Genomic DNA, 46,898 nt, shown 5'->3' on the forward strand with positions numbered 1-46,898 from the left:
CGGCATCGTCGCCGACCTGATGGGCATGCACGCCGCCGTCTGGGCGGCCGCCGCCGTCAGCGGCGCCTGCGCCCTCGTCGTCGCCGCCCGCATGTACGAAACCCACCCCAAACCCATCCGCACGAGCACGCAGCGTGCGCCGAAAGGATGAGCAGCCCCATCCCGGGTGGCGAGGATGTACCCCGCCTAGTTCGGCTGTGCCGGTGATGCTTCCAGACGCTGCTGGAGTGCGGCCAGATTGCTCGGCATCTCCTTACGGGCCTGGGGGCGCACAGCGAGTGGCACGAGAACTTTCCCGATCCCGTGGCCTTCGAAGTCGACGGCGATCGTCACCCGGGAGCGGTGTCCGGAATCGAGCGGATCGACGGACACATTCACCACGGCACGGATCGGGCCGTCGACACCGTGCACACCCCATGTTCTCGGCGGGTCGATGTGCGTGAGTTCGGACGTGACCGGACGCTCGGCGAACCCGATGCGGCGCGTGGTGAGGCATTTCTCGCCGACCTGCGAGGTCCCGTCACCGTCCATGTGGCCGCTGACGACGCCCTTCTGCCACTCGGCGAAGCGGGTCGGGTCGGTGACGACAGGCGAACACCTGCCTCGGTGGGCGGTCGACGTCGATGCTGGTCGTGATCGGTGCCATCAGTGCTGCTCACTGTCGACGGCGCCACGGTAGCGCTGCAGGTAGAGCGGCCACCCGGCGTCGTGTTCGACACCGTCGCGGACCGCTTCCCAACCCGGGCCGTGGCGCTCGAGGTTGCGGTGCTCGACCTCGACCCGGGTGCGATCGGCGGATTCGGCGATGAACCGGACCTCCACCTCGCTGGTCTTGGCCGGGTCGGTCTCGATCTGCCAGTGCCCGTTGATGTCCCAACTGAACACCACCCGGCTCGGCGGCTCATAGGCCAGCACCCGCGCCCACCGGCATTCGGTGCCGTCCACACCGCGGTCGTAGATGTTGCCGCCCACCCTCGGTTCGAACACGGTCTCGGCGATCGGGACCGCCATGATGTTGTGCTCACGCGGCTTGATCGCATCGAATCGCTCGATAAACAGCGAGAACGCTCGCTCCACACCTGCGTTCACCACGACCTGCTTGTGCACCGACTCGGCATGTGTCTGTGTCATGACCTCTCCTGCGGGTTGTTCGACCGCGTCCTTGTACGCGGTCAGGGCCTGTGCCCAGAACCGGTCGAGCTGCGAGCGCAGCACGCTGATCCCGGCCGGGTCGAGGTGATAAATGCGGCGCGTGCCGACCGCCCGATCACCCACCAGCCCGGCGTCCTTGAGCACCTTCAGGTGCTGCGAAACCGCAGGCCGGCTGATCGGCAGCTCCCGGGCCAGCTCACCGACCGCACACGGACCCTCGGCCAGACGCTCGAGAATCGTGCGCCTCGTCCGATCAGCGAGCGCACCCCATTCGTCTCCAGCTTGGTAAGTACCTACGAACGGTAAGTCTTCGCTTACCGAGAGTCGCTGTCAAGAGCAGCCCAGCAATCGCCACAACGTTCGGAGATCCAGCTTGCGCTGGACCGACGCTGCGCACTGATCGGCGATCACCACGATGCGAGAGAAGAACCCGTCCGCCCGGATTCCCCACTGTCCGCACACTGTTCGATATCGGGTCAGACTGACAACGCGTCGATGCCGACACGCTCGTCACAACCCGCGGACCCTTCCAGTCAACAGGAAGCGGCGTCCACGACGACGGTCATGGACGCCGCTTCGCCTTGCCTCCTTGACAAGCCTGATTCCGTATCAGGTCGTTCCCCGCTGTGGAGTGCGGCTGACCCGACACAACGAGCAGTCGGCTTGCCGATCCTCCCGGCTTTGCGTCAGGATTCTTGGCCGTCTGGATAAACAACCAACGCTGGCGGTCGTCGATGATCACCCGACCGGGATATTGTACTACAGAAACCATCGATTTTGTAGTACAGTATTCGTGTGGCAGTCGAATGGGCGAACAGCGCGGACAAGCACGGGATCGACCACGAGGACGCGTTGCATGCGATCGAGAACGCCCTCTACGTCGAGCAGGAGTTCGACGAGCCCCGCGTCCCCGGTCACGCGAAGCCTTGGCTGTTCATCGGTCCCCCGCGGACACTGGGTGGGCCGCTGCTCGAGGTCATGGTGGAGATCGTTCCACCGCGAGGCATGGTGGTCTTCCACGTGATGGAGGCGCGGGAAAAGCACCTCGCTCGCATGAGGGACCGTCCCTGATCCGTCAGGCGCCGGGGGCGAAGGAACCCGGCACCGCAACCCGATGCACCACCCACCCAGTGGTATCCGAACAGATCGCCCAGCACCACCACCCAAAAGAGGTGACATACCAATGAACAGCAACGATAAGAATACCGATTACGACGAGCTCGCTGAGTGGGCCGAGCACGACATGACGCTGCCGAAGGACTCAGCCACCGCCAAGCGCGGCGCGGACGCCGCCGCCGCCGGTAAGGCCCTACTCGAGAGGGTTGGCGCCGGCCGCCCGTCCCTGGCGCAGGACGCGGGCATCAGCGGTGCCTCCCCCAAACGCCAAGTCCGGCTTCCACTGCCGCTGAGCAACAAACTCGACGAACTCGCGCAGCGTCAGCACCGCAAGCCCAGCGAACTCATGCGCGAGGCAGTCGAGGAATACATCCAGAAGCACTCCGCCTAGAACACCTCCGTCGGCGTTCCACGGCCTTCCGGACAACGTGCGAGAACACCGCCTCGGGTTCCGTCGCACAATCGAAGGAGGACAAGCGGAACCCTGCTGGAGGTGACCAATGCGCCCCGCGGAACCGGCACCGGTACCCACACCGATCCGGTGGTGGCGGCTCGGACTGTGGAGCCGCAACCGCCTGATGCGCCGAAGCGACCGCTACGAGGCCGTCATCGTGCTGCTCACGGTGATGCTGGTACTGCTACTGATCCCCTTCGCCGGCACGTTCGGAACAGCGACCCATACGCGGCTGGACACGTGATTCCGCGATAGTTGCACCCGAAATTTCGTGGGAGGATGCAGTTTCCCGATGGAAAGGTCGTTGGTACGCAGCAATGCGATCTGCCGCGACGCTTCAACTGGCCGTCAGACCGTAGGCCACGGGAGAGATGCAACGTTCCGTGAGTCGCTGCCCGCTAGTAACCTCGCTTTGAGGACGAACTGCTCGACAGAACGACCCCTGTTGCTGCACGGCGCGGCCGCTGGGCGGCGCCCACCAGCCCCTCCATAACGCGTTCCCGGCTGGCCTCGATCTGCGCGATCATGATCTCGCGCGCCCGTGTTCCGTCACGGGCCAGCAGTGCATCATGGAGGTCGTGGTGTTCGTGCATCTGTTCTGAAACGGAGTCGCTCCCGTCGAGGCTGATGAAGAACAGCCGCTGCATTTCCTCCAATAACGTTCTGAGGGTTCGGGTGAAGATTTCGTTGCCGGACGCCTGGGCGATCCGGACATGGAACTCGCGGTTGTCTTCGAGAAATTTCTCGTAGCTATGGATGTCTCCGCTGACGTAGGTTTGGTGAGCGAGTGAGTGCAGTGCCTCCAGTTCGGCCATCGGCGCTCGCTCTGCCGCGAGCTCGACGACCGCCGGTTCGAGGAGGAGCCGCATCTCGAACAGGTCTCTGACGCTCGCCATGGTCACTACCGACACCCGATAGCCCTGGCGAGCGCGGACGTCTACGAAGCCTTCCTGTACCAGCCGCCGTAGCGACTCGCGCACGGGACTGCGTCCGAAGCCTGTCGATTCGGAGAGTGTGGCCTCGCGTAGCTCGGTTCCGGGGGCGAGTTCGCTGGTCAAAATGAGGCGCTTGATATGCCGATATGCGTTTTCCGTTGCACTGGCGCCGGTGGCAGAGCCAACCCGCGCCCCGCCGCTGATCTCCACTGTCTCGAACTCCTTCGTCGTCGGCCCTGCCTGCTCCACGGGGTCGTGGGACAGACCGTGAAATATCATCGATGGTAGTCCTGTGTGCGGATGAACTGTTCCAGCCAGTCGGCCGCGATCGGCAGCGACCTTTCATCGATGTCGAATCGAGGATGGTGATGCGGGGCCGGGCTACTCGCACCCACGAGGACGAAGGTGGCTTTCCCGCCGCGGCGCTGCACGTCGGCCATGAAGAGGGTGACGTCGTCGCTCGCGGACATCGGGGCGGTCGGTAGAGCGTTCGTGATGTCGTCCACGGTGTGTGCGCATCGGTCCAGGGCCCGGGCAATTTCCGAGTCGCAGACGGCAACCTCCGCGCTGCCGATCACATCAATCCGTGCGCCGAGCCCGTACATGCCGGCGGCGCCGAGGACGACGTCACGGGCCCGTGAGGTCAACTCCGCGAAGACGTCGGTGTCGTCGGCACGAAGTTCGCAGTGTATTTCTGCGCTGTCGGCGATGATGTTGGCCGAGGTGCCGGCCGTCATTTTGCCGACGTTGACACGGGTGGTTGCCTGCGCGAACGGCGGTAGCGCGTGCAATCCGAGGGCGATCGTCGCGGCGCCCAACAGCGCGTTGCGTCCCTCGCTCGGGGCGAGGGCGGCATGTGCGGGGGCCCCCGTCAATTCGATCTTCCACTTCTCGGTGGCCATCACCCCTGAGGTGCTACTCGCGACGGTTCCCACGTCGAGACCGATCCCGAGGTGGAGCCCCAGCATGACGTCGACGCCGCGTGCGGCGCCCGCGGCCACCATCGCTCGCGCCCCACGCACGCCCTCTTCTGCGGGCTGAAAGATCACCCTGAGCTCGCCGGCGAAGTTCCGGTCTTCAGCGAGGCGTTTCGCCAGCGTCACGCCGATGGCTACGTGGCCGTCGTGCCCGCAGGCGTGCATGATGCCCGAGACCTCCGAGGCGAAGCCGCCGCGAAACGGCGGGTGAGCGGCGTCCTCGGACTCGGTGATGGGAAGTCCGTCCATGTCGCATCGCAGCGCGATGACCGGTCCGGGCCTGCGTCCCCGCACGCTCGCGACGACGCCGGTGTTGCCGTGGCCGAGGCGTTCCACCAGTTCGGGCTCGATGCCCGCCTCGAGGGCGCGGCGGCGTGCATGGTCGAGTTCCTCGGCGGGTGGGAGGCCGGCGAGTTCTGCGACGGCGCAGACCGTGCTGCCGAATTCGAGTGTGTCGACCGCCGTGGCGAGTTCGTCGATGATGCGCGCTGCGGTTTCTATCTCGCAGAATCCCAGTTCGGGGTGGGCGTGCAGCGCGCGGCGCAACGAGACCAGCTCCGTGTCCCGGCTTGTCGTCACGGTCGTCTCTCCGTCCATTCCACGCCCTTGTGATGTTTCTAGTAAAATATCAGAATGCAGGGTGGAATGTGCGTGACATGTACAGCCGGGTCCGCGGGTCAGCCGCGGACATCGCTATCAGAGCGCCGCCGCTAGCTGCGGCGGACTCCCCCACCGACTCCCCACACCGAAAGTAGCTCCATGACACAGCCTTCGAAAGATGACGCCGAGGTCGCCATCGTTGGACTCGGTGCGATCGGGTCCATGGCGTTGTGGCGCCTGGCCGAGCGTGGCGTCCGGGTCCACGGATACGAGCGTTTCGGGGTCGGTCACGACCGCGGCGCCTCGGCCGGCCAGACCCGGCGGTTCTCGGCGCAGAGCCAACGTGTTCATCAATGCACTCCCCTGGCGCTCGACGCACTCGGTCTGTGGAGGGAACTCGAGCACACCACCGGGCGCGGGCTGCTCGAGATCACGGGCGGTCTCATTCTCGGGCCGAACGACAGCGACGCACTGATTCTCGCCCATCAGTCGGCAATGGCGGCGGGGCTCGAACACGAGCTGCTCGACAGCACGGAGCTCGCCAGACGGTACCCCCAACACCTGGTACGGCCGACCGACGCCGCGATCACCGATCCCTTCGGGGGTTTCCTCCGACCCGAACTCAGTGTCGTCACCGCCGTGGACCGCGCACGGGCTCTCGGGGCGACGGTCTCCGATTACACCCGGGTGTTGGGCGTCGAGCCGGACGGTGCCGGTGTAACGGTGCGAACTGCCGAGGGTGTCCGCCGCTACAGCCGTGTGGTGGTTGCGCCGGGCCCGTGGGCGCGGGACCTGCTGCCGGCAGCCGCGGCGACGGTATTGCCGAGACGGCTCGTGCAGGCGTGGTACCTGCCCCGCGACGTCGACGCCTATCGGTCGTCGAGGTTTCCGGTGTTCGAACGAGTGGGTGACATCCGCGCGTACGGCTTTCCCACCATCGATGGGGCTACGGTCAAGGTCGGCATCTATACCAGCGGTCATCCCATCGTCTATGACACCGAGAATCCGGCATTGACTGTGGGCCACAGCATTGTTCGCTACTTCCGGGATGTGGTCGAAGAGTATTTTCCCGGGCTCCATCCGGATCCGATCACGACGACGGTCAACATGGAGGGGTACACCACGGACGGTCAGCCGATGGTCGGAGCGGTTCCGGGCACGGAACAGATCGTGGTGGCGTGTGGCTTCTCCGGGGCTGGATTCAAATTCGCGCCGGTCATGGGCGATGTCGTCGCCGATCAGATCATCGAGGGATCGACGGACCGGGATGTGGAGTTCCTCGCCCCCGGACGGAATCTGCAGGAGTGGGCACCGGAGACCCGGACACCGGCATGACGAGCGCAGTCCCCACGTGACGCGGTGACCGGGCCGCCAAGCTTGGGGACTGCGAAACTTTCCGGTGGAGTAGCGCTTGTGGCGGAGCTCAGCTGTACAGCGGCGGTACGGCCAGGTATTTCGTCTGTTGGTACTCGAGAAGGCCCTCGGCGCCGCCTTCTCTGCCGAGCCCTGATTGTTTGATGCCGCCGAATGGCGCCGCGACGTTGGAGACGAGACCCCGGTTGATGCCGATCATCCCGGCCTGTAGCCGCCCGGCGACGCTGCTTGCCCGTCCCAGATCCCGGGTCACCAGGTATGCCGCCAGCCCGTACTCCGTGTCGTTGGCCAGGGCGAGGGCCTCGTCCTCGGTCCTGAATCGTGAGATGGCCGCGACGGGGCCGAAGACCTCTTCACGGCAGATCAGGGCGCCGCGATCCGCGTTGTCGAGAACGGTTGGCGGATAATAGAAACCAGGGCCGTCGGGGACCTTTGCCTGCGCCCGCAGTGAGGCGCCCCGAGCCAGGGCGTCCTCGACCAGACGGCGGGCTTTGGCCACTGCCGGTGCGGACACGAGCGGCCCCAAGTCGACTCCCTCGGTGCCCGGGGGACCGACGCGCATGGCGTTTACCCGCGCCGCGAGCGCGTCGGCGAACTGGTCGGCGACCCCGTCCTGGACCAGGAAGCGGTTCGCCGCGACGCAGGACTGACCGCCCATCCGCATTTTGGCGATCATGGCCTCCTCGACGGCGGTGTCGAGGTCGGCATCGTCGAACACGAGGAAGGGGGCGTTGCCGCCCAGCTCCATCGACATCCGCAGGACGCGTCGGCCGCCCTGTTCGAGCAGGATTCGCCCCACGGCGGTCGAGCCGGTGAAGGACACCTTCCGCAGTCTGTCGTCCGCCATGAGGGCGGCGCACACGGGCGCCGCTTCCGTCGTGGGCAGGACCGACAACACACCGGGAGGCAGCCCGGCCTCGAGCGCGAGTTCGGCCAAGATCAGGGAGGACAGTGGTGTCAATTCGGAGGGTTTGAGGATGGCGGTGCAGCCCGCGGCGAGTGCGGGAGCGAGTTTCCTCGTCGCCATCGCCAATGGCACATTCCACGGGGTGATCAGCAGGCACGGGCCGAGAGGTTCGGCGACGGTGACGATATGGGACCGGCCGTCCGGTGACGGGGTGCTTCGACCGGCGGGCCGGACCGCTTCCTCGGCGTACCAGCGGATGTAGTCCGCGGCGTAGTCCACCTCACCGCGCGCTTCGGCCAGCGTCTTGCCGACCTCGAGGGAGATCGTCACCGCCAGGCGTTCGCGGTGTTCGTGGACAAGTGCGAACAGGCGGTGCAGGATGCCGGCGCGGGCGCGCAACGGGAACCGCGCCCAGGTGTCGCCCGCCTCGTGTGCTGCCGTGAGGGCCAGACGAGCGTCGGCGACCGAGCAGTCCGGTGCGGTGGCGACGATCCGTTCGGTGGCGGGGTCGATCACCTCGAAGAGGTTGCCGTGTTCGGGTTCCGGCGAGAAATCCGGTGGGGATCGCCAGAGCTGAGACCAGTGCGGGTTTGGTGGCCGCGTCGATGCTGGTCATGTCAGGCCGCCTTGTCTTCGAGCGCGGAGAGTTGGTCGCCGATCACCGACATCGCGAATTCGATCTCCTCTTTGGTGATGACGAACGGTGGGCAGACATGCAGCGTGTTGTCGGCCAGGAGCCGGGTCAGGACACCTTCTCGCCGGCAGTCGCGCACCACTTCGTTTCCGTCGATGTCGGGATGTAACTGGATTCCGGCCATCAGGCCGATGGCGCGGACCTCGGCGACGAAGGGTGATCGGGTCAGTGGTGTCAGGGCCTGTGCGAGCACGGGTTCCAGGTCCGCGGCTCTGCGAACGAGGTCTTCTTCCTCGATGATGTCGAGGTTGGCTGATGCCACCGCGCACGCGGTGGCGTGGCCTGAGTAGGTGAGGCCGTGGCGGAAGATGGGCGCGTCGGCGCCGATGAAGAACGGCTCGGCGACCCTGGGTGCGATGCCGACCACACCGAGCGGGAGATATCCCGAGGTGATGCCCTTGGCCATGGTGATGATGTCCGGTTCGATGCCCCACCGGGTGCAGCCGAACCAGTGCCCTGTCCGGCCGAATCCGGTGATCACCTCGTCGGCGATGAGCAGGATGTCGTGGTTTTTCGCCAGGGCGGCGAGGCCGGGTAGGTAGCCCTCGGGTGGTGGTACGACTCCGCCGGTGCCGATGACGGGTTCGACGATGATCGCGGCGATGTTCTCGGGCCCGAGTCGATCGATGACCTCGGCCGTGCCGGCGAGGTCTGTTTGCGGGACCCGGGCGGTGTCGGGAATCAGTGAGGCGGTGCCGTATCCCTCGCGGTTGAAGTCGAGGCCGGCGATGGAGGTGCCGAAGCCGTGAAGACCGTGGTAGCCGCCGCGCCGGCTGAGGATGGTCTTCTTGGTGTCCTTGCCGAGGACGTTCCAGTATCGGCGGGCCAGCTTGCAGGCGGTGTCGACGGAATCCGAGCCGCCGGAGGTGAAGAAGATCGAGGCGTCGTCGATGGGGAGCAGCGCGGACACCCGTTCGGCGAGCTCGAGGGCGGGCTTGTTGGCGTGTGCCCCGAACAGGTGGTACGTCTCGAGTGTGCGGATCTGTGCCGCTGCCGCGTCCGCGATGCGTGCGCGTCCGTGGCCGACGTTGGCGTACCAGAGGCCGGCCGGCAGATCGAGCAACCGCTGGCCGTCCTCGGTAGTCACCCATGCGCCGTCGCCGGCCGTAATCACCAGACGCTCTTGCGGAGCGGTGGGCATGTGCGTCTGCGGGTGCCACAGTATGCCGGTCGTCTCCATGGTGGTTTTCTCCTGGATCTGTGAGTCGGACGTCGAAGAGTCGAGGTCAGACGGCGGCGGTGGCGGCGGTGGCGAACTCGTCGACCTCGGCGGCGTGAATGTGCAGCATTCGCGCGAGCAGCCCGTTGCCTCGGGTGAATTTGAGTGGCAGCGGTCCACCGGCGGCCACGGCCTGCTTGGTTCCGTCGAAGAAGGCGGTGCCCTGGTCGGGTGACTTGTCGGACTTGTCGTCCGGGTACAGCGGGTTGACGGTGTTCTCGATCTTGGGCCACAGTGCGCGCGCCGCCTCGGTGGACTCGAACTCGAGCACGAGGACCAGGGTGTCGGGGAGCAGTTCGTTCGCGACTTCCTTGAGCACGGAGCCACCGAGATATCCGGGGTGGCCGTCGAGTGAACGAAGCCACTCGCCGAGGTAGGCCTGGGCCTGCTCGGCCTTGCCGGTTTCGGGTACGAAGATGAAGAGGTCACGTCGCTTGGTCATGTGTTCGCCTGCCTTCTCGGTTGGATACGGACTTTCTCGGGTGGATACGAAAATTTCAGATGCTGGACTGGCTGTATGCGGTGGACTTGCAGCAGTGGGCTGCGGTTGCGTCGTCGACCGGGATTTCGAGGAAGATCGCGCGAGATATCCCGGTGGTGTCGTCTTCGATGATCCGGGCGCCCATGGAGAGCCAGAATGGGATTGCCCCTGGTGAATGCCGAAAGGTGTGCAGCGCGATCGTCGCGTAAATGCCTTCCTGCGCAACGCGTTCGAGGACGGCGTCGACGACGATACGTGCGATGCCGCGCCGGCGGTGTTCGCGAAGGACGTAGACGCGAACCAGTTGGCCGGTGTGGCCGTCCCGATACCGCTCGACGAGGTTCTGCGGGCTCAGTCCTTCCTTCAGCGCTCCCCCGCGGATGCCGCCGGTGGCGAGCAGTTCCCCCGTCGCGCGATCTGCCACGACCAGCATGAATGGGCCCTCGGGTTCGAGATACCAGCCGATCATGTCGTCGATGTCGGCGTGGACGCGGGGATCGTATTCATCCCCGAAGTCCTCGACTACCGACCGCAACATCAGTGCGCGAGCTTCGGGCAGGTCGTCGATGGTCAACTCCCGTACGACGAAGTCGTGCTCGCCGCTCGTAGTGTCACCAGACATGGTCTTTGCCTCCAAATGTGTGCATAGTGCTCAGTGGTGGTCGGTGTCCGCGGCAGGGGTCGGCCGGTGCGCCTGGAGATGGGTTGGGCCGCCGCGGGTTGCGCCGGTTACCTGCGGGTTTTCGCCAGATAGCGGCTGCGCGCTTCGGCGCTGGCATGGTGTCCGGACAGCTCGTGCAGCTCGTCGAGTTCGCCGGCGCTCAGGTCCGGGTGGAGGTGGACGACGACCTCTTCCAGGTGCGGCGTGGTGTGCAGCAGCTGGTGTTGGACCTGTTCGGCGATGTGATGGCCGTCCACCACGCTCAGTCCCTTGGAGACAACGACATTGGCGTCGGCCTCCATCCGGTGACCGCTCCAGCGAGCTCGGACACGATCGACGTCGACCACGCCGTCGACGGCGGCCACGGTCGTCGTCATGCTTTCGATGACGCCCGGGTCGACCCCGTCCATCAGTCGGCGGCAGATGGTGCGCATGGAGTTGAACAGGATCCACAGGATGGCCGCTGCGATGAACAGCCCGATGATGGCATCGAGGCGTTCGAATCCGAACCAGACACCGATGACGCCCACGACCACGGCGATGGAGGTCAATCCGTCGGCGCGGGCATGCTGACCTTCGGCGATCAACGCTGCTGAGCCGATCTTGCGGCCGGTACGGATCCGGTAGACCGCGACGACCTCGTTGCCGAGGGCGCCGACGAGGCCGGCGGCGAAGACCCAACCCAGGTTCGTCAGAGGTCGTGGGTTGATCAACGCATCGATCGATTCGTAGATGATCAGGGCGGCCGATGCGGCGATGACCAGCGAAATCAGCACCCCGACAAGATCTTCTGCGCGTCGGTAGCCGTAGCTGTAGCGCTTGCTGGCGGCGCGTTGTCCGATCCTGAAGGCGATGACCAGCGGAATGGTGGTCATGGCGTGTCCGAGGTTGTGCAGGGTGTCGGCGAGAAGGGCGATCGAGCCGGATATCGCGACGATGAAGATCTGCAGGATCGCCGTGGTCATCATTCCCGCGAGGCCGATCCATGCCGCGCGAATGCCTTGGCCGCTCGATTCCTGAGCCGATTGGATCGCCTCGTTGGCGTCGTGTGAGTGCGGAACGAAGATGTGCTTGAGCTTGGCCAGGGCGCCGTGTCCGTGGTCGTGGTCATCGTGGTCGCCGTGTCCGTGGCCGTGCCCATGACCGGGGCTGTGGTCGTCGTGGCGCTGGTCATCGTGGTCGCCGTGAGGATGGCCGTGACCGGGGCTGTGGTCACCGTGGCCGTGGTTCTCGTGGCGCTGGTCGTCGTGGGCGTGGTCGGCATGTCCGCTGGCAGTGCGGGAGTGCGCATGAGCTCCGTGTTCGTGTTTCGGCGCATGGCTGCCCACAGAGCTCGTGTCGGTGGCTGAGATCGCGGGGTGATTCCTCATGAAGGAGGTCCTGTCTCTGGATGAGGCGTCGACAGTGACACCGTGATATTTCACCTGATACATTAGGACCTCGTCAGGGTTCCGTCAACGCGAACGACGTTCCCGGGTTCACGTTCGACGACGCCCAGTCAGCTACAACGGCAACATTGTTAACAGCGGGACGCGAATCCGTCGCGGGATCGCCATTTTCGGGAATTGGGCCCGTGACACAGCCTTTTCATGCCCGAACCCAGCGCTGCGACCGAAAGCATGGACGGCGTATTACCGTCGGATTCGCGGCACCGCAGCCCGTTCGGCGTCCGATCCCCATTTCGATGCCTTGGCCACGGATTGCGCTGTACAGTAACCGTTCTAGGAACCCAGCCGCGCCGAGAATCTTCGGTCTACCGGAAGGAGGCGGCAGCGGTGGATGCACTCCGATCACTCTCCGAAGAGGTCCGGCACTCGCCCCACCCGCGGGAGTAAATCAGGGCCACAAGGCATCTGCGGGTGTTGCGCAAGTGTTAACAACATGGACCGCAATGATGTAGTTGTTGACAATGTTTACGGAGCCTCCTTAGTTTGATTGTCAACCAGACCCACGAAGCTCTGGCTGGTTCAAAACCGGCACCTTCCCCGGCCGGTCCATCCCAATTCCTTGGTGGCATTCATGCGAATCTCAAGATGTGTTCGATGGCCGGCCGTCGTTGTGGCCGGAGCACTCGCTGCAACTGCCTGTGGCAGTTTCGAAGGCAGCACAACCAGCGGTTCGGGCTCCGCCGACAATCTGACGGTCAGCCTGCAATTCACCCCGCGGGCGAACTACTCCCTCGAAACCGACGACGCGTTCGTCCTCTCCCAAGTCGGTTGCCTCGAAACCCTGGTGAAATACGACGCCGAGGCCGGCGCACTCGTGCCGCTTCTGGCAACGGAGTGGGTTCAGACCGAACCCACGGCCTGGGACTTCACGCTTCGAGAGGGGGTGAAATTCCAGGACGGGACCGACCTCACGACGGCCGCCGTGGTCGCCTCCCTGCAATACCTACTCCGAGCAGATGCTCCGCCCCGGGCCTTCACTCCGAAGCTGATCACGTCCGTTGAAGCACTGAATGATTCGACTGTGCGGATACGCACTCCCGAACCGAGCGCGCTGGTGCCCTTCCGTTTGGCGAGTATCAACACCGGAATTCTGGCGCCGGCCGCGTACACCGGCACCGGCATCGACCCGCTCTCGCACTGCACCGGCCCCTACACTCCGGTCGCGCAAACCCCGGCCCAGTCGATGACCCTGGAAGGAAACACCGCCTACTGGGGCGGGAACGTACCGCTCAAGTCGGTGACGGCCCGGTTCATTCCGGAGGGCGCCACCCGGGCCACGCAGGTCCGCACCGGTGAGTCGCAGATCGCCCTCGGACTTCCCGCATCGACCGTCCCGGAGCTCGAGGGCGATGCGCGCATCAAGGTCAGTAGTGCGTTCACCCCGCGCACCACCGGCCTGTATTTCAATCAATCCCGGGCACCGTTCGACAATCCCGAGGTGCGTAAGGCCGTGCAGGCTGCGGTCGACGTCGAGTCGATCACCGCCAGTGTCTTCGGCGGGCAGGCGCACCCGGCCATCGGACCGTTCGCGCCCACCGAAGCGTGGGCCCCCGATTCTCAACCGGTGAACCGCAACCTCGACCAGGCCCGCCGTCTGCTCACCGCAGCGGGATACGCACCGGGACAACTGAAGCTGACGCTGCTCGCCTACACCGAGCGCCCCGAGTTCGCGGACCTCGCCGCGGTGATCCAAGCCAACCTGGCCGAGATCGGAATCGACGTCGGCGTGCAGGTCAGTGACTACTCGGCAATCGAGCCCTCGCTGTTGGACGGCTCATACGACCTCGCGCTGCTGTCCCGTAATCACCTCACCGACATCGCCGATCCTCTGGGGTTTCTCACCGCCGACTACTCCTGCGGTGGGGGATTCAACATCAGCCAGTACTGCGATCCGGCGATCGACGCGCAACTGAGCGCCGCGAACACCGAGAACGACCCGCAACGACGGAACGCGATCTACGCCGACGTCGCCTCGCAGTTGCAAGCGGACGCCGTCACCACCTTCATCGCCCACGAACAGACCACCGCCGCACGGCTGGAGACCATCGAGAGTTTCGTCGACGACCCCCTCGCGCGATACGCCGTCACCCCGGATCTCACCGTCTCCAACAGCTGACAGGAAAGGACATTTCACCGTCATGGAACTGAGCGATTTCGAACCCAAGTTCATCACGTTCGACTGCTACGGGACACTGACCAACTTCCAGATGGCCGAGGCGGTCGCGCCGCTCATCAAAGACACAATCGCCCCTGCCGATGTCGCGGCCTTCAATGCCGACTTCCGGGCATACCGGATGGATGAAGTGCTCGGGCCGTTCAAGTTGTATCCCCAGCTGCTGCGCGACTCCTGGCTCCGCGCCTGCAACCGCTGGCGAATTCAGTTCAAGCCCTCGGACGTCGACGCCATCATCGAGGCGGTCGGCTCGTGGGGCCCGCACCCGGACGTGCCGGAACCTCTCGCGGCATTGGCCGCGGAATATCCGCTGGTGATCTTGTCCAATGCGGTCGACAGCATGCTGGCCCGCAACATCGAGCAACTCGGTGTCGACTTCCACCGGGTCTTCACCGCCGAGCAGGCCGGTGCCTACAAGCCCCGCTACCGGGCGTTCGAGTACATGCTCGACCAACTCGATGCCAAACCGAGTGAGATCCTGCACGTCTCCTCGCACATCTGGTACGACGTGATACCGGCGCACGAGCTTCGAATCACGCACAAGGTCTACGTCAACCGTGGCTACGATCCGTCTACACCGTTCTACGGCTACGCCGAGACCACGGACCTGGGCGGAGTGCCGGCGCTGCTCGGGCTGCGCGCGATGAGCACCGCGGACGCATCGTGAAGCTCGGGTCCTACTGGCTGGACACGGCCGAGCCAGGAGCGGACTACCGCCGCAACGATGTGCCCGCGCACGCCGACGTCGCCGTCATCGGCGCCGGTCTCACCGGGCTGTCGACCGCACTGCATGTGGCGCGAGCCGGCGCCTCGGTGGTGCTGCTCGAGGAGCACACGATCGGATGGGGTGCCTCCGGACGCAATGGGGGCATGGCCACCACCGGGCTGGCCATTTCCTTTCCCACCGCGGTGCGACGGTACGGACCCGAACGGGCGAGGGAGATGTTCCTCGCCTACAACGCCGCCATCGACACGATCGAAGACCTCGTCACCACCGAGGGCATCGACTGCGCATTCGAGCGCACCGGGAAACTGACGTTGGCCTGCAAACCCAGTCACTACACCGGATTCGAGCGGTCCGCGGAACTGATCAGCAAGTACACCGGCCAAGACGTCGCCCTGATCCCGCCCCAGGACATTCGCGACGAGATCGGCAGTTCCTTCTACCACGGCGCGATGGTCGACCCCCTCGGCGCCGGGGTACACGTCGGCAAACTCGTCCACGGGCTCGCGCGGGCGGCCGCCGCCAACGGCGTGTCGATCCACGAGGGCTGCAAGGTCACCGCCATGACCAAACGGGACGGATACCAGCACGACATCCAGACCGCTCGGGGTGTGGTGCGGGCCGACCAGGTCGTCGTCGCCACCAGCGGCTACACCGGAGGCCTGACCCCCTGGCTGCGGCGCCGGATCGTGCCGATCGGCAGTTTCATCATCGTCACCGAACCGCTCCCCCAGCACGTCGTCGACGAGCTGCTCCCCCGCAAACGCGTCGCCGCCGACAGCAAGCACCTGCTCTACTACTTCCGCATCACCCCGGACAACCGGCTCCTCTTCGGTGGTCGTGCGCGGTTTGCGATGTCGAACAGCGGATCCGACATCAAGAGCGGTCAGATCCTGAAGCGGGCCATGACCAAGGTCTACCCGCAGCTCGCCGATGTCGGCATCGACTACTGCTGGGGTGGTCTGGTCGACATGTCGGTCGATCAGATGGTGCACGCGGGCGAACAAGACGGCCTGTACTACTCCGTCGGCTACAGCGGCCACGGCGTGCAAATGGCCACCCACATGGGAAAGGTCCTCTCCCACATCGTCACCGGCGACACCACGGCGAATCCGTGGAGAGATCTGACCTTCCTGCCGGTGCCCGGCCACTTCGGACCGCCCTGGTTCCTGCCCCCGGCCGGGGCCTTCTTCCGAGTCCTCGACCTGGTCCGCTGAACCGTCGCCGCCGCTGAGACCGAAATACCGAAGGAGGTGTGTAGTGATCGCCATCGTCCGACGCATGTCCGTGCTCGTCGCCACCTTGCTGATCGTCTCGTTCGTCGTCTTCCTCATCCCGTACATCACCCCGGTGACCCGGCGCGGAAGATTCTCCGAGCAAGGGTCAACGACGTCACCATGGATCCGGAGGTCGTCGAGCGTCTCCGCGCCGCCTACGGGCTCGACCGGCCGCTCGTCGTGCAGTATTTCGACTGGTTGGCCAAGGCCGTCACCGGTGACCTCGGGTTGTCGTACACCAGCCGATCCCCGGTCATGGAGATGATCGGGCACGCACTCTCGGTCACCGCGATACTGGCAGTCACCTCGCTGCTGGTGGCGTTACTGTTCGCCCTGCCCCTCGGATCCATCGCCGCCATCAAGCGGGGCACACCGACGGACACCGTAATCACCACTATCACCCAAGCTTTCGTCGCGATCCCCGAGTACTGGCTCGCCCCCGTGCTGATCCTGATGTTCGCGCTCAAACTCGGCGCCTTGCCGTCGGCGGGCTGGACCGGCCCGTCCTCGATGATCCTTCCCTGCCTGACCCTGGCGCTGCGGCCGATGAGCTACTTCACGCAAGTCACCCGGGCCTCGATGGTCGACGTCCTCGAATCCCCGCACATCACCGCATCACGGGCCCGCGGCCTGACGTTCCGGGAGACGATGGTCCGGCACGGCGTGCGGAATTCGCTCCTGCCCGTGGTCACCTTGTTCTCGGTGTGGCTGGCAGGTCTGCTCGGTGGTTCCGTCGTCGTGGAGGTCATCTTCGCGGTGCCGGGCATGGGCCGGCTGCTCTACGACTCCGTCATGAACGGGGACGTCCCGGTGATCCAAGCATCGATCATCAGCATCGTCGCGCTGGCCGTCATCATCACCACCGCGACCGATGTGCTGTACACCTACATCAATCCGACGGTGAGGTCAGCGAATGTCCCTGCTTGACAACCCGACTGCACCGGCGCCCAGCCGGCCAGAGCGACCCGCCCCACGCCGCGCCTCCACCCCGAGCCGGGCCGTACACGCCCTGCGGAACACCCCGGTCAGCCTGATCATCGGCATCGCCGTCATCGTGGCGATCACCGTCATCCTTGTGCTGACCCCGTGGATCATGCCCTACAACCCGTCGGCCCAAAACCTCAGCGACCGGCTGGCACCGAGCTCGAGCAGCCATTGGCTCGGCACCGATCAACTCGGCCGCGACGTGCTGAGCCGGCTGATGGACGGCGGCCGCTTCTCTGTCTCGATTGCCGCCATCACCCTGGCGATCTGCGCGGTGAGCGGCACCCTCATCGGCATCGTCTGCGCCAGGCGACGCGGCGCCCTCGACCAGTTCGTCATGCGGGTCACCGACGTCCTGCTCGCCTTTCCCGAAATGATCGTGGCCATGTTCCTGGTGTCCATCCTCGGCGCCGGATACACGACGCTGATCCTCGCCCTCGTCATCGGCGGATGGACCCCGTTCGCCCGACTCGCAAGAGGGTTGACGCTGGAAATAGACTCACGCGACTTCATCGAAGCCGCTCGCGCGCTCGGCTGCTCGTCCACCTTCATCGTCTTCCGGCACATCCTTCCCAACGCACTGAGCCCGCTCACCGCACACGCGGCACTGCGCTTCGGGCACAAACTCATCACCGTCGGCGCCCTGTCCTTTCTAGGGCTGGGCGTGCAACCACCCGACGCCGACTGGGGATCCATGCTCGCCGATGCCCAGCCCTTCATGTCCGCCGCACCGGGTCTGGTCATCTATCCCGGTCTCGCCATCTTCATCACGGCATTGAGCGTGACCCTCATCGGTCAAGGCATCAACGCCCGCCGCAGCCGCCAGAGCTGACGCTGCACCCGTCCGGCCCAAAGCACCGCCAAGGAGGGACCGTGAATATGCGAAAAGCGCCACCCGACAACGATGTACCGAAGCGCACACTCGCCGCTGTCGTGACGTCGCAGATACGTCAACGCATCTTCGACGGCACATTCGCACCGGGTATGCCGCTCAACGAGGTGGAACTGGCCGCGCAGTTCCGCACGAGCCGCGGGCCCGTTCGTGAGGGATTGCAACGGCTGGTGCAAGAAGAGCTGCTCGTGCGCACCCCGCACCGCGGGATCACCGTCCGGGTGCTGACCGCAGAGGACTTGGAGGATCTCTACTTCGCCCGTGCGACCGTCGAACGCGCCGCACTGATTCGGCTCGTCACTCGCGGCGCCCCGGCTTCACTGATCGCCGAACTCGAACAAACGCTCGGGCGCATGTCCCTCGCGATTCACCGAGAGGACTGGGTACAGGCCTCGGCGTTCGATCTCCGATTCCATGAGATCGCGGTCTACGCGGCGGGTAGTGAACGGCTCACCACCATGTACGCCCAGCTCGCCGGACAGACGCGACTGGGATTGAACATGTTGGTCGGCACCTACAAAGGCCGTGGCGATCTCCTCGACGAGCATCAGCACCTGCTCAGGCTGATCACCACCGGGAACCTGCCTGCCCTGATCGAGGCACTCGACGCGCATTTCGGTGACGCGATGAACACCCTCACCACGCACCGTGACGACACATCCGCAATCGCAGTCGCAGTCGCACACACTCACCAGCACCACGGAGGATGACATGCCCGAGCTGTTGAATGTCACCAAGTTGTCGGCAAGGTTCGACGGCGCACCCACGAGCCCGGTACTCGACGAGGTGAGTTTCCACATCGATCGCGGTGAAATACTCGCCCTCGTCGGGGAATCAGGGTCCGGCAAGAGCATGACCGCGCTGTCGTTGATGCGCCTGCTCCCGCGCGGCGCGCAGATGAACGCCAGCGCGATCACGCTCGACGGGGTCGATCTGCTCGGGTTGTCCGATCGCGCCATGAACAAGGTGCGGGGCGGCCGAATCGGGGCACTGTTCCAGCAGCCCAAGCGGATGCTGGACCCGACCTCCACAGTCGGTGCGCAGGTCGCGGAGCCGCTGCGACGGTATCTCGGGATGAACCGGCACTCGGCACGACGGGCCGCGGTCGAACTACTCGCCGACGTCGGCATCGCCGAACCGGACCGCCGAGCCCGCTCCTACGCACACCAGCTCTCCGGTGGTATCGCACAGCGAGTGATGATCGCGATCGCGCTCGCCGGACAGCCGCAACTGTTGATCGCCGACGAACCGACGACCGCCCTCGATGTCACCATCGAGGCACAGATCCTGGCGCTGATCGCAGCCAAGCGCACACAGCTCGGCATGTCCGTCCTGTTCATCTCGCACGATCTCGGCGTCGTCTCCGCCATCGCGGACCGCATCGCCGTGATGTACGCCGGGCGCATCGTCGAAGAGGGGACGACCGCGGACATCCTCGCCGCACCCGAGCACCCCTACACCCAAGCCCTCATCAACGCCTCGATGCTCAAGACCACCGCGACCGGGGAGCTGTATGCCATTCCCGGAAACGCCAGCTCCGCCCGCGACCTGTCGGCGGGCTGCCGTTTCCGGTCCCGATGTTCGGTGGCAGCGACCGCACACGTGGAACATCAATGCGCCACCACCGAGCCCGATCTCACTGCGGGCCGGCACGAGCCCCACGAACACTCCACCCGCTGCTGGGCACCCATCCACCTCGGGGAGTCCGCATGACCTCGATGATGATGTCTCCCCCGCACCGTCGTGCGGAGCACGCACCCGACATGGTCGTTATGGAGGGCGCGGTCAAACGCTTCCCCCTGCCCCGCCGCGGTCTGCGCCGCACACGCGAACATGTGCACTCCATCGACGGCGTCTCGCTGACCATCAAGGCCGGGCAGGTTCTGGGACTGGTCGGCGAATCCGGTTCCGGCAAAAGCACAATCGCCCGGGCAATACTCCGGCTCATCGAGCTCGATGCCGGCACCGTCGCCATCGACGGGCTCGACACCCGAACCATGAAAGAGTCTCAGCGAAAACAACTGCGGCGCATCGCCCAATTGGTCTTCCAAGACCCGCACGCCGCGATGGACCCGCGGATGACCATCGCTGACAGCCTCTACGCCGTCCTCGCACAACACCGCATCGGAACCCGCGCCGAACGGGGGCTCGCGATCTCGGCCTCGCTGCAGGAGGTCGGGCTCGACGACACCTACCTGGGCCGATACCCGGGGCAGTGTTCGGGCGGTCAATTGCAACGCGTGGTCATCGCCCGCGCCCTGCTCCTCAAACCGCGACTGTTGATCTGCGACGAGCCGACCTCGGCACTGGACGCCTCGGTACAGGCCAGGGTCCTCAACCTCCTCACCCGGCTCCGCCGTGAACACCACCTCACCATGGTCCTCATCTCGCATGACCTGCGCGTGGTGCGATTCGCCAGCGATCGGGTCGCCGTGCTCTACCTCGGGCAGATCGTGGAGATCGCCGACCGCGACGACCTCTTCGAAGGATCGGTGCACCCCTACACCCTCGCGCTCCTCGCGGCCGCAACCCACGCACACCCCTGCACGGGCCACGCCGAGGCTGCCGGCGAACCGCCCTCGCCGATCAACCCGCCACCCGGCTGCCGATTCCATACCCGGTGCCCGCTCGCCGTGGACCGATGCCGCGCCGAACAACCGGTGTTGACCGAGATCGCGGCGGGACATTCGGTGCGCTGCCACCGATGGAATGACGTCCGAGCCGCACTAGTACATGACAAGGAGAAGTCGGTATGACATCCACGGTCACCCCAGCCGACACCGCACCCGCACCGCAGAACCCACTGTGGCGGCCCCTCGCGGGCGGGTTCTGGGAAGGACTGTGGCGAGACGGTGCACGGCACCTCCACGTCTACGACCCCGAGGACCGCACCCTGGTCGGCACCGTCATGAATGCCACCGACCACGAAGTGGACAAGGCCATTGCCTTCGTCGCCCGCGGCCACCGGCAGCGAGCCTGGCCACTGTGGCAACGGCGCGAGGCCATCGAGAAGGCGGCGGCACGGGTGGCACACGATCGGGAACGATTCGCGCGCCTGATCACGGCGGAGTCATCCAAGACTCTCCGGGAAGCCGACCGCGAAGTCACCCGGGCGATGGAGACACTCCGACTGTCCGCCCAAGCCTCCTCCGCCTTGACCGGCCGCAGCATCGCGTTCGACGACACACCACGCGGCGAGGGCTGGACGGGCTGGTACACCCGCGAACCCGTCGGAGTCGTCGCGGCCATCACCCCATTCAACGATCCCCTCAACCTGGTGGCGCACAAGCTCGGGCCCGCCCTGATCGCGGGCAATGCGGTGGTGCTCAAACCCTCTGGGGCCACCCCCGTGACGGCGCTCGCCCTCGTCGATGTCCTTCTCGCCAGCGGCGTACCACCGGAGTACCTCGCGGTGGTCACCGGCGATACGGCGGGGCAGGCCCTGGTCGCCAACCCGGCGATCGACGTCGTCTCCTTCACCGGCGGCCCGGCGACGGCCGACCTGATCGCGCACGCCGGGCCCGCCCGCAAACTCCTGATGGAGCTCGGGGGCAACAATGCGCGGATCGCCTGCGCGGACGCCGACCCCGAGGAAGTCGCCGCGTCCATTGTCGACGGCGCGTTCGGGGTGGCCGGCCAGAACTGCCTGTCGGTGCAGCGGGTATTCGTCCACAACCGTCTCTACCGCACTGTCGTGGACCGGGTGGTCGAAGGTGCGTCAGCTTTGGTGGTCGGCAGTAAGCGAGACCCGGCCACCGATATCGGGCCCCTCATCGACGAAGACCAGGCGCGCCGCATCACCGGATGGATCGATGAGGCCGTCGACGGCGGCGCGGTGTTGCGGACCGGTGGCGTCCGCACCGGAACGTTCGTGACCCCGGCAGTGCTGACCGACGTGCCCCGCGACGCACAGATCAGGACCAACGAGGTGTTCGGGCCGGTGGTCATGATCGACCCGTTCACCGACCTCGACTCGGTGATCGATTCGGCCAATGCAGTCGATACCGGGCTGCAAGCGGGCGTGTTCACCCAAGATATCGATGTCGCTCTGGACCTGGCCGCCAAGCTCCGGGTCGGCGCAGTGCTGATCAACTCGAGTCCGGACTTCCGGATCGATGCCATGCCTTTCGGCGGAGTCAAACGATCCGGCATCGGCCGCGAAGGTGTGTGGAGTGCAGTCGAAGCACTCACCGAACCGAAAATCGTCGCAGCCCGAACGCAACGACCCTGATCATCACGACACCGATGTCGCGACGCATTGTCCCCGGCAACACGGGTTCCACCACGACGCACTGAGCGGAAAGCGGGGGCTCGATGCTCCACCACAACGAGGCAACGGCCCGGTCCCTACCGCGGCCGCAGTGGAATAACGCCAATGTGGCCTTCCTGGTCGAGGTGTTTCGGCTCTTCTCCGATCCCACCCGTGTCCGAGTGGTGTGGTCGCTCACCGGCGGCGAGCGATCGGTCAACGACATCGCCGCGATAGTAGGCACTCCGGCATCGACGGTCTCTCGGCATCTGGCCCAACTCAGAGCAGCGCACTTGGTGGCCTCCCGCAGGATAGGCACTCGCCGGCTCTACCGACTCGAAAATGATTACGCCAGGATGCTCATCACCGACGCCCTCTCCTGCAGCGGGGTTACGGGAGGTCGCGGTGCCGGCGCAACCGGACCTCCAGAGACGGCGAATGCCCCTCCTCCCAGCGCCGGGGTGACCGGAGCGGGTAGCAAATTTGCGTGCGCAGCCTCGTGAGACCGATGCGGCCTTCCCGCCCCAGCCGTCCGAGTCTGTTCACCATCCGACATGCCCATCCCCGATCCGCCTTGTTCAGATCTGCTCGAGAGAGAAGGCCCGATGCCCCCTCCACCTGTCACGCGGGACGAACACGATCTCCTCGGGACCCGCCCGGTCTCCGATTCCGCCTATTACGGCATTCACACACTCCGAGCGGTAGAGAATTTTGCGATCACGGGAACCCCGATCAGTGTCTACCCCGAATTGATTGTCGCCTTGGCCAGCGTCAAAGAAGCCGCAGCACAGACGAATCATCAGCTGGGTCTTCTCGACACACGACGGATGACGGCAATCGTGGAGGCATGCAGAGAAATCCGCGGCGGCCGGTTTCACGATCAGTTCGTCGTCGATGTCATCCAAGGCGGCGCGGGCACGTCGACGAATATGAACGCCAATGAGGTCATCGCCAACCGCGCACTGGAAATACTCGGGCTCCCTCGCGGAACCTACCGCGAGGTGCATCCCCTCGAGGACGTCAACCTCAGTCAGAGCACCAACGACGTCTACCCCACCGCAATCAAGGTCACCCTGCACTTCGCCATCGATCACCTCCGAGCGGCAATGAAAGACCTCGCCACCGAGTTCACGATCAAGGCGACGGAGTTTCACGACGTGGTGATGGGCCGCACTCAGCTCCAAGACGCCGTCCCCATGACACTCGGACAGGAATTCGGCACCTACGCGGTGATGGTGACCGAGGACGCCGACCGACTGCTCGAAGCCGAACGCCTCGTCGCCGAGATCAACCTCGGTGGCACCGCCATCGGCACAGGAATCAACACCCACCCGCTGTACGCGGAAACCGCCTGTGAGGCTCTCCGTGCCATCACCGGCCTGCCCTTGACCACCGCAACCGACCTGATCGAGTCGACACAAGATGTCGGATCATTCGTTCAGCTGTCCGGAGTTCTCAAGCGCACCGCGGTCAAACTGTCGAAGATCTGCAACGACCTGCGCCTGCTCTCCTCGGGTCCACGCACCGGCCTGGGCGAAATCAATTTGCCAGCAGTCCAAGCGGGATCATCGATCATGCCGGGCAAAGTCAACCCGGTCGTGCCGGAGGTGGTCAACCAGGTCGCCTACGAAGTCATCGGGAACGATGTCACGATCAGCCTGGCCGCAGAAGGGGGCCAACTCCAACTCAACGCCCTCGAGCCGATCATCGCCTCGAGTTTGTTTCAATCCCTGACACATCTCAGTGCAGCCTGTCGGGCTCTCACGGAGCGATGTGTCCCGGACATCACCGCCAACGCGGACAAACTCCGCGCCGATGTCGAACATTCCATCGGCATCATCACCGCGTTGAACCCGCACATCGGGTACACCGCCGCCACTTCCGTTGCTGAGGAGTCGCTTTCCACTGGCCGCAGCATTCCGGACATCGTGGTCACACGCGGGCTCCTCACGGCAGACCAGCTCGAACGGTTGCTGCGACCGGAAGTTCTGGTGCGACCACAACAACTCGAACACTTCAGGCAAGCGCGCGCCTTCGTGGAAATACCGACACCCGATTTCTGGCACCCCCCTCTCCAAGGTGAAGCGCCCGTGTGACACGCAGACACACGGCGCCGAACCCGTGCCACTACGGGGGCCTGGCCCGGAGACTTGGGGACTGCACATCATGTCGGTCACGCGCGTCGATGCCACCACCGATCCTCGGATCTGTGCTTCCGCTCGACCATCTCACCTGCGGTGGTCATCCATTGCACGAAGAAAGTGGCGGAGGCTACGGGGCAGGTTTTGGTTGCCCTCACGGTCGCGGACGAGGAAGTCGTCGCCGGCGACGCGGGCCAGCGTTGTGGTGACGTGGGAGCCGATGGTGCCGCCGGAGAGAACGCTCAGCAGCGTGGTGCGGTCGGCGGCATCGAGGCGCTCCCACAGGTCGGTGTAGCTGAGATTGTAAACCTGCCGTCCATGGGTCGACGGGTCCCAATACGTGAAGGTGAACTGGCGGACCAGGTCTGTTCCGGTCGCGGCTGTGCCGCGTAATTCGAGCCTGGACCAGTTGTATATTCCGCGTTCGCGCAGCGCATCGGCAGCCGTGTCGAGTGCGGTGTGCCGGGACCAGGCGCGTGGGAGATCGAGTATCAGAAGTCCCAGTCCCATTCGCACACGATAGGGCTCAGTGCGGTGCGATGCAGGATGAGAACCGCACTCGCTCCGCTGCTCACCGGGTCTTGTCCGCCTGGAGGTAGCGCAGCCAGGGCTTTTGTTCGCCGGTTGCGGTGGTGTGCAATCCAGCCCTGTCGAGGAGTGCGGCGAAGTCGTCGATCGGGGTGTGCTGCATGGCGTGCCCGGCGAGGGCCCCGATCAGATGGTTCGCGACCGGGTTGGTCGGCGGACGGAAATCGGCGATCAGCACCCGGCCCCCGGGCCGCAGGACCCGGGCCATTTCCCGTGCCGCGGCGGCGCGGGCGTTCGGGGCGATGTGGTGGATGACCAGGGTCGAGGTCACCACGTCGAAGGAGTTGTCGGGGAAGGGCAGCCGTTCGGCGGCCGCGACGGAGAAGGTGGTGTGCGCGGTGCCGCGCCGCCCGGTGGCGTAATCGATCATCGGCGAGGACGGGTCGATGCCCTGGGCCCGGCCGCCCGGCTCGATCGCCGCGGCAAGTCGGGTGGCGAAATAGCCGGTGCCGCACCCCACATCGAGGACGCGGTCGCCCGGACCGGCGCCGCTGAGAGACACCAGCCGGTCGAAGACCCGGCGGCGCCGGCCGAGGAAGGCGGCCGCGGAGACGAGTTCGTACAGCCGTGCCCGGCGGATCAGTCCGCCGCTGGCGTCGTCCGCGTGACCGCGGTGGTCGCCGAGAAGTCGTGCCCCCAGTCCCACGGTGCTCCCCCTACCTGTCAGATGGACTCGTCTGTCAGAACGAATTGATTCCCACCAGGACCGCGCCGGCGGCGGCCGGGATCAGCACCCCCAGCCCGAACGAGGCCAGCCGGGCGCCGGCGGTGCGGTGACCGGCGAGGTGGAACACGGCCATCCCGGCCAACCCGAGCGCGGCCGCGGCCAGCACCAGGTACAGCGGGGTGAAGGCCAGCACCGCGGCGCAGCCAAGGACGAATCCGGCGGCGCCCCAGCCCCACCGCAGATCCTCGACCTCCAGACTCGACGCCGCACTCACCACAACTCCTCGCTGACCTGCGTTCTTACCCGGAACGTTCCTCTCCCTCAGCCGACCCGTAAACCTCACATGGTTGCGCAAGTGCGCACATATAGGATTATGGTCGAGTCGGTAACCGTTGTGAAGAGGTCTGGAGGTCCTGGGGTGCTCGAGGTGTTGCGTCATCGCACGTTCGGCCGGTTGTTCGCCGCGCAGATCGTGGCCCTGGTGGGGACGGGTCTGCTGACCGTGGCCCTGGGCCTGTTGGCCTACGATCTGGCCGGCGCCGATGCCGGGGCGGTGCTCGGGACCGCGTTGGCGATCAAGATGGTCGCCTATGTCGCGGTGGCCCCGGTGATCTCGGCGCTCGCCGATCGGGTGCCGCGGAAGGTGTTGCTGGTGGGGGCGGACGTCATCCGGGCGGCCATCGCGGCGGCGCTGCCGCTGGTGGATCAGACCTGGCAGATCTACGTGCTGATCTTCGTGTTGCAGGCGGCGTCGGCGACGTTCACCCCGGCGTTCCAGTCGCTGATTCCGGCGGTGCTGGTCCAGGAGGCGGACTACACGAGGGCATTGTCGCTGTCCCGGCTGGCCTACGACCTCGAGTCCCTGCTCAGCCCAATCCTCGCGGCGGCACTGCTGACACTGATCAGCTACAACTTCCTGTTCCTCGGCACCGTCGCCGGGTTCGTGGGTTCGGCGTTGCTGGTGATGAGGACGGTGTTGCCGCGGCCCGTCCCGGCGGACCGGTCGGTGCCGCTGCTTCACCGCATCACCCTCGGGGCGCGGGTGATGGTGGGCCGCCCGGTGCTGCGGGGGTTGCTGGCGATGAACATGGTCGTCGCCGCCGCGACCGCCCTGGTGGTGGTCAACACCGTGGTGTACGTCCGGGATCTGCTCGGCGGGTCGAACACCGGGGTCGCGGTGGCGCTGGGCTGCTTCGGCGGCGGGTCGATGCTGGTGGCATTGGCGCTGCCGCGGCTGCTGATGGCCCTCGAGGATCGCCGGCTGATGCTCACCGGGTGCGCGATCCTGCCGGTCGGGCTGGCGGCGGCCGCGCTGATGCTCTTCGCCGCCCCCACCCCGTCGGTGGGGTGGGGGCTGCTGGCCGGGATCTGGATCGTGCTCGGTGCCGGGACGTCGATGATCAACACCCCGTCGGCGCGGCTGCTGCGCTACGAATCCGACGAGCAGAACCGCAGCGCGGTGTTCACCGCCCAGTTCTCGCTCTCGCACGCCTGTTTCATCCTCACCTACCCGCTCGCCGGGTGGGTGGGCGCGCAGGTCGGGCAGGTCGCCGCGGCCCTCACGTTGACCGTGCTCGCTACACTCGCAGGACTGGCCGCCGCACGGGCCTGGCCGGCACGGACCGAGCCGCTCGTCGAGGCGGTGGTGGCGGGAAGGCGGTAATGCGATGGACCCGATGACCGAGGCAGCGGCCCCGGCGGTGGCCCCGGCGGCGAGCCTGAGTCACCCGGTCGAACCGGATCAGGAGCGCCTCGACACCGCCACCGAAACCTTCCGGATGCTCGCCGACCCCACCCGGCTGCACATCCTGTGGATCCTCACCCGCGGTGAGGCCGATGTGACCGCGCTGATCGAGCAGACCGGGGGCTCGCGGACCGCGGTCAGCCAGCACCTGGCGAAACTGCGGTTCACCGGACTGGTCGACACCCGCAAGGAGGGCCGGCGGGTGATCTACCGCATCCACGACGGCCACCTATCCCGGCTGATCCTCGAGGGCATCAACCACGCCGACCACGTCGTCACCGGCGAACCCCCACACGCCTAGACCTAGTCCCGGATTCCGTCACCGGTTTCTTCACGATCCTGCCTCCAGACGAGCGTGTGGTCGCGGCGGGTCCTATCGATCGGTGTCCTCGCGGCGCGCCGCGGGTAGCCGCCGACCAGCACCAGCGCGATAGATCATCACCCCGGCCGCCGCCGCGATCACCGCGACGACCGGCCGGATCGTGTCCGGGTCGGGCACCAGCAAGGTGGATCGACCCCCGTGCCGCAGGGAGGCGTCGAAGAGGGCGTGCACGGCGAAGCAAAACGCCAGGTTCGCGATCACCCCGACCACGGCCGCGGACCACGTCGACATTCCGAAGGTGCTCGTGATGCCGCTGAGTGCGGATGTCGGGTGTGTGGCGGAGCCGCTCGACGTAGTGGCGCCGAGGAAGATGAACACGAAACACGGCACGAACGTCACCCAGGTGGTCAGCAGGGCACCGATGGTGGCCGCCACGCCACCCACGGGTCGAAGATCGCCCGGGTGTGCGGTAGGCACCGAGGAACGCGACGAACTGCACCACCATGATCAGCGGACCGGGTGTGGTCTCGGCCAGACCGAGCCGCGGACCATCTCGCCGGGGCTGAGCCAGCCGCAGGTTTCCACCGCTTTCTGGGCGACGAAGGCGAGGATTCGTAGGCGCCACCGAAAGTGACCAGCGCAGTGCCGGAGAAGAACAGGCCCTGTTCGGTGATCACACTGTTCCGGCCGGTGAACACGACCACGGCGACCTTCGGGATGCCCCAGGCGATCACCCCGACACCGAGGACGATGATCGCCCGCCGCAGGCGGGGGCGTCGGCGTGCAGGGGGTTCAGCGCTGATCGCGGGCGCGGCGCCGCCGGTCGTCGATCGTGTTGACGTCCTGATTGATCCGGCGGCGCAGCGACCGGAACGCCACCGCGGAGATGGCGACACCGGCCAGCAGCACGCCCATCGACGACAGCATCAGCGGGAGCCCGAGATCGAAGGCCCGGTCGACTCCGATCAGCAGCGCCACCAGCGCGGCGATCACCGTCAATCGTGCCGCGGTGTAGAGCAACACGAGCCGGATCAACCGCGTGACCGAGGTATCGGTCGGCGGATGGGACCCCGATTCGGGTCCGCCGGGCGCCGGGGTGGCGAGGGCGGCGTTCGCCGGACGGTGTCCGGCCGGGGGTGACGGCGTCATGAGTTTCCTTCTTTCGCCCGCGCAGTTGTCTCGTGCGGTCGGTTACCTGCGGCGCAGTCGCTTCCCCGTGAGGGTGGGGTGGCGGACGAACCATGCTAACTACTATGCACAATAGTAGTTGAGGGTGTGGGCTCTCGACCGATCGCTACACGCATGAAGGGACGCCGGTGCGAACTGGGAGTCGATGGCTGGTCTTTTTCCTGGCCGCGGTCGTGGCGCTGATCGCGGCGATCTGGCCTCGATCGGAGGAGTCCGACGTACCGGAGGCACGCGTTACCGCTGGTGCCGGCGCTGTTTCGGTCGCCGGCGCCGGTGCGCCCCAGGGTGCCGCCGAGCTGTCCCGGGTGGCGGCCGAGGCCGAGCTGCGGCCGTGCCCGACACCGCTGCCGTCCCAGCCTGTGGGCATGGTGCTCAGTGGGGTGTCGGCGCGGTGCCTGGGGGCGGCGCAGGCGGTCGATCTCGGTGCCGCACTGAGCGGTGCACCGACAGTGGTCAACATGTGGGCGTCCTGGTGCGGCCCGTGCCGCGAGCAAATCCCCGTGCTCGAGTCCTATGCGAATCAGCCTGACTCGCTCCCTGTCGCGGGGATCAACGTTCAGGACGATCCGGTGGCGGCCCTGAAGCTGTTGACCGAACTCGACGCCCACTATCCCTCGTTCGGCGGAGCCGAGGCGGCGATGCAGGCCTTGGCGGCGCCGCCGGTGCTGCCGCTGAGTTTCGTTGTGCAACGGGATGGTTCGGTCGATCGGATCGTCACCCCGTCCGTGTTCGCGGACCCGGCCGAGGTCCGGTCCGCGGTTGGTGAGTTGATCCGATGACCACTCGATACTGCCTAACGATCGGTCGGCGACCGATGTGGTGGTCGCACCGGGGTTGGCGGGCCCGGTTGCTCGCGGTGCTCGCTGTCGGCATGGCAGCGGTTCTCGGGGCCGCCGGGTGTGCGTCCGGGTCCGATGCGGTCGCCCAGGGCGGCACCTTCGACTTCGTTGCGCCGGGTGGGCAGACGGACATCCTCTACGACCCACCGGAGAGCCGGGGGAAGGTCGGTCCGCTTTCCGGGCCTGACCTGATGGCCGATGGCCGGGCCGTGTCGCTGTCGGACTACGCCGGGCAGGTGGTCGTGATCAACCTCTGGGGTCAGTGGTGCGCGCCGTGCCGGTCCGAGGCTGACGACCTCGAACAGGCGTATGAGGCCACGAAGGATCTCGGTGTGCAGTTCCTGGGGATCAACGTGCGCGATCCGCAGCGCGACAAGGCGCAGGACTTCGTCATCGACAATCGGATGTCGTATCCGTCGATCTACGACCCGCCGATGCGTACCCTGATCGCCTTGGGCGGAAGCTATCCCACCAGTGTCATCCCCTCCACGCTGGTCCTCGATCGCCAGCACCGCGTTGCCGCGGTCTTCCTGCGGGCCTTGCTGGCAGAGGACCTGCTGCCGGTTATCGAACGTCTGGCGGCGCAGCCGTGACCGCGCACGGGATAGTGCTGGCGCAGGGGGTCGGGGTGAGTTTCCAGAACGCCGCCGCCACCGGGCCGCTGTTGCTCGCGCTCGGGGCCTGCGTGCTCGCCGGTCTGGTGTCGTTCGCCTCCCCGTGTGTAGTGCCGTTGGTGCCGGGATACCTGTCCTACCTCGCCGGTGTCTCCGGCGCCGAAACACCGGCAGTCACCCCAAGCGGTGACTGTGCCGCCGGCTCGGATCGGTGGCGGGTGGCGGGGGCAGCAGCGTTGTTCGTCACCGGCTTCACGGTGGTCTTCGTCCTGGCCACCGCCTCGGTCTTCGGTGTGATCGGTGCCCTACGGCTCAACCAGGAGCTGCTCCAGCGGGTCGGCGGGGCGATCACCATCGTCATGGGGTTGGTCTTCCTCGGTTTCATCCCCGCCCTGCAGAAAGACACCCGGTTCACCCCGCGCCGGATCTCCTCCCTCGCCGGTGCACCGCTGCTCGGCGGGGTGTTCGGATTGGGCTGGACCCCGTGCCTGGGCCCCACCCTGGCCGGTGTGCTGTCGGTCGCGGCCGGCACCGAGGGCGCCACCGCCGCCCGCGGGGTGGCGTTGATCGTCGCCTACTGTCTCGGTCTCGGATTGCCGTTCATTGCATTGGGTTTCGGTTCCGCGAAGACGTTGCACGGGATCGGGTGGCTGCGTCGGCATTCCCGGACCATTCAGATCGTCGGCGGGGTCATGTTGATCGTGGTGGGGACGGCGTTGCTCAGCGGCGCCTGGGAGTTGTTCGTCGGATGGCTGCGCAACGAGTTCGTCACCTCGGTAGTGCTGCCGATATGACCGTCCCGGGCACCGGGCCCGGCGGTACGAGAGTGAAGGAACGGGTCCGTTGAGATGACCAACAACCGCAACAAGGCCAGGCCGGGGGGCATCCCGGGCACCCGGCGCATTCCCTGGTTGATGATCGGCGCCGTCGTGATCATCGTCGGGCTGATCGGGATCATCGCCTACAACATGGTGCCCAGGGCGGTCGAGCGGGCCGAAGCCCAGCGGTACGCGCCGAGCGCGGACAACCCCGACCCGGCCACGGACATCGCCGGGGTGACCGAGATCGAGTATACGGCCGGCAGTCACATTCAGGCCCCGCAGCGCGTGGCGTACGACCAGAGTCCTCCCGTCGGTGGTGCGCACGACCAGTACTGGGCCACTTGTACCGGCATCGTCTATCCCGAACCCATCCGTACCGAAAATGCGGTGCATTCCCTCGAACACGGCGCGGTGTGGGTGGCCTACAACCCTGATCGGCTCGGCGCCGACGACGTCACCGCCCTCGCCGCGAAGATCGACGGTCGGCCGTACACCCTGATGTCCCCGTATCCCGGCCTCGATGCGGCGATCGCCCTCCAATCATGGGGCCACCAACTCAAACTCGACGGTGCCGACGATCGGCGGATCACCCAGTTCGTCACCGCGCTGAGCCAGAACCCGAACACCTACCCCGAAGCCGGTGCGAGTTGCTCGACCGTGCCCGGCGGGTTCGACCCGGCCAACCCGCCCAACCCGCCGCCGTTCGACCCCTCCGCACCGGGCCCGGACGCGGTCCCGGCCACCGACGACCAGGCGGCGACCGCCCCCTCGGACGGGTCGCCGACGTCGACACCGACCGCACCCACCGGAGGAGGCAATGGCTAACACCTCTCCCGCCGCCGCCGCACCCGACCCCGCGATGGTCGATGACGCTGCGCGGCGCCGCAGCGCCTCGAGGTCCGCGGTGGCGCTCGGAGCGATCATCGCCGTCCTGGTGGGTGTCCTTCTCGGGGCCTGGGCGCAGAGATGGCTCGACGGCGACCAGCCGGGGGCGCCGGCCGGCGACTCGGTGGATGTCGGGTTCGCCCAGGACATGTCCGTCCATCACGGTCAGGCGGTGGAGATGTCCGCGATGGCATTGGCGAATGCCGCCGATCCGGCGGTGCGCTCCCTCGCCTATGACGTGCTCACCACCCAGCAGAGTCAGCTCGGCACCATGCAGGGGTGGCTGAGCCTGTGGGATCGTCCTCCGTTGGGGTCCGGGGAGCCGATGCAGTGGATGCCCACCGACAGCGCCGCCGGCTCGGCGCACCATTCGATGCCGGGCATGGAAAGCGGCACCGCCACAGCGGATTCGTCCTCGCCCCCGATGCCGGGGATGGCGACCACCGGCGAGCTCGCCGACCTCCGCAGGACCACCGGGTCGGCGTTCGACGCCCGTTACCTGCAGCTGCTCCTGCGTCACCACAAGGGCGGTATCCCGATGGCGCAGTATGCGGCGGACAACGCCGCGGTGCCGCCGGTGTCCGCGCTGGCGGGTCAGATGGTGGCCACCCAGCAGGCCGAGTCGACCGCCATCGAGCAACTACTCGCCGCGAAGGGCGCGACGGCGCTGACGATGAACTAGCGAAAGGGGTGCGCCGGTCCGGGTTCGGGGGCGGTTCCGATGTCGGTGCACCCCGGCCGGGCCAGCCCTCACCGGCGGGGCAGGGTCTTGAGGAATTCGTTGTAGGCGGCGAGTTCGCTGTCCCCGCCGCGGCTGTTCCGCTCGTCCACGGCCGCGTTGGAGCGGTCTTCGTCGCGGTTCCAGCGCATCGCGAAGATCACGACCACGATCAGGGCGACCGGTTCGCCGTAGGACCAGGCCAGCGCCCCGGCCAGTTGCTGGTCGCTCATGACGTCGATGCCCCAGGAGGCCGGTGGGTCGGTGAAGGTCGACAGCAGCGGTGAGGTGGCCATCATCAAGATCACCCCGATGAAGACGTGCAGGGGCATCTCGACGAACAGGTCGAAGCACTTTCCCAGGTTGCTCTGTTTGACCGGCAACGGTCCCGAGGAGAGCACCGGGACGATGAACAGCACCCCGGTGGCGAGGAAGAACACCTCGAGTCCGGTGTGACCGGCCCACGAGGTGGCGAGGGTGTCGAACACCGGGGACAGGTAGATGCCGTAGTAGCTGAACAGGAACAGCGGGATGGTGACCGAGGGGTGGAGCAGGAGGCGAGCGGCGCGGCTGCGCAGGGCACCGAGCGCGGCGCGCAACACCGGATTCCCCCACCCGGTGTGCGGGGTCGAGCGCAGCAACAGTGTCCCGGGGCAGCCGAGCACGAGCAGCGGCGGCACCGCCATCGACAAGGTCAGGTGCTGGAACATCCACACGCTGAACAGCTCGAACCCGTATCCCTCGATGCCGAGGCCGGTGACCAGGATCAGCAGCAGGGCGCCGCCGAGGAAGCTGGCCGTGCGCGGCCACGGCCACACTCGGCCGGTCCGGTGCACCCGGCGCACCGCCCAGCAGTACCAGGCGGCGAGTGCGACACCGAGCGCCGGCAGCAGCGGCAGCGGTTGCGGGTTCCAGGACAGCATCGCGCCGAGCGAGGGGGGTGCGCCGGGAAGCTGCACCCAGTCCATCGCCGTCATCACGTGCGGCTACTCCGATCTCGCTGCGCCGGGCCCTGGTGGTGTTCAGTCCCGCTTGCGGCGCTCACCGCGCAGCACGATCACGATGCCGGCGACGAACAGCAGAGCCACCACACCGCCGAGGATCGGCAATACCAGCGACGAACCGCCCCCCGACTGCTCGGTGTCGGCTGCCACCGGCGCCGGCGCCGGTGCGGCGGAGGCGGCGCCTGTCTGCTCTACCGGTGGAGCGGGCAGTGCGAGGGTGAACGAGTAGGTCCCGGTGATGGGGTGACCGTCCTCGGAGATCACCCGGTATCCGACGGTGTACTGGCCCGACCCGACCCCGTCCCGGATCGGAAGCAATACCTGCGCGCCCTGGACGGAGGGTTCGCCCTGGCCGACCTGCGTCCCGTCCGGCGCCGTCACCGACACATTCACGAATTGGTTCTGAATGTTCTGGTTGAACACCAACTCCACACCGGGGGGACCGAAGTCGAGAACCGAATCGGCGGCCGGAGATGAACTGATCAACTCGCTGTGAGCCTGGGCCGAGCCCATTCCCAACAGCAACGCAGTGGCGGTCACTGCCAACAGGGTGATCACGCGCCGCATGGGCCTGTACCTCCTAGAGTGCCCTGACCGCGGTGGCCGGGCTGTGGCTTCTCCGCGGCCACGATACGCGCTACTACTATGCTGCATAGTAGTAGGGGCGGCCGTTCGACCGGTGGTCTGCACAATTCGACTCTGGAATGGACGGGTATATGAAGCTGTCGACCAACCTGAAGTTCTCGGCGGCGTTGGTGGCGGTGTTCGCGGTGGTGATCGGGATGTTGTTGTACGTCAACCGGTCCGGATCCGGGTCCGCGGCGTCGGGTGCGGCCGGCCGGACGGTGGATCCCGCCGCGGTGCTGCGGGAGAACACTCACCTGCTCACGTCCTCGCCGGACCGCAAGGTCGTGCTGGTGGAGTTCCTCGATTTCGAATGCGAATCCTGCCTGGCGATGTATCCCACGATGGAGCGGATCCGCGCCGAGTACTCGGGCCGCATCACCGTCGGGGTGCGGTACTTCCCGATTCCCAGTCACACCAACAGCAACCTCGCCGCCCGCGTCGTCGAAGCCGCGTCCCGGCAGGGGAAGTTCGAGGCGATGTATCAGCGCATGTACGAGACCCAGACCCAGTGGGGAGAATCGGGGCGCTCGCAGGAGCCGCTGTTCCGGTCCTTCGCGCAGGACCTCGGCCTGGACATGGGCCGCTTCGACAGTGACCTGGGCAATCCCGCGCTCGCCGAACGGGTCGATCAGGACTTCAACGAGGGGATCGAACTCGGGGTGCAGGGCACCCCGACCCTGTTCCTGGGCGGCACCGCGTTGCCGCCGATGCCCAGCTACGAGGACCTGCGCGCCCGGATCGACGCCGCCCTGGCCGAATGAGGGCGCCGGCTTCCGCTGCCTCTTCTGGATACATCGACCCGCCGGCTCCCCGGTCAGCGGTCCCGTTCACGGGCTCGCGCGTGGTGGGCTGGGTGCTCGTGGTGGCCGGGGCGCTGGGGTTGACCGCCTCATTGGTGTTGACGATCGAGAAGTTCAGCCTGCTCGCCGACCCCACCTACCGGCCCTCGTGCAGCATCAACCCGGTCATCAGTTGCGGTTCCGTCATGAGCTCCCCGCAGGCCGAGGCGTTCGGGTTCCCCAATCCCCTGCTGGGGATCATCGGCTTCACCGTGGCCCTGACCACCGGGGTCGTGACTCTCGGCGGCGTGAGGCTCCCCCGGTGGTATTGGCTCGGCCTGGCGGCCGGACTGATCGGGGCGGCGGTGTTCGTGCATTGGCTGATCTTCCAGAGCCTCTATCGCATCGGGGCGCTGTGCCCGTACTGCATGTTGGTGTGGGTCGCCGTGGTGGTCTCGCTGTGGTACGTCCTGCTGCACACCGGCGCCCAGACGCGCAGCCCCGGTCGGCGGCTGCGCCGATGGATGGCGTTCGCCGCCCGCAACCACACCGCGGTGTTGACCGTCTGGGTGCTGATCATCGCGGCCCTGATCGCCGAGGCGTTCTGGGTGTATTGGCGCACGCTCGTCTGATCTCCCCCGGATCGTTCCCGGTCGACCGCTCGTGCGGCTGCGCACCTGCCCCGCCCCTGTGCCGAATTCGATCTCTTGATCCGAATGTTCGGGTGAGCTAACTTTTAGGTGTGGCCATGCCTAACTCTTTGATGCGCGCACCCTCGCAGTGCTGCGGATCCCTGCTCACCCCGGTGGTTGAGGACTATCTGCGAACCCTCTTCTGCCTGTCTGCCCGGGGCGACACGACCTCCACGTCGGCGCTTGCCCGGTGCCTTCATCTGGCCACCCCGACCGTGTCCGGGATGCACCGGCGGCTGGCCGGGGCCGGTCTGATCGCACGGCCCGGACTCCATCGGGTCACCCTCACGGCGCACGGAGGGCGGCACGCGGTGGACGTTGTTCGCCGGAATCGGTTGGCGAAGGTGTTCCTCGCCGAATTCCTGGGCATGTCCTGGTCCGAGATCGGTGCCGAGGCGGATGTGCTCGAGCACGCCATCAGCCCGCGGCTCGCCTCCCGGCTGACCGCCGCACTGGGCAACCCGACCCGCGATCCGTACGGCAACCCGATTCCGCCGGCGACCGGCGACTATGTCGAGGCGTGGCCGGAGAGTCTCCGGGCTGCGGTCCCGTGCCGAGATTTCACGGTCGAACGGGTCGTGGACCGGGACATCGATGGGCTGCGACTGCTCGCGGGCCTGGGCGTCTACCCGGGCCGCGTCATCGCCCGGGCAGAAGCATCCCCCCAGGGCGGGGAGGTGTGCGTGGACATCGAGGGCCACCCGCATGAGCTGGCGGCCGCGGTCGGCGGCCTCATTTACGGCAGGGCAGCGTGATGGCCGAATCGCGACGACAGTTCTTGCTGGGCTCCGCCCTGCTCGGCACCGCCGGTGCGGCAGCGCTCGGAGTCCGGGGGGTGTCGGCGGCCTCCCCCTCGCCGGGCACCGAGGAGGCGCATTCCGGCGGCGCGCATGCCGGCGGCCACGGCGGCGGGGTCAGCGGCCCGACGTTCCGCAAGGGCGCGATCGTCGACCATGACGCGAACGGTTTCGATCCCACCGAGGTTCTGCGCGACTTCGACTACGGCCGGGTCTCCCTCCTGCCGGACGGGCGGGTACTGCGCGAGTGGGATATCGCCGCCGCCGACGTCGACGTGGAAATCGCGCCCGGGGTCCGGTATCCGGCGTGGACGTTCAACGGGCGCATCCCGGGGCCGACGTTGCGCTGCCAGGAGGGGGATCTGCTGCGGGTGACGTTCATCAACGCCTCCATGCACCCGCACACGATGCACTTTCACAGCATCCACCGAGCCGAGATGGACGGGGTCCCCGACATCGGCCCGGGTGTCATTCCCTCCGGCGGTAGCTTCACCTACGAGTTCGACGCGCAACCGTTCGGGTTGCATCTGTATCACTGCCATGTCGGACCGCTCGCCGAGCACATCGCCCGCGGCCTGTACGGCACGTTCATCGTCGATCCGCCCACCCCGCGCCCGCCGGCGGACGAAATGGTCATGGTCATGCACGGTTACAACACCACCTTCGATGGGGAGGGCAATCAGCTCTACGCCGTCAACGGGATCCCGTTCCACTACATGCACGAACCGATCCGGGTGCGGCGCAACGAGTTGGTGCGGATCTACCTGGTCAACGCCCTCGAATACGACCCGATCAACACCTTCCACCTGCACGGGAACTTCTTCGACTACTACCCGACCGGCACCCGCCTGCAGCCGTCCGAGTACACCGACACCGTCATGCAGGCGCAGGGTCAGCGCGGCATCTGCGAACTGCGGTTCCCGTACACCGGCCGGTTCATGTTCCACGCCCACAAGACCGAATTCGCCGAACTCGGCTGGATGGGGTTCTTCGAGGTGACCGACTGATGGGCACCTCGGTCGAGCGCAAACGGACCTGGATCTCCGCGGTCGGTGCGGCCCTGCTCATCGGTGCCGCCCTTCTCCTGCTCGCCATGGTCGGTGGCCGGACCCTGCCCGAGCGGGCCGGGCCGCCGATCGAGCAGCTCGCGGTGGAACACACCGAACTGGTCCCGGGCTCCATCGAGGTCACCGTCCGCAACACCGGACCCGATCCGGTCCAGGTCGCGCAGGTGTTCGTCAACGACTCCTACGTGGATCTGACCGGTGGGGAGCAGCCGATCGGGCACCTGGACTCGGAGGTCCTGCGGCTCGACTACCCGTGGCAGGACGGGCAGCCGTATCTGCTCTCGTTCCTGACCTCGACCGGCCTGGTGATCGAACACGAGATCCCGGCTGCGGTGACCACCCCGCAGGCCGATGCCGGGTTCTTCGCACTGATGGCGTTGATCGGGACCTACGTCGGAATCATCCCCGTCGTGCTGGGAATGCTGTTCCTGCCGGTCCTGCGCAGGATCGGACCCGGTGGGATACGTGTCCTGCTGGGGCTCACGGTCGGGTTGCTGGCATTCCTCGCAGTCGACGCCACCCTCGAGGGGGTCGAACTCTCCGAACGCGGTGGCGGCGCCTTCGGCGGCCCCGCCCTCCTGGTCCTCGGTGCGGTACTCGCGTTCCTCGGGTTGACCGCACTGGACCGCTATCTCGGGTCCCGCCGCGCCGTCAGCGACACGCGGGGATCGAGCGGGATCCGTCTGGCGTTCATGATCGCCCTCGGGATCGGACTGCACAATCTCGGTGAGGGGTTGGCGATCGGCGCCGCCTACGCTGTCGGCGAGCTCGCCCTGGGGGCGACCCTGGTGGTGGGATTCACCATCCAGAACACCACCGAGGGGCTGGCGGTCGTGACCCCGCTGACCCAACGGCGCCCGCCAGTGCTGCACCTCCTCGGTCTGGGGCTACTCGCCGGGACACCGGCCATTGTCGGTGCGCTCATCGGCGCCAGCGTGAACAACGCCGAGCTGTCGGCGTTGCTCCTGGGCATCGGTGTCGGGGCGATCGCGCAGGTCATCCTCCAGATCGCCCCCGCCCTGCGCGACCGTGCGGGACGAGTACTCAGCCCCGGCACCATCGGCGGGATCACCGCCGGGCTGCTCACGATGTATGTCACCGGACTCCTCGTGGTCGCCTGACGACCGGGTCGACGCACGGTAGACGACGCAGCGTGCCGGCGGTGAGGTGCAGGTGCCGCCGGATGACGCCGCACCACCCCGTCTTGAAAGGGGAGGCCCGCGGCTCGCGCCGCGGGCCTCCCCCAGATTCGCTTTCCCCGACCGGCTGGGCCCCCGGGTTAACCCAGCGGGGCCGACAGCGACGCCGCCGCGGCGCTGTCGGGGTCGAGTTCGTCGATCGTGCTGGTCGAGACCGCCAGTACCCGCGCGGTGGGAATGTCGAAGAACAGGCCCGCGATGTGGACCCGGCCCTCCGACATCGCCGCGCCGATCAGCGGATGCCGTTGCAGGGTTTGCAGCTGCAGAGCGACATTGACCATGGCAAGTTGGTCGAGGGCACCGAACCCCGACTCGGCGGCGGCGCGGGCGACCGGGTGCCCGGCCAGGTACGCCCTCTTACTGGGCTGAGCGTGCTCGAGCCACCGCCCCACGGCGAGGCCGTCGCCGGACCGCGGGTGCGGCTGATCCTGGTCGGCCAGCAGGGCTTTCATGGCGCCACACCCGGAGTGGCCGCACACCAGCACGGAGCTGACCCCCAGTTCGTCGAGCGCGAAGGCCAGCGCCGCCTCGACAGAGTCGTCGCGCTCCCCGGCCGGGACCAGGTTGCCGATGTTGCGGACGGTGAACAGGTCGCCGGGGCCGCTGCTGGTGATGATGTTCGGGACGATCCGCGAATCCGAGCAGGTCAAGAACAGGGCGTCGGGGTTCTGCCCGTCGTGCAGGTCGTCCATGTGCGGGCGCAGGTGGGGAGCGTGGGTGCGGTGGTAGTCGGAGATCCCGGCCAGCACCGACCGGAGTGCCCGTGGACCCGGTTGCTTCGTCTGACCGTCCGGGGTGTGGTGGAGGTGGAATTTCTGCCAGACCCGCCAGGGGGCGAAGCCGCCGCGCCGGCTGAGTTGGGCGGTGCCGTCGGTGGTGCGTGTCGGGGGTCCGGCGGCGGCCGCCGCCATTTCCGCGGTTCCCCGTTCGTCGATCAGCACTGTGCCGCCGTTGCTCTCGTGCTGGCGGGACCATTCCTCGATCACCTCGTATGCGGCGTGGTCGAGGAAGTCGACGGTCAGTTCGATGGTGACGTGACTGTCCGGGGGCACCGAGGCGAGCACGCTGGTCAGGCGGGGCAGGGCCAGGAAGCTGCACGAGCCTTCCACGACCACCCGCCACTGACGTGACTGCGGGGTGCCCACCGGTTCGGCGTGGATGGAGGCGCGGACCACCCGCCACACGACGAGGGCGACCGCCAGGGCAAGCCCGATCAGCACACCCTCGAGGAGGTTGAGGAACACCACCGCGGCGGCGGTGACGCCGTACACCCACAGATCACCGGTGCGGTGGGCGATCCGCAGGTGTGCGAGCTTGATGAGCTGGATACCGATCACGATCAGCAAACCCGCCAGAACCGAATTCGGGATCTGCTGGACGAGACCGGCGAGCAGGGCGGAGAACACCAGCACCCAGACCCCGTGCAACGTCGCCGAGGCCCGGGTGCGGGCCCCGGCGTTGACGTTGGTGGCGCTGCGGACGATGACCCCGGTGACCGGCAGGCCGCCGAGGACACCGGAGGTGATGTTCGCGGCCCCCTGACCGAGCAGTTCCCGGTTCAGGTCCGCACGCGGACCGGTGTGCATCTTGTCCACCGAGACGGCCGAGAGCAGGCTTTCGACGCTGGCGATCAACGCCACGGTGAGCACTCCGGTGGCGACACCGAGCCATTGCCCGTCGGGCAGGGCGGGCAGGGCGATCGCGTCGAACAGCGACCCGTCGAGGACGATGCGTTCGACGTCGAGCGGGAACACCAGCGACAGCGCGGTCGCGGCGACCACCGCCACCAGGGGGCCGGGTACCCGTCGCACGGCGGCGGGCACGTACTTCCAGGACAACAGAATCGCGATCACCAGTGCCCCGACGACGACGTCGTCGAGGTGAGCGGTGCCGATCTGGGTGGGCAGTGCGGTGAGGTTCTCGAACGCCGAACTCTGCGAGCTGCCGCCGAGCAGGACGTGGACCTGCTGCAGGGCGATGGTGATGCCGATTCCCGCCAGCATGGCGTGCACGACCATCGGGGAGATTGCCAGGGCGGCGCGGGCCACCCGGCTCAGGCCGAAGAGGATCTGCAGCACCCCGGCTGCGACGGTGATCGCGCAGGTCACCTTCCACCCGAAGGTGCCGACCAGTTCGGCGACGACCACGGTCAGGCCCGCCGCCGGTCCGCTGACCTGCAGGGGTGCCCCACCGAGGAGGCCCGCGACGACACCGCCGACCACCGCGGCGATCAGCCCGGCCATGATCGGCGCCCCGGAGGCGATGGCGATGCCGATCGACAGCGGCAGGGCGACGAGGAACACCACCAGCGAGGCCGGCAGGTCGTGTCGGAGCACCCGTGGGAGCCAGGGGGCCGGCTTCGCGGAGTCGTCCGCGGCGGTGGGTGGATCGTCGCTCTGTGTGGTCGTGGTCGGCGGCATACGGCTTTCTCCTTCACCCCGGTCTCGAGCTGCCGGGCGCTGTCGTCGTGCACGGTGTGCCTTCCGGTTGAGACCAAGACGTCGGTGAGAGCGTGCCGAACTGACACCGCTGGCGTCTTGCTCTGCTCACCCCGGAGGGCCGAGGGATCTGCGGTCGCCGACGCTACGGACGCAGGCTTAGAACATCCTGAGATCCGAGACGAAGTGCGGCGAGCATCACATCAACGAAAGATGTTGTTAGACAACGTAATTAGATTGCGGACGCGCAGGTACGGCGGCCCGGCGCGGGGTGTTCCGATCGCCCATGGCTGCGCGCCGAGGCCGAGCGACAGTGCGCCCGCGGGGCGCATCGATACGCGGCGGCGCCCGGCACGCGGACGAAGTCCGGACGCGGCGCTGCGTCCGGCCACGGCGGGGCGACGTTGCCCCAAGTACTATTCACCATAGTACTTAGCGTTGCGCGACGCTCCCCCACGCCCGTCGAACGCACGACGCGGCGACGGCGCACATCCGCGCGCAGCGCCGAAGCCCCGGCGCTGCGCGCACCTACCTACTACGGTGCGACGCTGAATCTTTCGACTCCCGTCGAGATCCGGGTCCACCAGTGAACAACGCCGCGCCGCCGCGCGGTTGCGGGATCGGGGCGGCGCACCCGCACCACATTTTCCTGCCCCGGGGGTTGCTTTTTCCCGCACCCGCGAGGAAACATAGCGATATGCGCATACATGCATCATCTGTGGAGGGGTTCGCCCCGGCTCCGGGACAGGGCGAACGCCGCCCGGTGATCTATGCGTGGGGGGTCGCGGTGGCGCGGCGGCGGCGACTGGTGCTCGGGGCGTGGGTTGCGCTGCTCGTGCTCTGCGCGGCCGCCTACCCGATGCTCGAGTCCCGGCTCGGCACACCGGACTTCAGTGTGGAGGAGTCCGAGTCGGCCGAAGTGGACCGGTTGCTCACCGAACATTTCCCGCAGATCGGGGTGGAGCAGGACGTCATCGTCTTCCAATCCCGAACCCGGACCGCCGACGATCCGGAGTTCAGGGCGGCGGTCACCCGTACCGTCGCAGTGGCACAGCAGATGTCGGGGGTGCGCAGTGTCCTCGGCCCGTATGCCGGAGACGGGGCGCAGATCTCGGTGGATCGGCGGGTGGCGATCGCCGTGGTCGGGTTGGACGGGGACATGGCCCGGCGGGCGGTGGTGGCCAGGGAACTGCAGGAGGCGATTGCGGCCACCGGCACCGCAGACATCGACGCGGCGCTCACCGGCTACTCACCGGTCCAGAACGATGTGACCGAGATCCAGAACGCCGACGTGCAACGCGCCGAGACGATCGGAATTCCCGTGGCGCTGGCACTTCTCGTGCTGGCGCTCGGCGCCCTCGTGGCTGCGATCGTCCCGATCTGCGTCGCCGTGGCCGGGTTGCTGGTCGCGGTCGGGAGCATGTTCGCGATGACGACGGTCACCGCGTTCGATCCGCTGGTCGTCTCGATGGCGACGATGATCGGGATCGGCATCGGGATCGACTACGCCATGTTCATCGTCAGCCGCTTCCGCGAGGAGCTGACCCGGGCCGGGGTGACCGGCCGGGACGGCCGGGCACTGATCGCCGATGCCGTCGGACGGTCCCTGATGACCGCCGGAAGGACGATCATCGCCTCGGGACTGATCGTGATGATCTCGCTGTGTTCGCTGATCGTGATGGCGGCTCCGGTCTTTCGAGGGATCGCCCTCGCGGTCGCGACCGCCGTGGTCAGCACGCTGATCGTCAGCCTGACGCTGCTGCCGGCGCTGCTGGCCACACTCGGTCCGGCGGTAGGCCGCGGCGCACTGCCGAAGTGGATGCGGCCGGCCGAGGCCGCCCCCGTCGATCCGGGAAAGCCGGGCCGGTGGGCACGGTGGGCGTACGCGATGATGGCCCGTCCCGTGCTGTTCGGATCTCTGGCCGTCGGTGTCCTGGTTTTCGCCGCGATACCGCTGTTCGGGATCCGGTACGGCCTGGACATGGGGACCTCCGCCCTCGATACCGCACCCTCGGGCCGCGCGGCGGCGGCATTGACCGCGAATTTCCCGGCGGGCTCGCTGTCCCCGCTCGAGATGATCGCCACCGGCCCCGGCGATACCCCGTTGACCGCGCAGGACATCACCCGAGTCGATCAGCTCGTCGACCGCATCGCCCGCGACGGCCGCGTCGATGCGGTCCTGCCCGCCCAGGAAAGCCAGGGGCGGCTGCTCATCTCGGCCATCCCCGGGGTGCCGTTCGATTCCATGGCCGCCGGCGAACTGGTGCGCGACCTCCGCGCGGAAGCGGCCGAGGTAGCGCGCGGCGGCGGACCGGTGGTGCTGATCGGGGGCAGCACCGCCGAATTCATCGACATCTCCGACGAAATGACCGCCAAACTTCCGCTGGTCATCACCTTGGTCCTGGGCTCGTCGCTGGTTTTTCTGCTGGCGGCGTTTCGTAGCCTGGTACTGCCGGTGAAGGCGATCGTGATGAACCTCCTGGCCACCGGGGCGGCCCTGGGGATTACCGTGGCCGTCTTCCAATGGGGCATCGGCGAGTCGCTGCTCGACTTCACCAGCACCGGCTTCCTGCAGGTCTATCTGCCCACGGTCGTGTTCGTCATCCTGTTCGGGCTGTCGATGGACTACGAGGTCTTCCTGATCGGCCGGATGCGGGAGTACTGGGATTCGAGCCACGACAATCAGTACGCGGTCGCCGCCGGCATCACGCACACCGCCCGCCCGATCACCGCCGCGGCCGCCATCATGGTGGTGGTGTTCGGGAGCTTCGTCACGGCGGAGGTGTTGGAGCTCAAGCAGCTCGGTCTCGCACTCGCGGTGGCGGTGGCCATCGACGCGGTCATCGTCCGGTTGGTTCTGGTTCCCGCGCTGATGCGGCTGTTCGGCGCGCGGAATTGGTGGTTTCCCCGCACCCGGCACCGTCGCGGTGGCCGTGTCCGGCCGGACCTTCGGCTCGAGGAGAGCGCGGCATCCGAACCGCGCCCATCATCGTCGCCGAGATAGCCGCCGGCCCCGCGCTCGTTCGGCGGGCGATGCGCCGCGCATCCTCATTTCAGTTTCGGTGTGAATCCGCCGGGGCCGGTGTTGCCGTCGCCGTACTGCTCGGCGTCGGCGGCCCGGCGGCGTCGTTCGTGCTCGGCGTCCATCTGGGCGACGGTGCGTCCCCACACCACCTTGAGCCAGTGGAACGTCAGCACGATCACCGTCGCCCAGCCCAGGAGCAGGCCGGGACCGACGCCGGCGACCGCAAGATTGGGTGAGACGGTCTGACGGGACCACACCGCGAGCATGCCGAACACGCTCGCCAACGCGCAGCCGGCCAACGCCAGCCACGCCAGCACCCACAGGCGGGTGATCAGGGCGAGCATGGACATCACCGCGCCGAAGACCACGGCGAGGGTGAGGAAGACGCGGGACGGGAGGGCCACGGCTTCGGCCCCGGCGTCGTCGGCGCTGACCAGCACCTCCCAGCCGTTCGCGGTGCCGGTGTGCGCGAGGGTGAAGGAGAACAACAGCACCAGCACCCCGACCGCGACGGCCATCGCGCGCACCCCGGGATCGATCGCCGAGGCAATCTTGCGTTCCGCGGCGGCCGCATCGTGCTCGGCTCGGCGGGCTGTGTCGGCAGCGGACCGGTCGTCGGCCGGACCGGGTTCGCCCGGGGTCTGCGCGGAGGAGGACGAGGTGCGCTGCGCCGGTGGGTCTTCCGCGGGTTGCCGCTCCGCGGGGGTGTGGTCAGTGTCGTCGGGGTCGCTCATGATCGGTGTCCTGTCATCGGCGGTGCGAGTCGGAACCGGATGACCGGTGAGGGGTCATGGCCGGCCCGTGCCGGTCGGGCACCCACCGGGGCGGTCATCGGGGTGTCGTCAGATGAATCTGCAGGTCGGGATCGGTGTGCCAGAGGTAGGTCAGCAGCGAGCGGTACGACTCGGTCACCTGTGTGCGCAGGTGCTCCGGTGCGGTGGCGCCGAGTCCGGCATCGACCACGACCGCCCCGAGGTGCAGCGCCCGGTTCGCCAGCGCGGCCGCGGGGCTACCGACATCGGCGATCGTGCCCCCGATGTGGGCTGCGATATCGAGGATTTCGTCGGGGATCGGCCGGACGGCCGGGTCGGCGAAGACCGCCGCCGGCGGGTGCGGTGGCTGCCGCTGAAGCCGTTCCTCCATCGTGGCGGTGATCTGGTGCAGTTGCCGCTCATGGCTCCGCAGCCTGCGGGGGCGGGCCAGGTGCCGGACGGTGATCGGTGCCAGTGCGCACAGGTCGTCGGCGTCCTCGACCATGCCCGCACCGTCGAGGACGGTCGGGGCCAAGCTGCGGATCAGCCAGTCCGCCAGGGTGGCGGTGGCTGCGTGCGTGGCCGGGACGGTGAGCAGCGGTATCGCGTGTGTTGTCATGGTTGCGTTCCGATCGGGAAAAATCGTGGTCGGCGGCGAGATGCCTACCGGGCCTGGTCGCCGCGGACGCCACCGGTGGCGTCGTCGGTGAGCGGGGCGTGGCGTTCTTGCTCGAGCACGGCGCTGGCGTGCTTTCCGCCGTGGCCGGGTCCGACGTGCGCCTCGGCGTGCATGCGGGCGATCATGTGCGGGTAGTGCAGCTCGAACGCGGGACGCTCGGAGCGGATGCGCGGCAGCTCGGTGAAGTTGTGCCGCGGCGGCGGGCAGCTGGTGGCCCACTCGAGCGAGTTGCCGAAGCCCCACGGGTCGTCGACGGTCACGACCTCGCCGTACCGGTAGCTCTTGAAGACGTTCCAGACGAACGGCAGCGTCGACGCACCGAGGACGAACGCGAAGATCGTCGAAAACGAGTTCAGGAACGTGAAGCCGTCCGAGGGCAGGTAGTCGGCGTACCGGCGGGGCATACCTTCGTTACCCAGCCAGTGCTGGACGAGGAACGTGCCGTGGAAACCGATGAACGTCGTCCAGAAGTGCCACTTGCCCAGCCGCTCGTCCATCATGCGTCCGGTCATCTTCGGGAACCAGAAGTAGATGCCGGCATACGTGGCGAACACGACGGTGCCGAAGACCACGTAGTGGAAGTGCGCGACGACGAAGTAGCTGTCGGTGACCTGGAAGTCGATCGGCGGGCTGGCGAGCAGCACACCGGACAGGCCGCCGAAGAGGAAGGTGACCAAAAAGCCGATCGAGAACAGCATCGGCGACTCGAACGTCAGGTGCCCCTTCCAGATGGTGCCGATCCAGTTGAAGATCTTCACCCCGGTCGGGACGGCGATCAGGAACGTCATGAACGAGAAGTACGGGAGCAGCACGGCGCCGGTGGCGTACATGTGGTGCGCCCACACCGCGATGGACAGGGCCGCGATCGCCAGGGTGGCGTAGATCAGGCCGGTGTACCCGAAGATCGGCTTGCGGGAAAAGACCGGGAAGATCTCCGAGACGATGCCGAAGAACGGCAGCGCGATGATGTACACCTCGGGGTGACCGAAGAACCA

At 67.0% G+C, this 46,898-nt stretch carries 48 protein-coding genes and 3 pseudogenes; 30 read left to right on the top strand and 21 right to left on the bottom strand.

Annotated features, from left to right (window positions below):
- A pseudogene (locus MLGJGCBP_RS34845) lies at positions 1-151 on the top strand (MFS transporter); the annotation flags it as partial.
- 35 nt (positions 152-186) lie between these two features.
- On the opposite strand, the gene MLGJGCBP_RS34850 reads toward MLGJGCBP_RS34845, so the two are convergent.
- The 3 genes and pseudogenes from MLGJGCBP_RS34850 to MLGJGCBP_RS50800 form a co-directional block, all read right to left on the bottom strand.
- The gene (locus tag MLGJGCBP_RS34850) at positions 187-531 is read right to left on the bottom strand and encodes an SRPBCC family protein (protein ID WP_007295979.1); all 345 of its coding nucleotides are present in this window, start codon (positions 529-531) and stop codon (positions 187-189) included.
- A 114-nt stretch (positions 532-645) separates the two neighbouring features.
- The gene (locus MLGJGCBP_RS34855) at positions 646-1,131 is read right to left on the bottom strand and encodes an SRPBCC family protein (RefSeq protein ID WP_039950563.1); all 486 of its coding nucleotides are present in this window, start codon (positions 1,129-1,131) and stop codon (positions 646-648) included.
- Positions 1,132-1,149: 18 nt separating this feature from the next.
- A pseudogene (locus MLGJGCBP_RS50800) lies at positions 1,150-1,449 on the bottom strand (ArsR/SmtB family transcription factor); the annotation flags it as partial.
- A 498-nt stretch (positions 1,450-1,947) separates the two neighbouring features.
- Here MLGJGCBP_RS50800 and MLGJGCBP_RS34860 point away from each other — a divergent pair.
- From MLGJGCBP_RS34860 to MLGJGCBP_RS34870, 3 genes and pseudogenes are all read left to right on the top strand, one after another.
- Entirely contained in the window at positions 1,948-2,223 is a 276-nt protein-coding gene (locus tag MLGJGCBP_RS34860) for a hypothetical protein (protein ID WP_007295981.1), read from the top strand.
- A gap of 112 nt (positions 2,224-2,335) precedes the next feature.
- Positions 2,336-2,659 carry a ribbon-helix-helix domain-containing protein gene (locus MLGJGCBP_RS34865; RefSeq protein ID WP_007295982.1) on the top strand — a complete coding sequence of 108 codons (324 nt, stop codon included), beginning with the start codon at positions 2,336-2,338 and terminating at the stop codon, positions 2,657-2,659.
- Between the two features lie 109 nt (positions 2,660-2,768).
- A pseudogene (locus MLGJGCBP_RS34870) lies at positions 2,769-2,960 on the top strand (hypothetical protein); the annotation flags it as partial.
- 160 nt (positions 2,961-3,120) lie between these two features.
- On the opposite strand, the gene MLGJGCBP_RS34875 reads toward MLGJGCBP_RS34870, so the two are convergent.
- Both MLGJGCBP_RS34875 and MLGJGCBP_RS34880 read right to left on the bottom strand, forming a co-directional pair.
- Positions 3,121-3,867 (bottom strand): GntR family transcriptional regulator, encoded by a 747-nt coding sequence (locus MLGJGCBP_RS34875; protein WP_012686895.1) that lies wholly within the window; start codon positions 3,865-3,867, stop codon positions 3,121-3,123.
- Between the two features lie 65 nt (positions 3,868-3,932).
- The gene (locus MLGJGCBP_RS34880) at positions 3,933-5,213 is read right to left on the bottom strand and encodes an amidohydrolase (RefSeq protein WP_039950566.1); all 1,281 of its coding nucleotides are present in this window, start codon (positions 5,211-5,213) and stop codon (positions 3,933-3,935) included.
- Between the two features lie 180 nt (positions 5,214-5,393).
- Here MLGJGCBP_RS34880 and solA point away from each other — a divergent pair, with 180 nt between their 5' ends.
- Positions 5,394-6,569, top strand: coding sequence for an N-methyl-L-tryptophan oxidase (gene solA, locus MLGJGCBP_RS34885; protein WP_012686894.1), 1,176 nt, complete (start codon positions 5,394-5,396; stop codon positions 6,567-6,569).
- Between the two features lie 88 nt (positions 6,570-6,657).
- Here the strand turns inward: solA and MLGJGCBP_RS34890 are convergent, their stop codons facing one another.
- From MLGJGCBP_RS34890 to MLGJGCBP_RS34910, 5 genes are all read right to left on the bottom strand, one after another.
- Positions 6,658-8,031, bottom strand: coding sequence for an NAD-dependent succinate-semialdehyde dehydrogenase (locus MLGJGCBP_RS34890; protein WP_007295987.1), 1,374 nt, complete (start codon positions 8,029-8,031; stop codon positions 6,658-6,660).
- Positions 8,032-8,132: 101 nt separating this feature from the next.
- The gene (locus MLGJGCBP_RS34895) at positions 8,133-9,389 is read right to left on the bottom strand and encodes an aminotransferase family protein (RefSeq protein WP_012686893.1); all 1,257 of its coding nucleotides are present in this window, start codon (positions 9,387-9,389) and stop codon (positions 8,133-8,135) included.
- Positions 9,390-9,435: 46 nt separating this feature from the next.
- Entirely contained in the window at positions 9,436-9,870 is a 435-nt protein-coding gene (locus MLGJGCBP_RS34900) for a hypothetical protein (protein WP_007295989.1), read from the bottom strand.
- 55 nt (positions 9,871-9,925) lie between these two features.
- Positions 9,926-10,531, bottom strand: coding sequence for a GNAT family N-acetyltransferase (locus MLGJGCBP_RS34905; RefSeq protein WP_007295990.1), 606 nt, complete (start codon positions 10,529-10,531; stop codon positions 9,926-9,928).
- A gap of 107 nt (positions 10,532-10,638) precedes the next feature.
- Positions 10,639-11,655, bottom strand: coding sequence for a cation diffusion facilitator family transporter (locus MLGJGCBP_RS34910; protein ID WP_268960800.1), 1,017 nt, complete (start codon positions 11,653-11,655; stop codon positions 10,639-10,641).
- On the opposite strand from MLGJGCBP_RS34910, the gene MLGJGCBP_RS52275 reads away from it, so the two are divergent.
- The 12 genes from MLGJGCBP_RS52275 to MLGJGCBP_RS34965 all read left to right on the top strand — a co-directional run bounded on the left by MLGJGCBP_RS52275 (position 11,638) and on the right by MLGJGCBP_RS34965 (position 24,413).
- Positions 11,638-11,919 (top strand): hypothetical protein, encoded by a 282-nt coding sequence (locus MLGJGCBP_RS52275; RefSeq protein WP_007295992.1) that lies wholly within the window; start codon positions 11,638-11,640, stop codon positions 11,917-11,919. The two genes, MLGJGCBP_RS34910 and MLGJGCBP_RS52275, sit on opposite strands and share 18 nt — an antisense overlap.
- A 709-nt stretch (positions 11,920-12,628) precedes the next feature.
- A complete protein-coding gene (locus MLGJGCBP_RS34915; RefSeq protein WP_007295993.1) occupies positions 12,629-14,134 on the top strand; it encodes an ABC transporter substrate-binding protein in 1,506 nt (501 codons plus the stop codon).
- A 22-nt stretch (positions 14,135-14,156) separates the two neighbouring features.
- Positions 14,157-14,858 carry a haloacid dehalogenase type II gene (locus MLGJGCBP_RS34920; RefSeq protein WP_012686891.1) on the top strand — a complete coding sequence of 234 codons (702 nt, stop codon included), beginning with the start codon at positions 14,157-14,159 and terminating at the stop codon, positions 14,856-14,858.
- Positions 14,855-16,132: an NAD(P)/FAD-dependent oxidoreductase gene (locus tag MLGJGCBP_RS34925; RefSeq protein ID WP_007295995.1), complete on the top strand. Its 1,278-nt coding sequence runs from the start codon at positions 14,855-14,857 to the stop codon at positions 16,130-16,132. Before MLGJGCBP_RS34920 ends, MLGJGCBP_RS34925 begins: the two co-directional genes overlap by 4 nt.
- Before the next feature lie 180 nt (positions 16,133-16,312).
- Positions 16,313-17,119 carry an ABC transporter permease gene (locus MLGJGCBP_RS34930; RefSeq protein WP_007295996.1) on the top strand — a complete coding sequence of 269 codons (807 nt, stop codon included), beginning with the start codon at positions 16,313-16,315 and terminating at the stop codon, positions 17,117-17,119.
- Positions 17,106-18,008 carry an ABC transporter permease gene (locus MLGJGCBP_RS34935; protein WP_007295997.1) on the top strand — a complete coding sequence of 301 codons (903 nt, stop codon included), beginning with the start codon at positions 17,106-17,108 and terminating at the stop codon, positions 18,006-18,008. Before MLGJGCBP_RS34930 ends, MLGJGCBP_RS34935 begins: the two co-directional genes overlap by 14 nt.
- A 47-nt stretch (positions 18,009-18,055) precedes the next feature.
- Positions 18,056-18,778 (top strand): GntR family transcriptional regulator, encoded by a 723-nt coding sequence (locus MLGJGCBP_RS34940; RefSeq protein WP_007295998.1) that lies wholly within the window; start codon positions 18,056-18,058, stop codon positions 18,776-18,778.
- A gap of 1 nt (position 18,779) precedes the next feature.
- Positions 18,780-19,781 carry an ABC transporter ATP-binding protein gene (locus MLGJGCBP_RS34945; protein WP_007295999.1) on the top strand — a complete coding sequence of 334 codons (1,002 nt, stop codon included), beginning with the start codon at positions 18,780-18,782 and terminating at the stop codon, positions 19,779-19,781.
- Positions 19,778-20,824, top strand: a complete 1,047-nt coding sequence (locus MLGJGCBP_RS34950) for an oligopeptide/dipeptide ABC transporter ATP-binding protein (RefSeq protein WP_007296000.1) — start codon at positions 19,778-19,780, stop codon at positions 20,822-20,824. Before MLGJGCBP_RS34945 ends, MLGJGCBP_RS34950 begins: the two co-directional genes overlap by 4 nt.
- Positions 20,821-22,299, top strand: a complete 1,479-nt coding sequence (locus tag MLGJGCBP_RS34955; RefSeq protein ID WP_007296001.1) for an aldehyde dehydrogenase family protein — start codon at positions 20,821-20,823, stop codon at positions 22,297-22,299. Before MLGJGCBP_RS34950 ends, MLGJGCBP_RS34955 begins: the two co-directional genes overlap by 4 nt.
- Before the next feature lie 83 nt (positions 22,300-22,382).
- A complete protein-coding gene (locus tag MLGJGCBP_RS34960) occupies positions 22,383-22,820 on the top strand; it encodes an ArsR/SmtB family transcription factor (RefSeq protein WP_007296002.1) in 438 nt (145 codons plus the stop codon).
- A 102-nt stretch (positions 22,821-22,922) separates the two neighbouring features.
- On the top strand, positions 22,923-24,413 hold the full coding sequence (locus MLGJGCBP_RS34965) for an aspartate ammonia-lyase (RefSeq protein WP_007296003.1): 1,491 nt from the start codon (positions 22,923-22,925) through the stop codon (positions 24,411-24,413).
- A gap of 132 nt (positions 24,414-24,545) precedes the next feature.
- Here MLGJGCBP_RS34965 and MLGJGCBP_RS34970 read toward each other — a convergent pair whose 3' ends face one another.
- The 3 genes from MLGJGCBP_RS34970 to MLGJGCBP_RS34980 form a co-directional block, all read right to left on the bottom strand.
- On the bottom strand, positions 24,546-24,968 hold the full coding sequence (locus MLGJGCBP_RS34970; protein WP_007296004.1) for a hypothetical protein: 423 nt from the start codon (positions 24,966-24,968) through the stop codon (positions 24,546-24,548).
- Positions 24,969-25,029: 61 nt separating this feature from the next.
- A complete protein-coding gene (locus tag MLGJGCBP_RS34975; RefSeq protein WP_007296005.1) occupies positions 25,030-25,692 on the bottom strand; it encodes a class I SAM-dependent methyltransferase in 663 nt (220 codons plus the stop codon).
- Positions 25,693-25,726: 34 nt separating this feature from the next.
- Positions 25,727-25,987, bottom strand: a complete 261-nt coding sequence (locus tag MLGJGCBP_RS34980) for a hypothetical protein (RefSeq protein ID WP_007296006.1) — start codon at positions 25,985-25,987, stop codon at positions 25,727-25,729.
- Between the two features lie 144 nt (positions 25,988-26,131).
- Between MLGJGCBP_RS34980 and MLGJGCBP_RS34985 the strand changes: the two genes are divergently transcribed.
- Together MLGJGCBP_RS34985 and MLGJGCBP_RS34990 are read left to right on the top strand one after the other, a co-directional pair.
- Positions 26,132-27,376, top strand: coding sequence for an MFS transporter (locus MLGJGCBP_RS34985; RefSeq protein WP_007296007.1), 1,245 nt, complete (start codon positions 26,132-26,134; stop codon positions 27,374-27,376).
- A gap of 4 nt (positions 27,377-27,380) precedes the next feature.
- Complete coding sequence (locus MLGJGCBP_RS34990) at positions 27,381-27,758, top strand: ArsR/SmtB family transcription factor (protein ID WP_007296008.1); 378 nt, start codon at positions 27,381-27,383, stop codon at positions 27,756-27,758.
- A gap of 72 nt (positions 27,759-27,830) precedes the next feature.
- Here MLGJGCBP_RS34990 and MLGJGCBP_RS52280 read toward each other — a convergent pair whose 3' ends face one another.
- Entirely contained in the window at positions 27,831-28,214 is a 384-nt protein-coding gene (locus tag MLGJGCBP_RS52280; RefSeq protein WP_236581543.1) for a chromate transporter, read from the bottom strand.
- A 357-nt stretch (positions 28,215-28,571) separates the two neighbouring features.
- A complete protein-coding gene (locus MLGJGCBP_RS35000; RefSeq protein WP_007296010.1) occupies positions 28,572-28,928 on the bottom strand; it encodes a DUF4229 domain-containing protein in 357 nt (118 codons plus the stop codon).
- Positions 28,929-29,095: 167 nt separating this feature from the next.
- Here MLGJGCBP_RS35000 and MLGJGCBP_RS35005 point away from each other — a divergent pair, with 167 nt between their 5' ends.
- From MLGJGCBP_RS35005 to MLGJGCBP_RS35025, 5 genes are read left to right on the top strand one after another with little or no spacing between them, the layout of a single operon-like run.
- A complete protein-coding gene (locus MLGJGCBP_RS35005) occupies positions 29,096-29,746 on the top strand; it encodes a TlpA family protein disulfide reductase (protein ID WP_007296011.1) in 651 nt (216 codons plus the stop codon).
- 35 nt (positions 29,747-29,781) lie between these two features.
- A complete protein-coding gene (locus MLGJGCBP_RS35010) occupies positions 29,782-30,399 on the top strand; it encodes a TlpA disulfide reductase family protein (protein WP_007296012.1) in 618 nt (205 codons plus the stop codon).
- Positions 30,396-31,214, top strand: a complete 819-nt coding sequence (locus MLGJGCBP_RS35015; RefSeq protein ID WP_007296013.1) for a cytochrome c biogenesis CcdA family protein — start codon at positions 30,396-30,398, stop codon at positions 31,212-31,214. The genes MLGJGCBP_RS35010 and MLGJGCBP_RS35015 overlap by 4 nt, the downstream gene beginning before the upstream one ends.
- A 54-nt stretch (positions 31,215-31,268) precedes the next feature.
- Positions 31,269-32,066: a DUF3105 domain-containing protein gene (locus MLGJGCBP_RS35020; protein ID WP_007296014.1), complete on the top strand. Its 798-nt coding sequence runs from the start codon at positions 31,269-31,271 to the stop codon at positions 32,064-32,066.
- Positions 32,059-32,808 (top strand): DUF305 domain-containing protein, encoded by a 750-nt coding sequence (locus tag MLGJGCBP_RS35025; protein ID WP_007296015.1) that lies wholly within the window; start codon positions 32,059-32,061, stop codon positions 32,806-32,808. Before MLGJGCBP_RS35020 ends, MLGJGCBP_RS35025 begins: the two co-directional genes overlap by 8 nt.
- Positions 32,809-32,876: 68 nt before the next feature.
- On the opposite strand, the gene MLGJGCBP_RS35030 is transcribed toward MLGJGCBP_RS35025, so the two are convergent.
- Both MLGJGCBP_RS35030 and MLGJGCBP_RS35035 read right to left on the bottom strand, forming a co-directional pair.
- Positions 32,877-33,821 (bottom strand): cytochrome c oxidase assembly protein, encoded by a 945-nt coding sequence (locus MLGJGCBP_RS35030; RefSeq protein WP_007296016.1) that lies wholly within the window; start codon positions 33,819-33,821, stop codon positions 32,877-32,879.
- Positions 33,822-33,866: 45 nt separating this feature from the next.
- Positions 33,867-34,415 carry a copper resistance CopC family protein gene (locus MLGJGCBP_RS35035; protein ID WP_007296017.1) on the bottom strand — a complete coding sequence of 183 codons (549 nt, stop codon included), beginning with the start codon at positions 34,413-34,415 and terminating at the stop codon, positions 33,867-33,869.
- A 149-nt stretch (positions 34,416-34,564) separates the two neighbouring features.
- Between MLGJGCBP_RS35035 and MLGJGCBP_RS35040 the strand changes: the two genes are divergently transcribed.
- From MLGJGCBP_RS35040 to MLGJGCBP_RS35060, 5 genes are all read left to right on the top strand, one after another.
- Positions 34,565-35,236 carry a DsbA family protein gene (locus tag MLGJGCBP_RS35040; protein WP_007296018.1) on the top strand — a complete coding sequence of 224 codons (672 nt, stop codon included), beginning with the start codon at positions 34,565-34,567 and terminating at the stop codon, positions 35,234-35,236.
- Complete coding sequence (locus tag MLGJGCBP_RS35045; RefSeq protein ID WP_012686884.1) at positions 35,233-35,886, top strand: vitamin K epoxide reductase family protein; 654 nt, start codon at positions 35,233-35,235, stop codon at positions 35,884-35,886. The genes MLGJGCBP_RS35040 and MLGJGCBP_RS35045 overlap by 4 nt, the downstream gene beginning before the upstream one ends.
- A gap of 116 nt (positions 35,887-36,002) precedes the next feature.
- Entirely contained in the window at positions 36,003-36,701 is a 699-nt protein-coding gene (locus tag MLGJGCBP_RS35050; protein WP_148222650.1) for a metal-dependent transcriptional regulator, read from the top strand.
- On the top strand, positions 36,701-37,750 hold the full coding sequence (locus MLGJGCBP_RS35055; RefSeq protein WP_007296021.1) for a multicopper oxidase domain-containing protein: 1,050 nt from the start codon (positions 36,701-36,703) through the stop codon (positions 37,748-37,750). Before MLGJGCBP_RS35050 ends, MLGJGCBP_RS35055 begins: the two co-directional genes overlap by 1 nt.
- On the top strand, positions 37,750-38,931 hold the full coding sequence (locus tag MLGJGCBP_RS35060; RefSeq protein ID WP_007296022.1) for a ZIP family metal transporter: 1,182 nt from the start codon (positions 37,750-37,752) through the stop codon (positions 38,929-38,931). The genes MLGJGCBP_RS35055 and MLGJGCBP_RS35060 overlap by 1 nt, the downstream gene beginning before the upstream one ends.
- 158 nt (positions 38,932-39,089) lie before the next feature.
- Here MLGJGCBP_RS35060 and MLGJGCBP_RS35065 read toward each other — a convergent pair whose 3' ends face one another.
- On the bottom strand, positions 39,090-41,429 hold the full coding sequence (locus MLGJGCBP_RS35065) for a SulP family inorganic anion transporter (protein WP_007296023.1): 2,340 nt from the start codon (positions 41,427-41,429) through the stop codon (positions 39,090-39,092).
- Between the two features lie 715 nt (positions 41,430-42,144).
- Here MLGJGCBP_RS35065 and MLGJGCBP_RS35070 point away from each other — a divergent pair.
- Positions 42,145-44,451, top strand: coding sequence for an MMPL family transporter (locus MLGJGCBP_RS35070; RefSeq protein ID WP_231869106.1), 2,307 nt, complete (start codon positions 42,145-42,147; stop codon positions 44,449-44,451).
- A gap of 44 nt (positions 44,452-44,495) precedes the next feature.
- Here MLGJGCBP_RS35070 and MLGJGCBP_RS35075 read toward each other — a convergent pair whose 3' ends face one another.
- The 3 genes from MLGJGCBP_RS35075 to MLGJGCBP_RS35085 all read right to left on the bottom strand — a co-directional run.
- Positions 44,496-45,206 carry an Rv2732c family membrane protein gene (locus tag MLGJGCBP_RS35075; protein ID WP_007296025.1) on the bottom strand — a complete coding sequence of 237 codons (711 nt, stop codon included), beginning with the start codon at positions 45,204-45,206 and terminating at the stop codon, positions 44,496-44,498.
- A gap of 94 nt (positions 45,207-45,300) precedes the next feature.
- Positions 45,301-45,843, bottom strand: a complete 543-nt coding sequence (locus MLGJGCBP_RS35080) for a hypothetical protein (RefSeq protein ID WP_007296026.1) — start codon at positions 45,841-45,843, stop codon at positions 45,301-45,303.
- Between the two features lie 44 nt (positions 45,844-45,887).
- The coding region (locus MLGJGCBP_RS35085; RefSeq protein ID WP_201453294.1) for a cytochrome c oxidase subunit I at positions 45,888-46,898 on the bottom strand (1,011 nt) is incomplete at its 5' end.

The organism is Rhodococcus sp. T7 (assembly GCF_009872365.1).
Taxonomy (GTDB): Bacteria; Actinomycetota; Actinomycetes; order Mycobacteriales; family Mycobacteriaceae; genus Rhodococcus_F.

Excerpts from the sequence above, each read along its gene's own strand:
- MLGJGCBP_RS35045 (WP_012686884.1), top strand. The coding sequence starts at position 35,233 with ATGAGGGCGCCGGCTTCCGCTGCCTCTTCTGGATACATCGACCCGCCG.
- MLGJGCBP_RS35080 (WP_007296026.1), bottom strand. The coding sequence starts at position 45,843 with ATGACAACACACGCGATACCGCTGCTCACCGTCCCGGCCACGCACGCA.
- MLGJGCBP_RS35060 (WP_007296022.1), top strand. The coding sequence starts at position 37,750 with ATGGGCACCTCGGTCGAGCGCAAACGGACCTGGATCTCCGCGGTCGGT.
- MLGJGCBP_RS34965 (WP_007296003.1), top strand. The coding sequence starts at position 22,923 with ATGCCCCCTCCACCTGTCACGCGGGACGAACACGATCTCCTCGGGACC.
- solA (WP_012686894.1), top strand. The coding sequence starts at position 5,394 with ATGACACAGCCTTCGAAAGATGACGCCGAGGTCGCCATCGTTGGACTC.
- MLGJGCBP_RS34895 (WP_012686893.1), bottom strand. The coding sequence starts at position 9,389 with ATGGAGACGACCGGCATACTGTGGCACCCGCAGACGCACATGCCCACC.
- MLGJGCBP_RS35010 (WP_007296012.1), top strand. The coding sequence starts at position 29,782 with ATGTGGTGGTCGCACCGGGGTTGGCGGGCCCGGTTGCTCGCGGTGCTC.
- MLGJGCBP_RS34865 (WP_007295982.1), top strand. The coding sequence starts at position 2,336 with ATGAACAGCAACGATAAGAATACCGATTACGACGAGCTCGCTGAGTGG.
- MLGJGCBP_RS35075 (WP_007296025.1), bottom strand. The coding sequence starts at position 45,206 with ATGAGCGACCCCGACGACACTGACCACACCCCCGCGGAGCGGCAACCC.
- MLGJGCBP_RS35000 (WP_007296010.1), bottom strand. The coding sequence starts at position 28,928 with ATGACGCCGTCACCCCCGGCCGGACACCGTCCGGCGAACGCCGCCCTC.
- MLGJGCBP_RS34930 (WP_007295996.1), top strand. The coding sequence starts at position 16,313 with ATGGATCCGGAGGTCGTCGAGCGTCTCCGCGCCGCCTACGGGCTCGAC.
- MLGJGCBP_RS34960 (WP_007296002.1), top strand. The coding sequence starts at position 22,383 with ATGCTCCACCACAACGAGGCAACGGCCCGGTCCCTACCGCGGCCGCAG.
- MLGJGCBP_RS34855 (WP_039950563.1), bottom strand. The coding sequence starts at position 1,131 with ATGACACAGACACATGCCGAGTCGGTGCACAAGCAGGTCGTGGTGAAC.
- MLGJGCBP_RS34940 (WP_007295998.1), top strand. The coding sequence starts at position 18,056 with ATGCGAAAAGCGCCACCCGACAACGATGTACCGAAGCGCACACTCGCC.
- MLGJGCBP_RS35030 (WP_007296016.1), bottom strand. The coding sequence starts at position 33,821 with ATGACGGCGATGGACTGGGTGCAGCTTCCCGGCGCACCCCCCTCGCTC.
- MLGJGCBP_RS35025 (WP_007296015.1), top strand. The coding sequence starts at position 32,059 with ATGGCTAACACCTCTCCCGCCGCCGCCGCACCCGACCCCGCGATGGTC.
- MLGJGCBP_RS35035 (WP_007296017.1), bottom strand. The coding sequence starts at position 34,415 with ATGCGGCGCGTGATCACCCTGTTGGCAGTGACCGCCACTGCGTTGCTG.
- MLGJGCBP_RS34905 (WP_007295990.1), bottom strand. The coding sequence starts at position 10,531 with ATGTCTGGTGACACTACGAGCGGCGAGCACGACTTCGTCGTACGGGAG.
- MLGJGCBP_RS34950 (WP_007296000.1), top strand. The coding sequence starts at position 19,778 with ATGACCTCGATGATGATGTCTCCCCCGCACCGTCGTGCGGAGCACGCA.
- MLGJGCBP_RS34970 (WP_007296004.1), bottom strand. The coding sequence starts at position 24,968 with ATGGGACTGGGACTTCTGATACTCGATCTCCCACGCGCCTGGTCCCGG.
- MLGJGCBP_RS35055 (WP_007296021.1), top strand. The coding sequence starts at position 36,701 with ATGGCCGAATCGCGACGACAGTTCTTGCTGGGCTCCGCCCTGCTCGGC.
- MLGJGCBP_RS35065 (WP_007296023.1), bottom strand. The coding sequence starts at position 41,429 with ATGCCGCCGACCACGACCACACAGAGCGACGATCCACCCACCGCCGCG.
- MLGJGCBP_RS34945 (WP_007295999.1), top strand. The coding sequence starts at position 18,780 with ATGCCCGAGCTGTTGAATGTCACCAAGTTGTCGGCAAGGTTCGACGGC.
- MLGJGCBP_RS35020 (WP_007296014.1), top strand. The coding sequence starts at position 31,269 with ATGACCAACAACCGCAACAAGGCCAGGCCGGGGGGCATCCCGGGCACC.
- MLGJGCBP_RS34990 (WP_007296008.1), top strand. The coding sequence starts at position 27,381 with ATGGACCCGATGACCGAGGCAGCGGCCCCGGCGGTGGCCCCGGCGGCG.
- MLGJGCBP_RS34850 (WP_007295979.1), bottom strand. The coding sequence starts at position 531 with ATGGACGGTGACGGGACCTCGCAGGTCGGCGAGAAATGCCTCACCACG.
- MLGJGCBP_RS35040 (WP_007296018.1), top strand. The coding sequence starts at position 34,565 with ATGAAGCTGTCGACCAACCTGAAGTTCTCGGCGGCGTTGGTGGCGGTG.
- MLGJGCBP_RS34935 (WP_007295997.1), top strand. The coding sequence starts at position 17,106 with ATGTCCCTGCTTGACAACCCGACTGCACCGGCGCCCAGCCGGCCAGAG.
- MLGJGCBP_RS34900 (WP_007295989.1), bottom strand. The coding sequence starts at position 9,870 with ATGACCAAGCGACGTGACCTCTTCATCTTCGTACCCGAAACCGGCAAG.
- MLGJGCBP_RS35050 (WP_148222650.1), top strand. The coding sequence starts at position 36,003 with ATGCCTAACTCTTTGATGCGCGCACCCTCGCAGTGCTGCGGATCCCTG.
- MLGJGCBP_RS34955 (WP_007296001.1), top strand. The coding sequence starts at position 20,821 with ATGACATCCACGGTCACCCCAGCCGACACCGCACCCGCACCGCAGAAC.
- MLGJGCBP_RS34920 (WP_012686891.1), top strand. The coding sequence starts at position 14,157 with ATGGAACTGAGCGATTTCGAACCCAAGTTCATCACGTTCGACTGCTAC.
- MLGJGCBP_RS35070 (WP_231869106.1), top strand. The coding sequence starts at position 42,145 with ATGCGCATACATGCATCATCTGTGGAGGGGTTCGCCCCGGCTCCGGGA.